49 protein-coding genes, 2 tRNA genes and 1 pseudogene (2 of these 52 cut by a window edge) are annotated in these 57671 nt (G+C 60.1%); 17 read left to right on the plus strand and 35 right to left on the minus strand.

The window, feature by feature from the left end; all coding sequences use genetic code 11:
• Both D8M21_RS08235 and D8M21_RS08240 read left to right on the plus strand, forming a co-directional pair.
• On the plus strand, window positions 1-15 hold the 3' portion of the coding sequence (locus D8M21_RS08235) for a CPBP family intramembrane glutamic endopeptidase (RefSeq protein WP_161970378.1). It extends 1002 nt beyond the left edge of the window; the window shows 15 of its 1017 coding nt (coding positions 1003-1017); its start codon lies off the left edge, out of view; the stop codon is at window positions 13-15.
• Window positions 8-505: a YqeB family protein gene (locus tag D8M21_RS08240; RefSeq protein ID WP_048680995.1), complete on the plus strand. Its 498-nt coding sequence runs from the start codon at window positions 8-10 to the stop codon at window positions 503-505. Before D8M21_RS08235 ends, D8M21_RS08240 begins: the two co-directional genes overlap by 8 nt.
• 446 nt (window positions 506-951) lie before the next feature.
• On the opposite strand, the gene D8M21_RS11275 is transcribed toward D8M21_RS08240, so the two are convergent.
• The 3 genes from D8M21_RS11275 to D8M21_RS08255 form a co-directional block, all read right to left on the minus strand.
• On the minus strand, window positions 952-1434 hold the full coding sequence (locus D8M21_RS11275) for a hypothetical protein (RefSeq protein WP_048680997.1): 483 nt from the start codon (window positions 1432-1434) through the stop codon (window positions 952-954).
• Window positions 1435-2001: 567 nt separating this feature from the next.
• On the minus strand, window positions 2002-3204 hold the full coding sequence (locus D8M21_RS08250) for a low temperature requirement protein A (protein WP_238651216.1): 1203 nt from the start codon (window positions 3202-3204) through the stop codon (window positions 2002-2004).
• A 111-nt stretch (window positions 3205-3315) separates the two neighbouring features.
• On the minus strand, window positions 3316-4071 hold the full coding sequence (locus D8M21_RS08255) for an SDR family oxidoreductase (RefSeq protein WP_048681003.1): 756 nt from the start codon (window positions 4069-4071) through the stop codon (window positions 3316-3318).
• Between the two features lie 64 nt (window positions 4072-4135).
• On the opposite strand from D8M21_RS08255, the gene D8M21_RS08260 reads away from it, so the two are divergent.
• A complete protein-coding gene (locus D8M21_RS08260; RefSeq protein ID WP_048681005.1) occupies window positions 4136-4822 on the plus strand; it encodes a TetR/AcrR family transcriptional regulator in 687 nt (228 codons plus the stop codon).
• Window positions 4823-4909: 87 nt separating this feature from the next.
• Here the strand turns inward: D8M21_RS08260 and D8M21_RS08265 are convergent, their stop codons facing one another.
• A complete protein-coding gene (locus tag D8M21_RS08265) occupies window positions 4910-5260 on the minus strand; it encodes a DUF488 domain-containing protein (protein WP_126855795.1) in 351 nt (116 codons plus the stop codon).
• 147 nt (window positions 5261-5407) lie between these two features.
• The gene (locus D8M21_RS08270; RefSeq protein WP_048681011.1) at window positions 5408-5977 is read right to left on the minus strand and encodes a hypothetical protein; all 570 of its coding nucleotides are present in this window, start codon (window positions 5975-5977) and stop codon (window positions 5408-5410) included.
• Between the two features lie 208 nt (window positions 5978-6185).
• Between D8M21_RS08270 and D8M21_RS08275 the strand changes: the two genes are divergently transcribed.
• From D8M21_RS08275 to D8M21_RS08285, 3 genes are all read left to right on the plus strand, one after another.
• Window positions 6186-6992, plus strand: a complete 807-nt coding sequence (locus tag D8M21_RS08275; RefSeq protein ID WP_126855796.1) for a hypothetical protein — start codon at window positions 6186-6188, stop codon at window positions 6990-6992.
• Window positions 6934-7773, plus strand: a complete 840-nt coding sequence (locus D8M21_RS08280) for an RHS repeat-associated core domain-containing protein (RefSeq protein WP_161800271.1) — start codon at window positions 6934-6936, stop codon at window positions 7771-7773. The genes D8M21_RS08275 and D8M21_RS08280 overlap by 59 nt, the downstream gene beginning before the upstream one ends.
• Before the next feature lie 877 nt (window positions 7774-8650).
• Complete coding sequence (locus tag D8M21_RS08285; protein ID WP_446720499.1) at window positions 8651-9151, plus strand: recombinase family protein; 501 nt, start codon at window positions 8651-8653, stop codon at window positions 9149-9151.
• A gap of 146 nt (window positions 9152-9297) precedes the next feature.
• On the opposite strand, the gene D8M21_RS08290 is transcribed toward D8M21_RS08285, so the two are convergent.
• Window positions 9298-9837 carry a hypothetical protein gene (locus tag D8M21_RS08290; protein WP_048681022.1) on the minus strand — a complete coding sequence of 180 codons (540 nt, stop codon included), beginning with the start codon at window positions 9835-9837 and terminating at the stop codon, window positions 9298-9300.
• 55 nt (window positions 9838-9892) lie between these two features.
• On the minus strand, window positions 9893-10909 hold the full coding sequence (locus tag D8M21_RS08295) for a DUF6414 family protein (RefSeq protein WP_126855797.1): 1017 nt from the start codon (window positions 10907-10909) through the stop codon (window positions 9893-9895).
• Window positions 10910-11140: 231 nt separating this feature from the next.
• Here D8M21_RS08295 and D8M21_RS08300 point away from each other — a divergent pair, with 231 nt between their 5' ends.
• Window positions 11141-11707 carry a recombinase family protein gene (locus D8M21_RS08300; protein ID WP_048681026.1) on the plus strand — a complete coding sequence of 189 codons (567 nt, stop codon included), beginning with the start codon at window positions 11141-11143 and terminating at the stop codon, window positions 11705-11707.
• 105 nt (window positions 11708-11812) lie between these two features.
• Here D8M21_RS08300 and D8M21_RS08305 read toward each other — a convergent pair whose 3' ends face one another.
• From D8M21_RS08305 to D8M21_RS08315, 3 genes are read right to left on the minus strand one after another with little or no spacing between them, the layout of a single operon-like run.
• Window positions 11813-12235: an arsenate-mycothiol transferase ArsC gene (locus tag D8M21_RS08305; protein ID WP_048681028.1), complete on the minus strand. Its 423-nt coding sequence runs from the start codon at window positions 12233-12235 to the stop codon at window positions 11813-11815.
• Complete coding sequence (gene arsB, locus D8M21_RS08310) at window positions 12232-13296, minus strand: ACR3 family arsenite efflux transporter (protein WP_048681029.1); 1065 nt, start codon at window positions 13294-13296, stop codon at window positions 12232-12234. The genes D8M21_RS08305 and arsB overlap by 4 nt, the downstream gene beginning before the upstream one ends.
• A complete protein-coding gene (locus D8M21_RS08315; protein WP_126855798.1) occupies window positions 13293-14588 on the minus strand; it encodes an NAD(P)-binding domain-containing protein in 1296 nt (431 codons plus the stop codon). Before D8M21_RS08315 ends, arsB begins: the two co-directional genes overlap by 4 nt.
• A gap of 74 nt (window positions 14589-14662) precedes the next feature.
• Here D8M21_RS08315 and D8M21_RS08320 point away from each other — a divergent pair, with 74 nt between their 5' ends.
• Window positions 14663-14995 carry an ArsR/SmtB family transcription factor gene (locus tag D8M21_RS08320; RefSeq protein ID WP_202975613.1) on the plus strand — a complete coding sequence of 111 codons (333 nt, stop codon included), beginning with the start codon at window positions 14663-14665 and terminating at the stop codon, window positions 14993-14995.
• A gap of 1104 nt (window positions 14996-16099) precedes the next feature.
• Here D8M21_RS08320 and D8M21_RS08325 read toward each other — a convergent pair.
• The 9 genes from D8M21_RS08325 to D8M21_RS08365 form a co-directional block, all read right to left on the minus strand.
• Window positions 16100-16777 carry a hypothetical protein gene (locus D8M21_RS08325; protein ID WP_126855799.1) on the minus strand — a complete coding sequence of 226 codons (678 nt, stop codon included), beginning with the start codon at window positions 16775-16777 and terminating at the stop codon, window positions 16100-16102.
• 36 nt (window positions 16778-16813) lie between these two features.
• On the minus strand, window positions 16814-17455 hold the full coding sequence (locus D8M21_RS08330) for a hypothetical protein (RefSeq protein WP_126855800.1): 642 nt from the start codon (window positions 17453-17455) through the stop codon (window positions 16814-16816).
• A gap of 40 nt (window positions 17456-17495) precedes the next feature.
• Window positions 17496-18626 carry a transglycosylase SLT domain-containing protein gene (locus tag D8M21_RS08335; protein WP_126855801.1) on the minus strand — a complete coding sequence of 377 codons (1131 nt, stop codon included), beginning with the start codon at window positions 18624-18626 and terminating at the stop codon, window positions 17496-17498.
• A gap of 59 nt (window positions 18627-18685) precedes the next feature.
• Window positions 18686-19003, minus strand: coding sequence for a hypothetical protein (locus tag D8M21_RS08340; protein WP_048681171.1), 318 nt, complete (start codon window positions 19001-19003; stop codon window positions 18686-18688).
• 49 nt (window positions 19004-19052) lie between these two features.
• Complete coding sequence (locus D8M21_RS08345) at window positions 19053-19886, minus strand: RNA polymerase sigma factor (RefSeq protein WP_048681174.1); 834 nt, start codon at window positions 19884-19886, stop codon at window positions 19053-19055.
• On the minus strand, window positions 19886-21010 hold the full coding sequence (locus tag D8M21_RS08350) for a helix-turn-helix domain-containing protein (RefSeq protein WP_048681176.1): 1125 nt from the start codon (window positions 21008-21010) through the stop codon (window positions 19886-19888). Before D8M21_RS08350 ends, D8M21_RS08345 begins: the two co-directional genes overlap by 1 nt.
• Before the next feature lie 2 nt (window positions 21011-21012).
• Window positions 21013-22092, minus strand: a complete 1080-nt coding sequence (locus tag D8M21_RS08355) for a DUF2637 domain-containing protein (protein WP_161970379.1) — start codon at window positions 22090-22092, stop codon at window positions 21013-21015.
• A 115-nt stretch (window positions 22093-22207) separates the two neighbouring features.
• Window positions 22208-23038, minus strand: coding sequence for a helix-turn-helix domain-containing protein (locus D8M21_RS08360; protein WP_126855803.1), 831 nt, complete (start codon window positions 23036-23038; stop codon window positions 22208-22210).
• On the minus strand, window positions 23038-23256 hold the full coding sequence (locus D8M21_RS08365) for a helix-turn-helix domain-containing protein (protein WP_126855804.1): 219 nt from the start codon (window positions 23254-23256) through the stop codon (window positions 23038-23040). The genes D8M21_RS08360 and D8M21_RS08365 overlap by 1 nt, the downstream gene beginning before the upstream one ends.
• 179 nt (window positions 23257-23435) lie before the next feature.
• Here D8M21_RS08365 and D8M21_RS11635 point away from each other — a divergent pair.
• Window positions 23436-23588, plus strand: a pseudogene (locus tag D8M21_RS11635) (helix-turn-helix domain-containing protein); the annotation flags it as partial.
• A 94-nt stretch (window positions 23589-23682) separates the two neighbouring features.
• Here D8M21_RS11635 and D8M21_RS08375 read toward each other — a convergent pair.
• Window positions 23683-23755, minus strand: a tRNA-Lys gene (locus D8M21_RS08375).
• Between the two features lie 207 nt (window positions 23756-23962).
• On the opposite strand from D8M21_RS08375, the gene D8M21_RS08380 reads away from it, so the two are divergent.
• Window positions 23963-24664 carry a hypothetical protein gene (locus D8M21_RS08380; protein ID WP_048681186.1) on the plus strand — a complete coding sequence of 234 codons (702 nt, stop codon included), beginning with the start codon at window positions 23963-23965 and terminating at the stop codon, window positions 24662-24664.
• Window positions 24665-24702: 38 nt separating this feature from the next.
• On the opposite strand, the gene cls is transcribed toward D8M21_RS08380, so the two are convergent.
• The 3 genes from cls to D8M21_RS08395 form a co-directional block, all read right to left on the minus strand.
• On the minus strand, window positions 24703-26109 hold the full coding sequence (cls, locus tag D8M21_RS08385; protein ID WP_082156777.1) for a cardiolipin synthase: 1407 nt from the start codon (window positions 26107-26109) through the stop codon (window positions 24703-24705).
• A 65-nt stretch (window positions 26110-26174) separates the two neighbouring features.
• Window positions 26175-27149 carry a hypothetical protein gene (locus D8M21_RS08390; RefSeq protein ID WP_048681191.1) on the minus strand — a complete coding sequence of 325 codons (975 nt, stop codon included), beginning with the start codon at window positions 27147-27149 and terminating at the stop codon, window positions 26175-26177.
• Between the two features lie 79 nt (window positions 27150-27228).
• Window positions 27229-29760: a hypothetical protein gene (locus D8M21_RS08395; protein ID WP_048681195.1), complete on the minus strand. Its 2532-nt coding sequence runs from the start codon at window positions 29758-29760 to the stop codon at window positions 27229-27231.
• Window positions 29761-30013: 253 nt separating this feature from the next.
• Between D8M21_RS08395 and D8M21_RS08400 the strand changes: the two genes are divergently transcribed.
• Window positions 30014-31084 (plus strand): FUSC family protein, encoded by a 1071-nt coding sequence (locus D8M21_RS08400; RefSeq protein WP_048681200.1) that lies wholly within the window; start codon window positions 30014-30016, stop codon window positions 31082-31084.
• Window positions 31084-33375 (plus strand): ABC transporter permease, encoded by a 2292-nt coding sequence (locus tag D8M21_RS08405; RefSeq protein WP_048681202.1) that lies wholly within the window; start codon window positions 31084-31086, stop codon window positions 33373-33375. Before D8M21_RS08400 ends, D8M21_RS08405 begins: the two co-directional genes overlap by 1 nt.
• Here D8M21_RS08405 and D8M21_RS08410 read toward each other — a convergent pair.
• The 7 genes from D8M21_RS08410 to D8M21_RS08440 all read right to left on the minus strand — a co-directional run bounded on the left by D8M21_RS08410 (window position 33372) and on the right by D8M21_RS08440 (window position 45057).
• The gene (locus tag D8M21_RS08410) at window positions 33372-33878 is read right to left on the minus strand and encodes an SRPBCC family protein (protein WP_048681205.1); all 507 of its coding nucleotides are present in this window, start codon (window positions 33876-33878) and stop codon (window positions 33372-33374) included. The genes D8M21_RS08405 and D8M21_RS08410 overlap by 4 nt on opposite strands.
• Entirely contained in the window at window positions 33875-35200 is a 1326-nt protein-coding gene (gene tgt / locus D8M21_RS08415) for a tRNA guanosine(34) transglycosylase Tgt (protein ID WP_048681208.1), read from the minus strand. Before tgt ends, D8M21_RS08410 begins: the two co-directional genes overlap by 4 nt.
• 36 nt (window positions 35201-35236) lie before the next feature.
• Window positions 35237-35782, minus strand: a complete 546-nt coding sequence (locus D8M21_RS08420; protein ID WP_048681211.1) for an NUDIX hydrolase family protein — start codon at window positions 35780-35782, stop codon at window positions 35237-35239.
• Between the two features lie 144 nt (window positions 35783-35926).
• Window positions 35927-37192, minus strand: coding sequence for a glycoside hydrolase family 76 protein (locus D8M21_RS08425; RefSeq protein WP_082156770.1), 1266 nt, complete (start codon window positions 37190-37192; stop codon window positions 35927-35929).
• A 31-nt stretch (window positions 37193-37223) separates the two neighbouring features.
• Window positions 37224-38168: a pseudouridine synthase gene (locus tag D8M21_RS08430; RefSeq protein WP_048681213.1), complete on the minus strand. Its 945-nt coding sequence runs from the start codon at window positions 38166-38168 to the stop codon at window positions 37224-37226.
• A 159-nt stretch (window positions 38169-38327) separates the two neighbouring features.
• Window positions 38328-39845, minus strand: a complete 1518-nt coding sequence (locus D8M21_RS08435; RefSeq protein WP_048681216.1) for an amino acid permease — start codon at window positions 39843-39845, stop codon at window positions 38328-38330.
• Between the two features lie 103 nt (window positions 39846-39948).
• Window positions 39949-45057 (minus strand): Lhr family ATP-dependent helicase, encoded by a 5109-nt coding sequence (locus D8M21_RS08440; RefSeq protein WP_126855805.1) that lies wholly within the window; start codon window positions 45055-45057, stop codon window positions 39949-39951.
• Window positions 45058-45256: 199 nt separating this feature from the next.
• Between D8M21_RS08440 and D8M21_RS08445 the strand changes: the two genes are divergently transcribed.
• Complete coding sequence (locus D8M21_RS08445; protein ID WP_048681221.1) at window positions 45257-45859, plus strand: malonic semialdehyde reductase; 603 nt, start codon at window positions 45257-45259, stop codon at window positions 45857-45859.
• Window positions 45860-45873: 14 nt separating this feature from the next.
• On the opposite strand, the gene D8M21_RS08450 is transcribed toward D8M21_RS08445, so the two are convergent.
• Complete coding sequence (locus D8M21_RS08450) at window positions 45874-46662, minus strand: DUF4232 domain-containing protein (RefSeq protein ID WP_082156771.1); 789 nt, start codon at window positions 46660-46662, stop codon at window positions 45874-45876.
• Window positions 46663-46741: 79 nt separating this feature from the next.
• Entirely contained in the window at window positions 46742-47065 is a 324-nt protein-coding gene (locus D8M21_RS08455; protein ID WP_048681230.1) for a 2Fe-2S iron-sulfur cluster-binding protein, read from the minus strand.
• Between the two features lie 161 nt (window positions 47066-47226).
• On the opposite strand from D8M21_RS08455, the gene D8M21_RS08460 reads away from it, so the two are divergent.
• Entirely contained in the window at window positions 47227-48363 is a 1137-nt protein-coding gene (locus D8M21_RS08460; RefSeq protein WP_048681232.1) for an NgoMIV family type II restriction endonuclease, read from the plus strand.
• 35 nt (window positions 48364-48398) lie between these two features.
• On the opposite strand, the gene D8M21_RS08465 is transcribed toward D8M21_RS08460, so the two are convergent.
• Window positions 48399-51371: an ExeM/NucH family extracellular endonuclease gene (locus D8M21_RS08465; protein ID WP_048681236.1), complete on the minus strand. Its 2973-nt coding sequence runs from the start codon at window positions 51369-51371 to the stop codon at window positions 48399-48401.
• 179 nt (window positions 51372-51550) lie between these two features.
• Window positions 51551-51626: transfer RNA gene (locus D8M21_RS08470), tRNA-Arg, on the minus strand.
• A gap of 288 nt (window positions 51627-51914) precedes the next feature.
• Here D8M21_RS08470 and D8M21_RS08475 point away from each other — a divergent pair.
• Window positions 51915-53774 carry a phosphoenolpyruvate carboxykinase (GTP) gene (locus D8M21_RS08475; RefSeq protein WP_048681257.1) on the plus strand — a complete coding sequence of 620 codons (1860 nt, stop codon included), beginning with the start codon at window positions 51915-51917 and terminating at the stop codon, window positions 53772-53774.
• 156 nt (window positions 53775-53930) lie between these two features.
• On the opposite strand, the gene D8M21_RS08480 is transcribed toward D8M21_RS08475, so the two are convergent.
• On the minus strand, window positions 53931-55334 hold the full coding sequence (locus tag D8M21_RS08480) for a phosphomannomutase/phosphoglucomutase (protein ID WP_048681260.1): 1404 nt from the start codon (window positions 55332-55334) through the stop codon (window positions 53931-53933).
• A 102-nt stretch (window positions 55335-55436) separates the two neighbouring features.
• Here D8M21_RS08480 and manA point away from each other — a divergent pair, with 102 nt between their 5' ends.
• Entirely contained in the window at window positions 55437-56666 is a 1230-nt protein-coding gene (gene manA / locus D8M21_RS08485; RefSeq protein ID WP_048681266.1) for a mannose-6-phosphate isomerase, class I, read from the plus strand.
• A 51-nt stretch (window positions 56667-56717) separates the two neighbouring features.
• Window positions 56718-57671, plus strand: partial view of an AI-2E family transporter gene (locus tag D8M21_RS08490; protein WP_048681268.1) — the 5' portion only. Its footprint extends 282 nt past the window's final position; only the first 954 of its 1236 coding nucleotides appear in the window; its start codon is at window positions 56718-56720; its stop codon lies off the right edge, out of view.

Genomic DNA, 57671 nt, shown 5'->3' on the forward strand with positions numbered 1-57671 from the left:
GAGATTTATGGGTGAGTCATCAACACTTGCGCCGTCGGCGCGGGAAAGGGCACTCGTCGTCGCCGTGGGCGGGGTGTTGGGCGCCATCGCCGGCTGGTGCGCACCGTTGCTGCTCGGCACGTTTGTGGGCGAGCTGCATCTCGTCCGGGTGGTTCTGACCGTCATTGATCGAATGAGTTCCATAGGCGGCGGATCGGGGCGCTACGTCGTGGCCCTCATTGGCGGTGCACTGGGAGGAATTCTCACCAATTCATTGGTTGCTTCCCTCAACACGCTGACCGTGGATCGTCATAGCCTCTACGTCCTCCACGCTCGGAAAACGAAGCGTTGGGCGAGGAGCCAAGTTCACAACATCGTGGTAGAGAAGGATTCCTTTAAATCCTGCGTCATTTCCATCAGGGACGCTCACGACGTCGACCTTCAACGCACCGACATCGATTTCACCCCAGAGGAAGTCCTGGCCGTGCTGCGGAAGCATGGATGGCCGGCCCGAATGCGGGACTAAGATCCCTGGATTGGGTTCCTCAACGCAGTCGGGATCTTGTGTGGCTGAGACCGCGCGGTGCGGTGGGTGGAATCCGGCTATCACGTGATAGGAGACCCGGTTGGGTGGCGATTTCCGTCAATTTCCGGGTGTCGGGCAGCCGCCCTTTGGTGGAGTTTGCCCGAGTTCTGAGGTGTTTAACGCCGATTGGTGGTGGCTATACCGCCTCCTAATGGCTGCAGGCGCCGCTGAATCGGGCTATCGCCACCGAATCGGGGCAGCTCCCACGAAATTCGCCCCCCCAAAGTGGCTCTTCCCCTGATGTTCCGGCGTCGGTTCTGCGCTCCGTCCGCAGGCACCTCTCGACGCAGCCCTCACTGAAACCCACGCTAGTTCGAAATGATCTACCCCGAACTGCCCCTCCGGGATAAATTCAAATCAGAACAGGTAAACATATTGCAATATGACTATGTGTTGGCTATCTTGAGGGTCATAGGGCGTGGAAGGAGCGGACTGACGCGGCGGAGCTTTTCACGACGTCCGGAAAGCGCCGCACGGATAGCCTGTCCGACGGTTACGTCGGTCGACTCTTTGCCCATGCCCGTGCCCATTCCCTTGAGAACGATGAACTGAAGGAGTCCACCATGAGCACCCATCATTCCGTAGCCGAACACACCGTTGCCGATCATCAGCATGGCCCCGATTGCGGGCATGAAAGCATCCAGCATGGCGATCACACCGATTACGTCCATGATGGGCACCTCCACGCTCTCGACGGCGATCACTACGACGAGCATGGTTCGTCCCCGGAGCGTCACGCTGAACACACCGTCGCCGATCATGAGCACGGTGCAAACTGTGGACACGAGAGCGTGCAGCACGGGGATCACACGGATTATCTCCACGACGGACACCTGCATGCCCAGCACGGCGAGCACTACGACGAGCACTAATTCGGCACTGATGGGTTAAAGATTTCTATGTGGAGGGGCTGGTCAGGGTCGAGCGGATCCGGTCCGGCCCCTTTGCTGTGCGTGTGGCACGAGGTTGACCAAACTGGTGTGTAATTATTGATCGGTAAAATAAATACCTGATGAATTATTGACGTCAGTACCTCAGATTATAAATATCAAATCCCGGAAAAATAAACTATTGATTTAAAACAAGATGTTTCGGTAATCTATGCTCGCGAGCGAACAGTCGACTCGACACAACCACTAATACTCTTGAAGGGATAGATGATGGACATCCAAGGTCTCATTGATGCCGGACTGAAGATCGTTGAAGGAGTGCTCGGCGTCCTGCGCTGGTTTGGCATTCTCTAAGCGCTTATCCATCGCTTGATAGCGTCAGCTCGGCGTGCACCCCTTTGGGGGTGCACGCCGTTGCAATTTTCGGGGGAGCAACGCGGCTTCCCGGTGCTTGCGACCAACGACGAATCCCAGAGGATTAGCGCTCGAGCCGCAATGCGATACGCGGAATGGAACGGCTACCTGAGCCGAATACCGTCCGCGTGTTTACCGTGCCGAATCACTGCTTTTCTCTATCTTTGCGGAATCTCGTCCGCCTTCCGGAGAAGGCATCTCCGTGGCAATGACCGCTACCGCGACTCCCAGGGCCCCAATGAATACAGGGAAGATCCCCGGCAATAGTGAACCGGCGAGAATTAGTGCCACACCAGTGAGCACAAGGCTAGAGGCCTTCGACGTGAGTGTGTGGCGAAGAGTGAGCCACCAGATCCCGATGATGAAAACCGCAACGGGCCCCGTAAGAGTGAGTGCACTGACGATGTGCTGAAGGTGCGCCTCCCCGGTAATGGAATCCACGGTGACTTCGATTCCTGCTGAGAATGCGCCTGCTGCGGCGAAGATGAGGTAGTGGAAGTAGCCAAATACCAGGGAAGACTTCAAGGTTTTGATGTGGTGGTGTTGCTCGCGCGAAAAATAGATCCACCACATTCCGGCCGCGATGATGAGGCCAGCTGCCGAAATTGCCAGCATTTCAACGAGGTGGTGACCTGAACCGAGGGTGTCAACAATGGCGGTGGCTGATGCCAGAATCGACTCGCCCAGCAAAATGAGTGTGAACGAGCCGTAGCGTTCGGTGAGGTGATGGGCGTGCCATGGTGTGGTGCCATGGCGTTCGGCCCACATCGGGACGGCGACTTCTGCCACAACGAGGACGAAAAAGCAGACGAAGCCCACTCCCTCGGGGAGGAATAAACGCACAACCCATGCAATTTGCACCGCACTGATTGCAGCGGCATATCGAAAAGTCGTACGTCGGAGGTCGCGGTTGTGAAGTCCGGCGCGTATCCACTGAGCCACGAGGGATAACCGCATGATCACATAGCCAATGGTCACGAGTGCGAAATCGTGTTCCTCCAAGGCCTTCGTGCTTCCGGCGGCCACGATGAGGGCGCCAGCCATTTGGAGCACCGTCATGGCGCGGTAAAGCCAGTCGTCGTTGTCGAACGAGGTGGCAAACCAGGTGAAGTTCATCCAGGCCCACCAAATGGCGAAAAAGACCATGAAGTAGCCAAGTAATCCTGCGGCTACCTGACCGTCAGCTTCCATGTGGTGTAGCCCCTGAGAGGAGAAAGAGACTGCGACGACGAAGACCAGGTCAAAGAACAGTTCTAGGGGGCTGGCAACACGATGAGGTTGATGCGGGTCTCGAGGGCGCATCGTGTTCAGGCTGCTGAGGCGGTTTGTGATCAAGGGAATGCTCTTCGGCAGGGGGATGTGGGTATGAGAAAAGGTGCTCTAACCCTAGTGTGCATGGCCCTGCCGAGTGGCAGGGCCATGCATGGGGTTGTATGGCGATGAGTTTTATCGGGTGGTATATCCACCGTTGGCGAAGATCGTTTGTCCGGTAATCCACCAGCCATCAGTTGCCAAGAAGTTCACGATGGGGGCGATGTCTTCGATTTGGGTGAGCTGATTGCCCATGGCCTGAGACTTGTGGAATTCGACGCGTTCTGGAGTTTCTTGGCCATAGAAGAACGGCGTGTCCATGGGGCCGGGAGCAATGGCGGTCACGGAGATTCCGCGGTCCACGTATTCCTTGGCCGCGGCTCGAGTGAAGTGCTCGACCGGACTCTTGCCGCCGGCGTACGTTGAATAGCCGTCTGTAAATGCCCCGAGTAGAGCGGTGACGATCGTGATGATCTTGCCGTCGTCGGCCAGATGTTTGCCTGCTTCTTTAATGAAGAAGTAGGCGGCCTTCGCGTTGATGTCGAACATCGAGTCGTATTCGGCTTCGGTGGTTTCAACGATGGGTTTACGAAGAACCTTGCCCGTCGTATTCACGGCGACATCAATCTGGCCCAGTGCCTGCTCTGCGTCGGTGAATAGACGAGCGATGTTTCCGGGATCCGTGAGATCTCCTTGGAAAATGGCACCGTTGACTCCCTCTGCTTCAACAGCCCTGAGGGTGGCTTGTGCGTCGTCTTTGCTGGAATCCGAGTTGAAGTGGATTGCGACGTTGGCTCCGGCTTGCGCCGATTGGCGGGCGATGAGACCGCCAAGGTTCTTGCCGCCACCGGCAATCAGGACGTTTTTGCCTTTGAGAGTGCGTGTGTTCATGTCACTGCCTCCATAACGACGATATATATACCCATATCAGTGGTATATGAGCTAATCTAACAGTATGGCACAGCAGGCGGCAAGAGATACCCGAGATCGGCTCATTGAAGCCGCAGCGGAGCTCGTGGCTACCACCCCAGGAGAAGACATCTCCCTGCGCGAAGTGTGTTCGATGGTTGGGGTGAAGATGCCGACGCTCTATCACTTCTTCGGTTCCAAGCAAGGCCTGATCGAAGCAGTCACTGAGCGTGGCTTCGACATGTACCTAGGCCAAAAGTCGGCCATGGAGTCATCTGGCGACCCAATTCAGGACCTGCGGCATGGTTGGGACGTCCATGTGGATTTTGGTTTGGCGAATCCCGGCTTCTACACCTTGATGTATGGAACCGTACGTCCTGGATTTATACCTGCAGCACAAAATAAAGCTAGTGCGATTCTTCGCGATCTGACAGCACAAGCGGCTGCCCAGCACCGTCTTGTGGTTTCTTCGGAGCAGGCCGCCGCGCATATTCTCGCTACCAATGTTGGCGTGACATTGCGCCAGATTGTATGCGCCAAACCCGATCCTGAACTGTCCCGTGCCGTTCGTGACGGCGTCCTCGCGACAATCACCGGAACCCATCGCCATGATGATGGGGGAGACCCGATTGCCTCAGTGCTGGAGTTCGCTGGGGCCCACCCGGAGGTTCTGGGAGAGGAAGAGACTCGTCTTCTATCCGTCTGGTTAAGGCGGCTCAAAGCTAAGAGCTGAGCAGGTGTATTGAGGGTGACGTAGCTGGATTTGCCGTGTCGGTAGAAAAGGTGGGCGTGTCGTGGCGTCTAGCCCTTAGCTCGTTACTTACTCGGAGAGAATCTGCGCGAGAACCGTGGGATGGCTGTGTTCGACGTCTTTGGCAGCAGTCAGTAGCGTCAGGCGTTTTCCTTTGACGCACTGACGCAGTTCTTGCAAGGCCTGTCGACCGGCTTCGGTGGCTAACTCATCGTGGTATCGGCGGGAGAATTCATCGAACTTGTCCGGATCATGCCCGTACCATTTGCGCAGTTCGGTGGAGGGGGCGACGTCTTTGTTCCAGTCATCGAGCTCGGCGTCTTCTTTGCGAATGCCGCGGGGCCAAATCCTGTCGACCAGAACGCGTGTTCCATCATTGTGGCTGGATTGGTTATAGATGCGTTTGACGACAATGTTCATGCTTCACCTATACACCGGACAGGCTGGACCGGTCGAGGGTTCGAAAGCGGAGCCTCACGTGACTGGCGAACATTTGACTGTCACGGCCGCATCTCCGGGCTCATGCAACTCGACATGCTGACTGAAATGATGTGTACTCTCCGCAGACTATTTCCACCAGCCCTGGTTTCGATCCTGGTTCCAGGGGTCACCATGCTTCTTCTCTAATTTGTCTTGTTGTTTCTGTCGGAGTTCTTCTTTGTACTCCTGAGCCGTTTCGTGAGTCATATTTCCGAAAGCCTTGTTGCGTCGCTGAAAGTCTTCCTCGGACTCGCTCGCTTTCCATGGAGATAAAACAAAAAAGCTCGGTAGCGACCCAAGCAACCCTGCTGCGGCACCAACCCAAATGAACTGGGGATCCATCCCGAATAATGGTGTAACAACGGCACCTGCAATCGTCATGCCGGCCAACTCAGTCACCGCAACAACCGGCCCATGCGGCATCGTTTTTTGCTGTTTCACCTGTTCGTGACGGTTCATCAACGTTGTCAAGCAGGTGCCTAAAACTCCGATAAAAATCGCGGTCACGATAAGGGAGCCAATGGTCAACCGTTCTGAATCTCGTACGAGAGCAAGATTGAGGAGAAGAATAGCGACGAATACGGGAACAGCGTTGAGTGCACCGATGAAGATTGATCCTGACATTGCGTACTTAAGCGAAACGGGTTCGAAAGCCATGAAACCTCCCAAATGAAAGTGCGCCCCGAGGCTGACCGAGTTTGTTCCTCGGGGCGCACAGTGGTGAAAACTATATTAGCTGCAGGCTGAGACGACCCTGTCGACTCCGAGGACTCCCTCGAGGACCTTAACCGCGTCTTCACCGATCTCGGACTACAGTTATGACCTGCAAGGCAATGTCACCCAACGGGATTCTTCACAGGCTGCCGTGGGTAGCGAGCAGGCGCAGAACACTGCGTTGAGCTATAAATACGACGATCAGGGTCAAATGACCTCGAAGAGTCTCGACGCTCTGGAAAGCACATTTTCCTACACACCTGGGGGTGTATTGCAGAGGTTGGGATACACCGAAGGTGAAACGCAGAAGTCGGTCAGTTTCGGCACCGATGATCATGGTCGACGCACTGACATCTGGTACGGGGCGAACACTGTTCCCAACAACAAGGATTGGGCTGTGTGGAAGCACTCCGATTATGACAAATCCGGTAATATCGTGCGCCAAACCGTCAAACAAGCCGGGGCTGTGGCTGCGACTCCGGGCAACCTCGGTGGGATCCAGACGATCAGTCAGGCACAGTACTGTTATATCCCCAAGATCAAGCCTCGTGACTGTGGCACAGCTACTGGAAATGCAGTGGATAAGGTCCAGTCCGTGTACACCTTGACCGCAGGGACAAACACCGGCTTCGCTACCTACTATTCCTACGATGCTCGAGGCAACCGCATCAAGACCGAGCATACGATTGGATCAAACCCGGCCACTGTCGATACGGACACGTTCAACGCTCAGAACCAGACCACCAGCGATGGATGGACTTATGATGCCGACGGCAACCTGACGTCTTCAGAAAAGGCTGATAGTACGTATAACTCGGTCGGTCAAAACACGAAAACTACGTTGAAGGACGGGTCGAACACCACCCAGAACGTCTATGCCGGGGGTTACGCAGAAGCAGATGTTGGGACAAACCTCGTCGAAGAAAGGCTCCTATGCTTATTCATACGGTTTGGATGATCGCTACGGTAACCCGCAGGTGGAGAAAGTATCCCATGGCGGCAAGGACGCCTATGTGAAGCATGACCCGGTGACTGGAGACCCGTTGTTCTTGCGGGACACGGATAAGACCAGTGTGCACATGTATATTGCGGATCCTATCAACGCACAGATTCGTATTGTGAAGGACAATGGGTCTTCCTCGGATGTGAAGTCCTTTGATCCATTTGGGGCGCGTGATGAAAAGGTGACGACCAACGACCGAGACGCCTTCGACCCTTACCGATACCGATTTGGGCTTGTTGATCACGGAGGGACAGGGCGATACCTGTTCGGTGTGCGGCATTACGATCCGGGACACGGTGTGTGGGTGGAACAGGACTCCTTGGATTCTCCGGTTGATCCGGTGAACGCAAACCGATATGCCTACGTAGGAGCGGATCCGATCAATAACATCGATCCGGCCGGAAGAAATGCTCATAAAGTCAACCTGCAAGCGTGTTTTGGCCTGTGCGGCGACCTGGGAGTTACCTTCAGTAACGAAGGAAAAGCAAACCTAGAACTTGGCGCGGAGGTTGGCCCTAAGGCTTCTGCTGGGTTGACTCTCGGGGAAACAACTAACAGTACCGGAAGCGGTGATTTCAGTGTTGGTGGCGGGTGCTCAGGTGGAATTGGGGTCGGAGGAGGATTTAATACCGGATATAATATCCTGTCCAACACCGGTTACGCCGACGCGGGATTTGGTGGTGTCGAAGGCTTGGGGTGCTCGGGTGGAATATTTGGAAGCATACCACTTAACTAAGGAGAGGAGTGAAATGGGCTTAGCATTTACGATCGCTGGAATCGTGGCATTTTTCGCCGGCCTGTCATTGATGATTAGGAATAGATGGCAAAAGAAACACGATCGAATACCTGATTATAATACCTCATTTGAAGAAACAACTGGCATTAGTAAGTATGCGCGGCATAGCTTGCAATTTATCAACTCGATATTTGTTATGCTAGTATCGCTTGCATTTATCGGAGCTGGCATCATGGCGTTTCAAGGATTCTTCAGGTAGGTTTGCGATCAGTCCGCCCTGGATATGATTGATGGGGGCGGGTTGGGGCGCAGATATTCACAATTGATTACAAATGTTAAATATATGGATGCCAGGTAAGGTACGTTGCATGGATGTGATAGTCGGATTCGTATACCTCGGAATCGCGTTTATAGCACTAATTGTAGGAATTTACTGGCTATTAAATATAAAAAATATAATCAACGGGAGCTCAAAAAGAAATAAAAGTGTTGTAAACTCATCTCCAGCTCGACGGGTAGGATTCAGGCTGGGCACGGCTTTCGGATGCATGGCTATCGCCACAGCGTTCGCGATTGTGAATATACTCTAATTATTTTTTTCAGACCCCTCTAATTTCCTATTGCGTCGTGCGGTCGATAAAAATAGATCTGGCTAATACGAGCGGCGCTGTGGTTTTTGGCGTCATATATCCCCCGCGATTGCGGGACACACATAAGACCCGTATGTGCGTGTACATCGCTGACTTAATCAACGCACAGACTCGAATCATGAAAGACAGCGGGTTTTCCCGGATTGGTTGCCGAACTGCGACGGATCTATCCGAGCAGCTGAGAGTGACATGTCATCTCTTCTGAATGGTTCCGCAAACTCACGCGAATAGCTGGGGCTGCGCCGGCCCGTGGCGCATACGTCGATCATGGCCTCACGGGTACTAATAGGTCACGGCCGGGGCTCCGGGAGGCAATGGCTGCCGTCTGTGCTGGTGACACCTTGGTGGTGACCAAGCTCGACCGACTAGCTCGTTCTTTGCCGGATGCTCGAGATCTTGCCGCCGAACTTACCGCCAAGGGTGTGACTTTGAATATCGGCGGCAGTGTCTACGATCCCGACGACCCAATCGGCAGGCTGCTATTCAACGTGCTCGGCATGGTTGCCGAGTTCGAGGCTGACCTGAGCCGGATGCGCACCCGCGAGAGTATGGCCGTTGCTAAGGCCAAGGGTCGACTGCGAGGTAAGAAGCCGAAGCTGCCCGCCTCGCGGGAGAAGCAACTGGTCTCGCTGTACAGGGGCGGGGAGCATGCGACGGCGGAGATTGCGGAACTGTTCGGTGTGGCTCGATCAACGGTCTACCGCGCCATTCAACGCGCTGGAGCATGATCGACCGAATCGCCCTTCAGGGCCAGTGGCGTCAGCGTCACCCAACAGGTATCATTGGAGATGTGAAGGGCAGTAGCCCTGAGAAGGAAGCCAGGCAGTCATCCGGACGGTTCGACGAGCCTGGCTCGCGTATTTAACGGACAGGGTCAGGTAATTTTTCTGACCCTGCTATCTACAAGGGGTGCTACTCGTTGGATCCATGGGCCGCGCCTTTGGTGGCACCAAGCCACAGCATCTGCGATCCACAATAGTGGTTCCTCTGAGGCCGAGGGAAAAATGTAGCTAGGACTGTGAGGGTATTCAGCGAAGGCATTTCTTAGGACCTTCTTGTCGATGACAAGGGTGGAAGCATCCTGTTCCAGGTAAAGCCGATCAACTTCGCATCGCGGGAGATCCTTAGCCAATGCAGACAGGCAGAGTGGCCTGGCTTCCTTGTCTTTCAGCCCGCTCGCTACGTATATCGAAACCTCCACGCCAAGGTCAGAGAAGCTCTTGAGTACCTGTTTACGTCGTGAGTCCTTCTCGTCCTTGAAGTGGAGACGTTTTTGTCTCGGTAGCATGAGCCCTCTCACGGACTTACGCGTCTCGTTGACGTCGTTGGGGGCTACTGCACTGGCAGCGATGTAGTAATCGTTGCTCTTGGATTCGTCAACGAATACGTGAGAACGGGGAGCGTAGTTAGGCACCTGAGGATTCTATCGGTCTCGTGTTGCCCGTGTTGGGGGGGGGCTTCCGAGTCCCTTAGGAATAGATCGCGAGGGGCATGACACGCATAGAAGAACCGCGCACTCTAGAATCAAGCTTAAAGTCCACGTATTCCGAAGGAGGCGCCTGGCCAAGGCTAGGTGCCTGATCGATCAGATCCCGTAGTTTTTCTAGGCCATGATCGAGCGCTGTCGGGGTGAGGTTGCGGAGGAGCTTGTTGTGAGAAAACGTCGGCATGTCCTGTTCGACGGGTGAGATGACTTTGCCGAGTACTGTAAAAGTGCCATCAAGAAGGCGGTCTGGGTCGTCTACGATAAAGTGCACCAGATCGCAGATAGTGATCAGTGTGAGTTCGGGGCGGGTATCGACGCGACCGTAGTACTCGCGCGTGGTCTCCTGCCGCGTGTCGGCCTTGACGGCGTTTGTAATCGCTCTGGCGAGTTCTCCCTTAGCTTGGGCGTTGAGGTCCATTTTTTCGGCGTGCTGCACTCGAGCCTCATGACCTCCTTCTTCAGGGAAGCGGAGGAGGTAGTCACGCTTCACGTTAAAACGCGTGATGGCCTCGACGAGTTCTGGAGATATAACGTCCAAGGCGAGAGTGAGCTCGACCGGGTCGAATGTGGTTGTGTACTCGACAAATTCGCCTGGTTGTAGCTTTTCCGCCTGTTCGGTGGAGGTCAGGCGTGTCAGCTGTTCCTTGTCTTTAAGAGACTGCCTGACGAGGTGCAGGTTGTACGCCTGGGAGTATACGAACTGTTGACGCGATGCCGTTCCGGTGGTCTGAGTCCAGCTTGATGATAGGCCCGCTTCCACTTCCGCGCTGGCCTTGGCACCGCCGAAGAACGGTATTCTGCCTGATCCTTCGCCCTTACCTGACGTTGATCCATCTGCTGTTGTGTCGTTGCCATCCTTAGAGGCAAACTCGCGCGATTCCTCCGTCAGTAGTGGATTTTGCATGATCTGCTGGAGTATCCCGGCAACCTGGTCAGAGTTTTGGTAGATCGTTGCGATAGGGATGCTGGGAACCCCAGCTGATGATGCACTATTAGCCATGATCAGATCATCCAGCATTGGTCTGGTTGGCGGCAAGAAACATGCGTTCTGGTGAAGCGCCCAACAGGATTACAGACGGAATATACGCCCGTTTGACGGTTCCTCACCGGGGCACTCGACGAAGTTTCCGCCCAGGCCGGGGTGCCGCTAGTTTCCGCGGTCGTTCAATTCCCATAAGCCCCGCCCGAATAAATGCCCGGTGAAGGTGTGTCAACCGGTACAGTTGTTGACATGCTGATCGGTTACGCACGAGTCTCGACGACTGAGCAAGACCTCACCTCCCAGAAGGACGGTTTGAGTCGACTTGGCGTAGCCGAGTCGGACATCTACGTCGACCACGGTCTCACCGGCACCAATAGGTCGCGTCCGGGCCTGCGGGAGGCTATGGCAGCTGTCCGTGCCGGAGACACCCTGGTGGTGACCAAACTCGACCGGCTGGCCCGGTCGCTGCCGGATGCCCGCGATCTCGCAGCTGAGTTGACGGGTAAGGGCGTGACGCTGAATATCGGTGGCAGCATCTATGACCCCGAAGACCCCATCGGCAGGCTGTTGTTCAACGTGTTGGGCATGGTCGCCGAGTTCGAAGCTGATCTAATCCGTATGCGCACTCGGGAGGGCATGGCAGTAGCCAAAGCTAAGGGGAGGTTGCGGGGTAAGAAGCCGAAGCTCTCCGTCTCGCAGGAGAGACACTTGGTCTCGCTGTCTCGGGGTGGGGAGTATACGACGGCGGAGATTGCGGAGCTGTTCGGGGTGGCCCGTTCCACGGTCTATCGAGCCATCCAGCGTGCCAGAACATAATTGGCCCGTTTGCGAATGGTAGGCGTCTTAAGAGAGGTGTGGCCTTAACCGATGCGCTTCGTCGACAGGGCCCACCGATAGATAAGTGAGCCCTGTCCGTAGGACTTAGTCCATCGCAAGCTCTGCCAGGAGTGCTTGAACTCGCTGGGCGATATCGTCACGAATCAATCGCATGCGCTCCTGGCCTTCAATACCCTGGCGAGAAGGCTCAACAGTCTCCCATCTCTGTATTGAACCTGTCATACCTTCAACAGGTTCAATATGAGCTTCGGTGCCGATAATGATGATCCGATTAGCCTCCCGGAGCAGCTTCGCGTCTATAGCTTTGGGATATTCGCCGTCGAACGAGGCTCCCACCTCGGCCACAGATGCTTCCGAGGCCCGGTTAAGTCCCTGGCCAGGTTGTGTTCCGGCTGACTGGACGATCACTCGTCCGTTGGAATACAGGCGAGCCAAAGCAGCAGCCATCTGAGATTTGCCAGCGTTTTTCACGCAAATAAATACCACACAGGGGCGAGGGTCGGTCATGAAGACACCTTCTGATGGGGGTACCGGCGGCGCAAAGCCAGGGATACATAAACGAGGCCGATGAGGGCTGGTACTTCGATCAACGGCCCAATGACTCCTGCCAGGGCCTGTCCGCTGGAGGCGCCGAAAGTCGCGATCGATACGGCGATCGCCAGTTCGAAATTGTTGCCCGCGGCGGTGAAAGCTAGCGTCGTGGTGCGCTGATAGGAAAAGTGCAAGGCCCTTCCCAGGAGATATCCTGCACCCCACATGATCGCAAAATATGCGAGCAGGGGTATGGCAATACGTGCGACATCCACTGGTCTGTGAGTGATCTGATCACCTTGTAGAGCGAAAAGAACCACGATGGTGAACAGTAACCCGTAGAGAGCCAGAGGTCCGATCTTCGGTAGGAACGAGGTTTCGTAGGCTTTTCGGCCCCAGCGGCGTTCACCGATGCCACGCGAGAGGAACCCGGCCACTAGAGGTATCCCGAGAAAGACCAGCACGGATCCGGCGATGCTGACAGTCGAAACATCTAGATGAGCTTGCGGTAATCCAAGCCAGCCAGGCAGAACGTTGAGATAGAACCAACCTAGCCCGGCGAAGGCAATGACCTGGAAGATGGAATTGGTCGCCACCAGTACGGCCGCTGCCTCTCGGTCTCCGCAGGCCAGGTCATTCCAGATGATGACCATAGCAATACAGCGGGCCAGTCCGACGATGATCAGGCCGGTTCGATATGCCGGTAGGTCCGGGAGAAAAATCCACGCCAGAGCGAACATCACGGCCGGTCCCACGACCCAATTCAGAATTAAGGATGAGACCAGCATGGGTTTATCTGAGGTGACGTGACCGAGCCGGTCGTACCGGACCTTGGCCAGCACCGGGTACATCATCACCAATAGCCCCAGGGCAATCGGCAAGGACACGCCTTGGACCTCCATTGCAGACAGGCCTACACCCAAACCTGGAACCAACCGGCCTAACCCCAGACCAGCGATCATGGCTAGAATGATCCACACCGGCAGGAACCTGTCCAGGGCCGACAGCCGCCCGTCTGTCGCTGAATCAACGCTCACCGTGAGATCCTCCCCTCAGAGCCGTTGCAGCAAACTTCAGGTTCGGCGTCGAAATCACCGGTACCACCGCATACTCCGGTCTCCGGGAGGTCTAGCTGCACACTTTGAGCGGCTTGAATATCCCCTGCCAAGTAGGCGGCAATGGAACGAACCTGTTCAAAACCAGTCATCGCCAAAGATGACGGAGCTCGACCATACGATTTGATCCCGGCGATGAAAAGACCTGCATCCGGTTGCTCCAAGGAGCGGTATCCATGCGCCGGTACCGATCCACAAGAATGCCAATTCGGGTCAATATCTGCAGCGATACCAGCAGGAGCTTCTAGTTGCCGGTCTAAATCCAGGCGGACCTCGGAGAGAAAAGAATGATCTGGGCGGAACCCGGTGGCACATACGATCCGGTTCAACCCCTCTATCGTGTCTCCGTCTGAGGAGACCAGAGCTACCGTATCCTCAGCCTCAGGGTGAACTGCAGCTGCCCTGAACCGGGTGATGACGGTAATCCTTCCGTCGGAAATTGCTCGACGAACCTTATCTCCCAGTGCTGCACGGGCAGGAAGCTCGTCATTTTCTCCGCCGCCGAGAGCTTGATCGATGGAGCCTCGCCGCACTGCCCACACCACCGAAGATGCAGCATTTTCACCCTGGCGGGTCAACGCCACCAACGATGTCAGTGCTGAGGCACCTGAACCGAGAACAGCCACCTTCTGTCCAGCCCAGCACGGGTCAGCAGGATCAGGCATCGAGTGAACGATTCGGTCCGCATGGTCGATTTCCCCAGCCACCGGATATCCTTCAGAACCGAGCGGGCTAGGTCGTTGCCACGTCCCGGTCGTATCAACCACCGCACGAGCTAAGGCCCGCTCGATGACCCCATCAGGCCGGAGGGCATGTATGACAAAGGGTTGTTCGGCTCGACCTGACTCAACTAGCAAATCCCGGTCTAGGCGGGATACCCCAACAACGCGACGGTCAAATCTAATCCAGTCGGCCAATGCCTGCCCCAGTGGATCTAGGTACTGGCTGACCCACTGCTGACCCGTGGGGTAGATAGAGGCCTTGGGCGGCTTCCACTGCGCCCTTAGTTGTTTGACCCCAGCAGCAGAGACCAGCTCCTCCCAGGGGGAAAACATGCGCACATGTGCCCATTGATGCACATTCTCGGCAACACGATCTGACTGTTCGAGTACCAGGACGGACTGATCGCGGCCACGTAGTTCAGCCGCGCAGGCTAGGCCTATGGGTCCAGCGCCTAGAACGATGACCGGAAGATCCTCCGTGGACGAGTCCATGCAACGCCTCCTATTTAGGTGTTTGTCTAAATAGATTGTTGCGTCCTGATTCGATGCTTGTCAAAATAAGAGACATGTCCATTCCAGCAGCTCCTTCGGTCCCCGTCAGGTCCTCTAGCCTCATTGCGTCGGAGGATCGTGTTCGAGAGGCTGCGGAGATTTTCAAGGCGCTGTCGGATCCGTTGCGGTTGCGCTTGTATCTGGCGATTCGACGAGCGGAACCCGATGAGGTCTGTGTCTGTGACTTGCCGGATCTGGCGGTTTCCCAAGCTACGGTCTCTCACCATCTGCGCAAGCTCAGGGAAGCAGGTCTAGTCACGGCTACACGTAAAGGAACCTGGGTTCATTACAGAGCAGTCGAGGGCGCGGCATCTGAGGCAATCAGTATCATCGGGCGCTCGGAGTGAGTGTGACGGCTGGCTGGCCTGACGGGCCGCCAGGGTCACAGTGACTTGACGCCGATGAGGTGCTCATGCGCTGCGACCCGAGACTTAGACCGTGAATCGTGCATATTCGCCCGAGTTCGCACCGCCAGTCCCGGTCCTCCGTGGAGGGTGGGTCGCAATGATCTACACCCTGGCCCTCATGTTCTTCTCATGGTCAGTGCCTATTGATAACAGTTGGTTTGGTCAACACTATTCATTCCTCCGAGGCTCCGGCGACTCGTTGGCCACCGTCATCGATGCCATAACTCACTCGGTCCTGGCAGGAGTGAGCGAAGAACTGATCAACACTGTTATCCCTATTCTTCTTCGAGCGGTGAACATCTCTCGGAAGAGCCTTGTCCCTCTTCTGTTAATAGAACGAGTTCTCTTCCACGTTTACTTCGGTCCCGGCTCCGTGACCGTCCTTATCTGGGCTGGCCTGTCAATCCTGCTGTACCGGTACACCCAGTCTGCACTGGGCCTGGTTCTGCCACGTCCAATCCACCGTGTAGGCCCGGACTATCTTCCTCCGGCTGGGGCAACCCAGCCACGGTGACCGCCTTCACACCGAATAGGAAGGATCTGTGATGAGGTGCAGCCTGGATGGGATATCGAAGTTTGAGCTTGCCGTTCGTGATGAGGTGAAAGCTTGGATGGCTCGGCGGGGCGTTCGTCAGTCGAACGTCTCCTACCGGTTGCGTGGCAAGGCAGCGCTTGTCATCCATGACTCGGCCGTCATCGTCGGGTATCTCGGAATAACAATGGCCGATCTACTCGGAACGGTTGGCACGGGCCCAATCGTGTTTCCGCAACACGCGAAAAACCCCGCCCCAGCCGAAACTGGAACGGGGTCCCGTCACACGGTGCGCCCTGTGGGGCTCGAACCCACGACCCACGGATCCTCGGCTTCACCTTGAGCATCCTGGGCAAACTTCTCAGCACCCGCATCGGCCTACTGTTCTTGGCCGTACTGGCTGGCGGCATCTGGGTTTCCAGCCAATTCGGATAATCACCCACAAAGACAAACGGCCCGGTGTCTCAGGCAGCTGTCGCCACCACAGACACCGGGCCACTTTCAATCCTCGGTCAGACTCCATCTTTTTTTGCCGGTCGGTACGACCACTGCGCCACCGACCACCGATCCCCAACGTTGACGACCGTGACGGTATAAATCCGCCGCTGCTCTGATTTGGTCTGGGAACCATCAGCACCGACCCACCACCAGTCCACGCTGTAATCCTTCGTTTCCGAACCCGGACCAGTTGGACGACGTTGACCATCCGCGTAGTTGGTGCTGATCGGATAATCCGAAATCTCCGGAGACGACACCGCAGACTTCTGCTCCGCATCCGCAGGCCAGCGGAAACGATCGTCCATCCCCGATTCGGGGAGCTTCTCAGCAGCTTCACCATTCATCAGCTCACGAGCACGCTGCAACGCCGCAGCCTCATCACTATCGATACTGGTATCCCACGTACTCATAATCTGTACCGCACCCCGCGCCACAGCCTCCGCTGAGCCACGATCCACCTGTGCGGCGTCCAACTTTTTCACTGTGTTCGCTGCCCCCGATGACCCCGAGGACACGACAGCACTCGTCGACGGCGCAGCAGACGTTGCCGGGGCCGCATCATGGTCTCTAGTGTTCAACCGGCCCGCGATGAACCCACCCACCCCAAACAGGACGATCAGCACCAGCACAACACCGATCCGTCCGGCCTTTCTAGCCTCCCCAGCCATCACTGCCTCATCTCTACTGCTCATTCGACTGTCCCAAATGGGACAGTCGAATCCGTTGTTTTAGTACGACGTCGTGGATGACTGTTCACCCACGACCTGCCACTGCCCACCGTGCTGCTCCAGGTACACGACCACTCGTTCGGAACCGCCCTCAATTTTCTTGCCGTCCTGGTTCTGCCACGTCCACTCCACCGTGTAGGCCCGGGCTTTCTTATCAGCGGCCACATCCTGATTCGCATCCCCACCAACAGGGGAGACCTCCGGCACCGAATATCCGCTGAACTCGGCTGCCTGACTGAACTGGCCTTGCAACGAATTGCGCTCCGGCTCCACCTGCTTCGCTGCCCAGTCTTGACTCATCAACGGTTTCGCTCGAATCGCTCCGGCGGTGCGGGTCTTATCCTTCGTCGCATCCCAACAGTGCTCAATCGACACCGTTGCATAAGCCACCGAGTCCACCTCGCTCCGGTCAACATCACTGGGTTTCATACATGTGCCCGCAGCGATCTCATCAGCCCCCGATGATCTCCCCGAAGAACCACTGGAGCTATGCTGCGTTGAGGCTGCTGCCGACTCCGGTTGAGTATTCCCGGCCCCGGTAAAGGCCTTCACGCCCAAGATCACCAGGGGGATAGCAACAATCACCACCAGCAACATCACGGATCCAAGAATCACGTTGTTCCGAGAAAGCCTGTACATCATGAACCCACCGTTCTCTTCGTCGCGGTTTCCATCATCGGACTCAACCTCCCTTGGGTGCCCAGGCACCCTTTTCTTTCAGAATCGGTTCCGGATCAATGGCTGACCCGTCATACGGGTTGAAACTGCTATCGGTGTAATCCGCACCCGGCTTGTGAATCTCGAAATGCAAGTGGTTAATCACTCCACCCCCCACCGATTCGGCGTGATTACCCTCCTGGCCTAAGACATCACCGCGTTTGACCGTGGCCCCCGGCTGAACGTCGAAGCTGTCCATGTGGCAGAAAGCCATCCGGAATTTCGGCCCACCGGTCATCGTTCCCAGCAGGCACCCGTCTTTTGTATAGATGCCGGTGATTTTCAGATCGGATGGGGCAATGATCTTGCCGTGACCGTCATCATCGACAAAGTCCACACCCACATGTTGCTGAGCCCATGCCGGCAGATTGGGAACATTTCGAGGCCCGAAACCGGAGGTGACCTCCGAAGCCGGCAATGGAACAGTCCACTCGCCTTTACCTAGGTCACCGTTCCAGGCCTTTCCACCTTCGGGTGCTTTGCAGTCCTGGCTGAACTTGACCTGCCCGCCACCGGTGATTTTTTCGACGTAGTCTTTCGTCTCCGGATACGGCGGCACCCCGTGCGCGGACTGAACCGCACCCGGACCGGCGTTATATGCAGCCAAGGTCAACTGGACCTTCTTATTCGCATCCCCACCGGCGACATCGCTGACCTCATCTCCCAGCGCTTTCATGTACTTGCCGTACCCTTCGAACGCCGCGTGAGGATCATGAACGTCTTTCCCGCCGCCGTATTTGCTCCAGGTATCGGGCATGAACTGCGCAATTCCTTGCGCTCCCACTGGTGAACCCGCGTTCGGGTTCCACTGAGATTCTTGCTGAATCTGAGCGGCAACAATCTGCTCCGGCAACCCGGATACCTCCGCAGCCTTTTTCACATCCTCTTTGTACTCAGCAGGCACATTGATCGTCCCGCCTTTCTCGTCCCCACCATCAGCTTTCACCTGGCACTGCTGAGAAACGTTTTGGACCTGAGCGTCTTGTTCCTCCTGGGCCTTACCTCCCGCACCGATCGCCCCGCCGGTCACCGCCAGAAACAGCCCGAAAAACAAGACCACACCCAGCGGCACCAACAACGCCAAAGCCGGAGCCACAACTTTGAATGTGATAGCTCGAAGCCCCCACTTGGCCCCCGATTTGATGGCACCCACTTTTAGAAGCTCCCGGCAGGTATCTGGATAACCACCATTGAACTCACCGGGTCGTACTGGCCTCGATGGGAATCACCATCCTGGTGCAGTGCACCGGCAATCGCGATCGTCACGAACACCCAGAAAATGCTCACCACAATGGCAACCACTCCTACCAGCAGCCGACGCCAGGCTGCTCCAGCCATCCAGCCCGAGAAGTCCTCCCACATGGCCGAGTTATTCCGGAAGTAGTCGCGGACCCGGCTACCGGTCCCACCCATTTCTAACTGCGAGTTTGACTCGAAGTCTTCCTCAACGTGCTTGCCCTGTTTCTTGCTCATACCCTGTCTTTCCCTTCCAGAAGACCGGTGTAAGTCACACCTGGTTTATTTACTCCAAATCGCCGTTTTCCAGCACGGTGCGGGCAATCATCAGCAGCCACGAAGTCCGCGCCAAACAGTGCCGTGCGGTGACCTCAGCCATGCCGGTCATCTGCGCCACATCGGCTGCACTGACGTTGCCGAATCCACCCCGTGAAGCCACAGCCCGTGCGATCGTTCCAATCCAGGCCCGTGACTCTTCGGACTCAGCCGGCAAACAATTCAGCAAGTCCCGGAATGAAACTGCTCGATCAACGCGTTCTTCTCGACGTCGCCAATAACTGCTCAACGCCCGTTGAATCACCCGCGCTAAATCCAACACGTTGCGGTGCGAATCTCGTAACGCCGGAGCGGCAATGCCGAATCGCCGGGCCGCTTCACCGACATCGCCGTCGCATTCCAAAATCAGCCGCATCGATCGGTCGAATAGGCGCCGCTGAGATACCGCCGCTCGGACCATCCGCAGCACCTCCGAGACATGAGCCCAATCGGAGACCTCACCGGCTACCGCGTCCCCGAAATCTTCAGCCACCACGTCATAGACCGTGGACACTCCTGAGGAAGCTGCCTGCGCAATGGCCTCAGTGGTGTTACCTCGTCGCGCTTCCGAACGGACCATCCGCAAGGACTGGCGCACGGCGATGCCGTTGATCCACCCCTGGAAGCTTCCGCGTTGCTCATCGAAGCTGTCCAGACCTTCGGCTGCTGCGATCCAAACCTCATTCATCACATCCTCGACCTCGCGGGTCCGTTGCGCTCTGGACAGCCGGTTCAGCACAATCGGGCGCGTATTTTCCCAAGCCCGAATCATCTCCGGACTCCAGGTCTTCACGGTCTGACCCATCACCGCTCACCCCCGCGAGAAGCCCGGGCTGAGCGCAACTGGGCCCGGAACTGTTTCCCCTCGGCCTCCGAACAGGCTCTCGGGGCATCACCGGCCAACTCATCGGAACGGCAACCAGGGCAGACGGTGACGTACTCGACCTGATGTTTCGGACAAGTCCGTCGAGTGGGACCTGCCTTGGGAGCATCCACAGCGAATTCCGCTGTGGCTTCCGCGACCAGCTCATGCCAGGCCTCGACGTCGTAGCTGGGAGTTTCCAATCGAAATTCAGCTTGAGAAATCAACTCTTGCGGCTCTAGCCGGATCGAGGTCATCACGAACGACAACGGCGATTTCACCGGACCAGAAGCTCGTTCCATCACGATTTCCACCATCGCGCTGAGCACCTGATCGCTGATCTCACCGATCAGCCTTGCTCCCAAGCCTCGTCGTAGCCGTGTCAGGTGAACACCATGAACGACTGGACCCGAAGATGCTTCCTGGTCCGTCGGTCCGTCCGTCTGTCTCACTTCCGATTTATCCACAGAACGCTCGTTCGGGTTCTCGACAGACTGACGGGACAGACGGGTTAATCCGCGCGCGTTCCTCTTTAAGGCACCCGGGTCGTTTTTGCACGGATTGTCGCCTTGGTCGTCACGAATTGTCGCCTTGGTCGACCAAGGCGACAAATTGTCGCTTTGGTCGTGATCGTTGCTATTGCAATAAAGCGACAAATTGTCGCTTTGGTCCTCACCCGAGTTATCCACAGGCTGATCGGGCTCAGATTCTTCGATCTCCACCTCGAAACTCTTCCGGTAATCGACCTTTCGAGCATTCAAATTCTTCTGACCTGGATACTCACCCTTGGACCCGTGAACCTCCAGGTGCAGCACGATCGTGTCCACCGACCGTCCCCGGCCAAACTCCGGAGTGCGACGCTCGGTGTGCAACAACCCCTCCTCCTTGAGGGACTTCATATGCCGCTGGACCGTTCTTTTCTCCATGCCGGCTTTCCACGCCAATTTGTCCTGGCCCATGAAGCACGCCCCGTCGGAGTCGGCCTCATCCGCGATCGTCAACAACACCACGAAAGCATTCGGAGCCAACCGGTGAGTGAAAGCCCACGACATCGCTGCTACTGACATATTTATTCAGCTCCTTCGAAGAGCTCGGGACGCTGCTGTTGCAACGTCTTCAATCGATTCCGGCCCGTCCGATCGGACAAACCTAAATACTCACCAATGGCTGCCCCGGTCACCGGTTTGCCCTCGGCCAACCGATCAGCAACCCACCCTGCCAACTCGTCCTCCTCCGAAGACGACTCATCGACTGAGTCCGCAGCCTTCTTTGGTGCGGCCTTACCGCCGGTCGTCGTGACAGGTGATGACTCTGATGTGACCGTCTCGGACTTACGCTGCGTTGGAGCCGAGTCGGTTTCACCGCTTGTGTCCTCGGTGCTTTCCATCGACGATTCCGAATCCGGACGATGCGGTGAAGCCTCATCGGAGTTCTGAGAGTCCAGCCCTTCCTCGCGCGGCATTTGCAGCGGTTCTGGCGTGACCGGCTCGACATGCATCGGCCATGCTGGCCTTTCGGCTGCCGGTTCCTCGGCGGAACGAACCGTTGATGTGGGAACGTCGTCAATGACACGCGATTCTTCTGCTACGACACCTTCTGTCGGCTGCGGTTTACCCAGCTCCCTTCGAGACGCAGTCGGCTCGACCGCTTCCTCTGGGACCTCGAAGACCTCATCGAGATCATCGGATGCGGCCTCGTCCTGCGGCCTCGGTTCCTCGCGCACGGCAAACGCGAGTCGGGACAGCTGCTCTGTAGCCGCGAACACCGCAACCGGAGCCATCGCCGCGATCCCAGCGCCGATCCACGATTGGGCAACCGTTGTACCTTCCCCCCGAGTCAAGGCGTGAGCGCCATTAGCAACTACCGACAGCGCCGTGAAGACTCCCAAAGTCACCCACGTTGGCCACACGGTCTCTCCACGAGCCCGGTGGATCACCGCCGCCATGCTGTAAGCCAAAATCGCGATATCAATGAAGATCGGCACGGCCCACCGCAGCCACACAGGCAAACCGACCCATCCTGCGACGTCGTGCAGCCCATTGAAACTGACCATGAACGACGTCAACCCCAAGGTGCAGATCAGAATCACCGTGAACCACAACGTGTACAACGAGTCCGGGTTGATACGACGACCAGCTCTACTACTCACCCTGGCTCCTGGTTGATACGATGACCCATATCGAATTTGTTCTTTGAAGCTGTTCGATGTGGGGGCCGTCTTCCCTTCCAGTTGGGCGGCCTCCTTTTTCATGCCCACAGAGTTGCTACTGCTCATCGTCATCACCGAGCCTCTCGGTCACTCGATCCAGCACTGCCACAGCCACTTCCAGATGCTTCGCCCGAACGGAATGCTCCGGAACGGTCGCCGCACACACGCCCAGTTCTTCCAACAGCCCCGCCTGAGCCAACAACGACGAGACCACACGCGCGACCAGCTCAGAATCGGTATCTTCACTCGCGTTGAACTGCGATGCTCGCAACGATTCAATGGCCGCTTTGACTGAACCTTCAGCCCGCTCGACATCCTGTTTCGCCCAGCTCAATCGGTCACGTAGATCCGTCGCAGTCTGATTCGAGATCGGCATACCCGGTAACGCATCATCAGCGGTAGCCGCCTTAGGCTTCATTTCAGGCTTGGTCTTCGGGGCATCAAATAATCCAACGCCGAAATCTGAGGCCGGCGCATCCAGAGCCGATTCATCGACCTCGACCTTGGACCGACGCCGTCCATCAAGACCCAACGACGGCTCCCGATCCTCAGAAACCAAACCTTCATCTTCGGCTTGCTTCAAAGTCCTGGCCACCGAAGACTTCCCCATACCAGTGGCCGTACCGATCGCCCGAACGCTCATCCCGGCTTCAGCCATCGAAGCCACTTCAGCGGTTCGACGCTCCAACGGGGGAGTCAGAGACATGTCCGAGAATTCCTCGCGCACGTACTCATCCCATGAGCCGTAACCCATACCAACCCAGGCGCGCTGCTCCCAAGCCTTACGGATCAGCTGATACGTGCTGGTCAGATTCGAACGAATCTCATCGGTAATGACCTGAGCATCCTGCGGACTTAGTTGCCCTTGAACCAAAGTGCTACCCATTACTGATCCTCCTGAATCTCCACCAGCGAGCTGTAGGAAACCTCAAGGAACCTCGAGAGTGCTTCTAGCTCAGCCACATCGAAGGGGACCTTCCCCGTAATTCGGCGACTGAACGCGTCTCGGCTCATCTGTAGATGTTCCGCTGCTCTGGCTTGAGTGACTGACCGCCGCCCGAGAGCGGCTCGTACATTTCCGGCGACTGCCAAGGATGTTTTCATGCGTTCTACTGTAGTCGAAATACTACTTCATGCAAGACGAAAAAGTCAGAAATGCTAGAAATCCAGGCGTTATTCCCCTACGATGGTCATAAATCAACTGAGGAGGACTCATGCATAAGCGGGCGGATGCTCCAGTCTCGGAGTTCGAGTTAGCCCTGAGGGACGAAGTTCGCGCCTGGATGGCTAGGCGAGCGGTGAACCAGACGGAGCTTGCTGAAGCGCTTGGCATTACCCAGTCGAACATGTCGAAGCGATTACGAGGTGTCTCAGCGTTTCCGGTTCACGACTTAGCAGTGATTGCCGGATACTTCGGTATTACGTTGGCGGAGCTGATGGGAACCGTTGCCACCACGCAGATTGAACTTCCGTCCACGGGTGCGAAAAACCCCGCCCCAGCCGAAACTGGAACGGGGTCCCGTCACACGGTGCGCCCTGTGGGGCTCGAACCCACGACCCACGGATTAAAAGTCCGATGCTCTACCAACTGAGCTAAAGGCGCCCGCCTGGTCCATGCGCTGTCAACTCGCGCGAGGCTCAAGCTCGTCTAGCTTACAACATGACTGGGGGTCGGCAGAAACCTGATGGCCTGCTCGTGACTGGACTCATGTTCGAAGGCAATCGGACGCTGCGCGGTGGGGGTTTCCGTGTGGCGAACTCCGGGGCTCGGGGGCGGTGTACGCCGTCCTTGGAGACCTAGACTGGGCGCATGTCCGGATCGAATCAGTCAGCACGCCACCATAGTCCCGTGAAGTTTTCCCCGGCCATGTTCGAACAGCTCGACGGCGGTGTGGACCCCGAAGTCATATCGCAAGCGGCTCACACCTCGGCTTGGGCTCTGCTTTCTCAAGGGCGCGCCAACAACGATCCTGGAGTCACCGAGCGCCTGGTCGACTTCACCGATCACTACGGCCTCGACGCCATCGCCGAGATGTGGGCGGAGGCCCCGGGCGTCTCGTTGCCAGGAGTCTTGTGGCGAATCTACGCACTTCGAGACACCGTGCGTCGGAACCCCGACCTTATGAGTAGGTATTACCACCTGGGTCAGGATAACGCGCAGGTTTCCCGGGTTGTTGCCGGCGTCGCGGAGCCTCCCGAGGCCGACGAGTTGTGCCGAACCATCGACCAGATCTTGACTGGCGCTTACACCGGCGAATTCGACGTCGCGTTGGAGCGTTTCGCGGCGTTCTGCCGAGTGGTTGCGCTCGGCCAAGCCGTGGCCGCGGATCGAGCCGACGACGACGCCCAATCCGAGGGGGACGAGGGGCGACGTCGCGCTGGCGAATTCACCACGACCCCCGGGTCCACTTGGGCAGGAATGAAACTCACGCGGGCCGCTCGGAAACTCATCACCACGGCTGAGGAGTTGGAGTCGGCGGCCTCCGCCTGGCGGCACCACCAACTGGACTAGCGCCGGCTGAGGGCGAGAAGCCCACGTCGACGTGAGTGCTAGAGCAATCCCGAGGTCAGCCGACACACGTTTTCCAAGGCTTTGGTGTGCAACGGACGTTCGCGCCAGCTGTCGTAGTCGACCTCAAAGCATGTGTCGAGGTACTCCTTGGCCACCTCCTCAAGTTCAGAGGCGACCCCCTTGTCCAAGAACAACATGGAGACTTCTAGGTTCAAGGCAAAGGACCGCTGATCCATATTGGACGAGCCGATGAAGGCGACGTCGTCGTCAATCAGCATGAACTTGGAATGCAATACCGTGGGCGCGGGATACAAATGGATCGAAATGCCGTTGGTGAGTAGGCCTTCGTAGTAGGAACGTTGGCCGTAGTGCGGAAAGAACTGATCGCCCTTTTCGCACACAATCAGGTGAATCTCGATCCCGGACTGTGCGGCGGTGGTCAGGGCCATTTTGAGCGAGTCGTCCGGAATGAAATACGGGCTACAAATCACGATGCGCCGTTCGGCGTTATAAATCAGGTGATTAATAAGGCGAAGGTTATTTTCTGTCTCGAAACCGGGCCCGGAGGGGACCACCTGGCCCATGATGCCGGAGTCGACCGCAGGAAGGTCTTGGTCGACCTCGTCCAGCAGGAGGTCTCCGGTTTCCGAATACCAATCCGAAATAAAGAGCGCGTTGAGCTCATCCACCAGAGGACCTTCGACGCGCATCATCAGGTCTTTCCACGCGAGCTTTTTCTTGAGGTTCGCGCGCTTATTGTACGAACGGTCGATGATGTTTTGGGATCCGGAGAATCCAAGGTCGCCGTCGATCACCAGGATTTTGCGGTGGTTGCGCAGATCGGGGCGCTGATACTCACCGCGCCACGGACGAATGGGCAACGAACGACGCCACGAGACACCAGAGGCGTCCAGCAATTTCACCAGATTGCTGTACCCCGGATAACCAGCTGAACCAAGCTGATCGACCAGAATATGCACCTTCACTCCGCGTCGATGAGCACGGAAAAGCGCATCGAGCAGGGGAGCGCTGGATTCGTCGTAGGCCACGATATAGAACTCGAAATGCACATATTCTTTGGCCTGGTCCACGGCCTCGGCCATCACGCGCATAGCCTCGTGATTATCCCGGAGAAAACGCAGCTGGTTTCCGCCCGTCATGGGGAGAGAGCCAAGCTTGTAATTGAGCTTGGCGGCGGCAATATCCATCTCCCGGAGATGTTCGCAATTGCCGAGGACGGGCTGGTCGCCGAGCTGTTCCCGAATGAGCTCATTCATATGAGTCTGCCGTTCGCGTCGGCCGCGAGGAAGATACGTGGAACCGATCACGAGAAAAGCAATGATCCCGACGTACGGAATCAAGAAAATCGCCATAAGCCATCCCAGGGCCACGGAAGGTTTCCGGTTATACGGAATCCAGCACAGGGCAACCACGCGGATCAACATGTCGATGACCACGAGCGTGGTATCTACCCATGCAGGGACTCCGGGAATTGGCAGAAGCGAATAATTCACGGCCCAAGTCTACGGGAGTTGCGCGGTTCGTCGACCCGGTCCCAGGGGATCAGCGGCTCCTCGAAATCCTCACCTGACGTGCCCGTATATGTATGGCTCCGAGGCTGAGGGACTTCCCCGTTACGACGACGTCGTTCGCGGGACCGCGCGGCAGATACGGCAACGGCGGTGATCAGCATGAGGCTGCACAGCGCGGTAATCCACAAATTGATCCAGATATTGCTGAGTTCAATGTTTGCAAATGGCGGCGCCCCATCACTGACACCGCTTCCGGATGGGGAAACATTTCCTGGGAACGCATTGATGTACACGTTGCCAACCGAGGCGTGACCGAAATCCAATCCGGAATGAAATTCCGCGGCGTCCGACCACGGAAACGGCACGAAGCTGGCATACCGCTGGATGCGATCGACGACCGCGAAGGCGATCCATACGAATAGGCTGTAGCGCCACCAGCTACGAACCCTCCGGAAAGCGACCGCGAGGAACGCGAACACTGTGCAGAAGGTCGCCACACCCACGGCCGATTCCAAGGCATAGAACAGTGTGGTCTTCCACAAGGGCTCCATGCCGGTGCTCGGGCCGCGGTGGACGGCAGCGATCAGGACGAGGCCCGCTTGAATCAGCGCCAGAAAAAAGACGGCAATCGACGATGGCGCGATCGCGCGGAGCACGCGCCGGGTCAACCCGGGCCGTGGAGGCTCAGCGAGGCTCGGACGGATCGCGGTCAGGATGAGGAACCCGGTGTAGACCAGCAAGATTAACCACGTGATGAACGTGATGGTCGGGGCGACGGCGTGGAGGCCAGCCGCCGAGACCGACTGCGCGCCAGAAAAGCGGCCGAGAATGCCGACGGTCCAAATCACGAGGAGACCGGCCCAGTACAAAGGGGTTTGGCCGAGCGCCGAGCGCCACGGACCCGGTTCTCCTTCGGTGAGTGCACGGAGGTACGGCTGACCGGTACTGTCCATGTGGCTCCTTCGCGAGTGGCTCGGCGGGCGAGGCGCGGCGGGCTCCGCGTCAGACCGATTTTACCGACGTCTTCGCTGGTCAGGGCGACAAAGGTGGCAATGGGTCGAGGGTGTCGCGGTCGGACTCTTCGGGAAGCTTCGGAGGCGGAGTGTATTTCGAGGCCGCCAAGGCCAGCCCGTAGGCCGTCGTACGATCCGGGGTCCACCGCAACGAACACGACGTCGCCGCCGCCAAGGCTTCCTGAACCGGGGTGGGCGGCAAAAGATAGGGGGCATCGAAACGCTGGACGGGGTCGTCCTCCGGCCGCACGACGTCGTCGTCCCCTCGGACGGCCAACGCAGAAGTCTCAGGGCCATCCGAGCGGGGGTAGAGGACCCCGCGAGTCGAATGCAGCAGGCCCGCGTACGCCACCCCGCCGCGTATGCGTTCTGCGTCGGAATACACGATCCAGCCCACACGAGTCTCGCCCAGGCTTCGGCAAATTCCCGGGAGCAACTCCGCGTGGATCATCACCTGGGGGAAAACCATACCCAGGATTTCCCAAGCGGCTCGCACGGCGTCAGGATTGCGGCTCGGGTGGCCACACAAGAGGTCTCGAGCCGCGAGGAGGCCTTCCCGAAATTCCGCAGGCAACCCGTGGATGGCCATCGAGTGCATTCGAAGAGCCGCCTGGTACGCGGTGTGCCGCGCGGCCTGAAGTTCGTCGTCGAGCCACGGGGCGAAGGCTTGGTCATTCCAATCGCCCGCCAACCAATCGCCATCCATGGCGTCTTGCGCATGAGGATAAGCAGCCAGCTCTTCGCGCAAAGAGGCAACCGTCTTTTGGTTTTCTTCAAGATCGTCCCGCAACCCTTCGTGGGCCTCTCGGAGCTGCCGCAGGTCGCGGTGTACACGGTCGACGGCGGACTGAGAGCCCTGCTCTTCGGCTTGCGCTTCGCTCTGCTCCCGGCGGAGCTGGGTGAGGCGCAGATGCCACGGCGTGCGCGCCCGCCCGAAGGTCGCGAGTCGCCACAGCATGGGCGGTTCGTCCCGCAGGTGAGCGGCAATACGGTCGCTCCATTCCTTGGAGCACTTTCGCGCGCGATCGTTCGCTTGGGAGAGCTCCTTCAGTTCACGTTCTTTGTCGGAAATGCCAGCCGCCGACTCGGCCAATGCCTCCGCCAGATCAGAAATCACGCCTTCGGTGCGCAACAACATGGGTACGGCTTCGTGATATCTCTGGCGTTCGGCCACGAGTCGACGGACGGCCGCGAGGCTCTCGTGGACCGATTCGGCGGTTTCGTCCCACCGGTCATAATCTTCGGCCGTCATCGAGACTCGTGCGTGGCCCAACCGATTCAGCACGCCGTCGATAGCATCGACGGCATCGATGGGCTGAGCCGCAGGGAGCCCACGATACGGTTCAAGCTCTTCCATCCCGGGGAGCAAACGCACGACGGCGGCTCGCCATTGCGGAACGGCCGCTCCGGAACGCAGGGGAGCGGAGCGGATGACCTCGAAATTTTCCAGGTCGGGGTGCGGAAGATGAATCTCTCGGGCCGCCGACCACTCCATGGGCTCGGGGTCGAAAATCTCGGCAGGATCCGGAATCGAGGCCAACGCCTCGGCACGGCGCGTGACGAGGCCCGACACCATGTCGTCGACCCACCGTGGGTCGGGCATCCCCGCCGCCGTCTGGGCCGGACAACACCACAGGCCTTCCTGGCGAGAAAGATCATTGAGCGCGGCATTGACGGCAAATTGAGTCGCCACCGAGGAGCGTTCGGGTCGGGAGACCCCCTCCGGAAGCATCTGCGGGGCCAACGCGTAGTACAGAGCTTCCCGCGACTCCACGACATCCTCGAAGGTTTCTGCGGCGTCGATACCCAGCAGGCCCGCGGCGGACTGGCGATATCGCGTGGTTTCGGTGGCCAGATCGAGGTCCTCGGCCGCTGGGTGATTCAACAGCGAGCTGTCGCCTACATGAAGGGTGCGAGTAGCGAGCGTGCTCACGATTCTCGTCGGCATGGGGCGAGAAAACGTCATCGTCAACTCGGTGAGTCCAAAGAGCTCGTTGGTGACCTTCACGGCCGCGGCTACATCGTCGTGATTGAGCTGATGATCCTGTTCCACGTCCCCCGGAAGGCGCGGGTACCGCACACCCTTCATGACGACGCGGCGGTCCCGAAACAAATCCAGGATGCGTTGGCGCCACAGGGCCGCTGACTCGCGGTATGTCGCGGATATCGACGATGACAAATGCGCCACGGCCCACGCCGCCCGGGACACCTCGAGGCTCTCGGGGAGGAGCCTGCCGCTTTCCTCGAGGCGCACGGCGAAGAGCGCGGTCAGCAAGCCCGGCGCGGTTTCGGGCGGGGCCAAATTCGCGTGGGCGACGAGGGAGCCATAAGGTACGAGACCGGCGTAGACCACATGTTGCCAGGAGCGAGTGCGGTCGTAACTCACGTGCCCCGATGAGGGCTCCCACGGGAGGGCGTGCCCAGGCAGATAATCCTTGATGGTGAGGGAGCGTTCCGCCGGCCGCGGGTGCGGCAAGACCCGGGGGCTCAGCTGCGCGAGAGATCGCCACAGCTCGAGCGGGTCATCGTGAAGGCGGGTGTGCTCGGTCATATGTTCCAAAATACAAGGGTCTGCCGCTCCCTGACGGGGAGTAGGCTTACTATTAAGCAAGGCGTGGTTTTTTCGCCACCTGCCGGGAACCCAATAGTTGTGACGGCCCATCGAGGCTTGAGACCTGAATGGTCAGAACCTCGTCCATCCCAGTGTATTTCTCTGGCCGTAGGGCAATCCCGGTGATCAGATTCCGGCGACCACTCCTTCTATCCGATCCCCGAGCCGCAAGTTCAAGGAGCCACTCGTCACAGTGACAGACGGTCATTTCCGCAACATCGTGTCCTTCGCCCCGTCGAAAGCCGACCACATTCCGGCGACACGAATTGCGGTCAGCGTTGCCGTCCCTTTGACAACCGTCGTGCTCCTCGGCCGAGTCGACCTGGCTATCTTTGCCTCATTCGGGGCCTTTACCTCGCTGTATGCACGCCAGGAGACCTTCATCGATAGGTTCCGGCATCAGTGCATGGCGGGGGCAATCCTTTTGGGCTGTCTCTTGGTGGGCCTCGGGCTCTCGCACGCTCACGCAAATCCGTGGGTGGTGATTGCGGCGGTCGCGCTCGTCGGTGGCGTCGGTGCGTCGCTGGCCCTGGTGCTCACTCTTCGCCCGCCCGGCGGCCTGTTTTTCATCTTCGCCTCCGGAGCCGTGGGCGCGATGCACGCACCGCCGCCGTTACTTGAAGGCATGGCGACCGGTCTGGGCGCCGTGGTGTGGTCGGTCCTCGCGGGAATGCTCGGCTATTTCCTCGGTGAGGGGCGTCGTGGACATGTGGTGCCCGCCCCGCAGCATCACGGACAACCGTGGAACAAAATCATTCAACAAGGACTGCTGTTCTTTGCGGCTGCGGGGATTGCCGGTGTGCTGGGGGAGCTCTCGGGGATAAGCCATTCCTACTGGGCTATGGTCGCGGCGGTGGCGCCCATTGCGCAGCCGAGTGTCACGGCGCGCCTCTACAAATGCATTCAGCGCATTGTCGGTACCTTTGGTGGAGTCATGGTCACGGCATTTCTGTTGTCTTCTGGCCTCCAGCAATGGCACATGGTGGTGTGGATTGTGATCCTTCAATTCCTGGCGGAGGCCTTTGTGATGCGAAATTACGGTTTCGCGATGCTTTTCGTGACGCCACTGGCGCTCATGATGGTGCAACTCGCGCAACCAGCACCCCCAGAAGACATACTCACCGCCCGAATGGCCGAAACCGCCATCGGTGCCGCCGTGAGTTTTGTGCTGGTCTTGATATTCCGAAACCAGGCCGAGCGCGACGCCGACACTCAGGCCATCCCGATCCTCCGTCGTAATCATCAGAGAAAGCAGGCTTCGTGATGTCTCGATCTCCTCGTATCAGTGCGTCGGGCATCAAATCCGGGGCCAGCAAGGTTCTGAAATTCTCGATCGTCTTGCCCATGTTCCTGACGATCATGTTCCCGCTGATCTATGGCTTCAGCATGCACTCCCCGCAACCCCACGGCATGAAAATTGGGATTGTCGGTTCGGACGCTCAGACGCAGCACCTTGCGACCAAGCTCGATGCCCAAGCCGGGGACGCCTACGACGTCACCGCCGTCGGGTCGGTGGATGATGCCAAGCACGCGATCAAGTCCTTGGACATTCGGGCGGCCTGGGATCCCAAAACCAATACCGAATACGTCGCGACCATGGGCTCGACGAGCGCCGCACAGTTCGCTGAAGGGTATTTAGACAAGGTCGCACCCCAGGTCCTCACCCAGACCGGCCAATATCAGGATCCGAGCCAGGTCCCGAAACCCACGGTGGACGACCTTGTACCTCCTCCGCCCAACGACGGCATGGGCACGTCGCTCATGTTCATGGGTTTGCCGGTGCTGTTGGCCGGTTTCATGACGGCCGTGGGATTGAGGAGCAACCTGGCCAAACTCAGCGGCAAGGTCGCGATTTCCATCATGGGTGTGATGGCTCTGTTCTACGCAACCATCCCCGTGTTCATTGCCTACGCGGTGCACGGCGCATTCACCGAACACGCCCTTCCGGTGTATCTCCTCTTGGCGGGGATGTGTTTCACGGTGATGTTGTTCCACACGGGCGGCATGAGACTCATCGGTTTGTATATGGCCTTGCCCACCATGTTTCTCCTGGTCTTGTTGGGTATTCCATCGTCAGGGGCGGGCATGGCCATTGAGCTGGTGCCCCCGATTTTCCAGGGGCTGCACCGGGTCCTGCCGACTCCCGCTCTCATGGAGGCCTTGCGCCGGATTCTGTACTTCCCGGATGCGCCACTCAGCGCTTCCCTCAGCACACTCTTGCTGTGGTTTTTCCTGGCCGTGATCCTTCTTGCCGCGTCATTCTTGCGGCGTCCCACATCCAAGGATGAGGACGCATTGAGTTCGGAGAGCGCAGACGACCAACAGTCAGACGGCGTGCGGAGCGGGCGACACGTTCGCGCCGGGTATTCGTCGCTCAGGTTCCGCGACTTTTTCGGTAGCCGCCGCACCGTCACCGAAGAGCAGATGCAAAACCGCAGAGGCCTGGTCCACGCGTTCAAGTTGCCGATCATCGTCGCCATCGCCCTACCCCTGATGTACATCGGGGTCGTCCACTCGCCGTCGCCGAATCACATGAAGATCGACGTCGTCGCTTCGGATGCCTCCTCCCACAAGCTGGTTCAGGCTCTCGACGACCTCCCGAAGGACGACTACGAGGTTCGTTCCGTGAAGTCCGCCGACGACGCGCGCCAAGACGTCCTGGAGAATAAGGCTCGGGCCGCGTACGTCCCGGCGTCTTCGGCGGCCGGGATTTCCGAACGCACATCGGACTCCTCGGCTGTGCTCTTCGTCGCGACCGGAAACGGCATGCAATCAGAATCTGCGGCGGAGAAGCTCGTTGGAACCCTGACCCAGGGGGCACCCCTGCAGAAAGTGGATCTCGCGCCTACTCCGCAAAACGACAAATTCGGCATGTCGTTGATGTATCTCGGGATGGGCGGCGTCGTCGGCTCCAACCTCGCGGGCATGATGATCGGGTTGGTCGGACGAGCCTGGCACTGGGGACGACGCATCGTGTGGGTCCTCGGCGTCGCCGCCGCCAACACGTTGCTGCAATACCTGATCTCGGTGCACGTGGTGCACTTCCTGGAGCCGGGGGCCCCGTGGACCGTTTGGGGGATTCTCTTCCTGACGTCGTTGACGATCCAGTTCTTCACCCTCGGTGGGGCGCTCTTCCTCAGGGGGTCGGTCATGACGATTTCCCTGCCGTTATTCGTGATGTGCGGTGTGCCCAGCTCTGGGCTGTTACTGCCCCTGGACATGGCTCCGCAGCTGTATACGGTGCTGAATCACCTGGTCCCGAGCTCGGCTGCCATCGGCGCGATGAGGCTCCAGGTCTATTTGCCGGAAGCCTCCATCCGGGGCGACCTCATCCTGGAATTCGTGTGGCTCGCCATCGGCATCTTGCTTTACACCGCCGGGCACCTCTGGGTGCAACATCTCAAGAAGAAGAATGCTGCGCAGGAACAGGCCGAGGCCGAGCAATACGAGGGGCAGGACGCCGGCGAGTTTGAAGGCAACGCGCTGACCGGTAGCGACAGCCCCGAAACGCGGCAGTTGCGCGTGATCAATGCGAAGCGGAAGCAACGCACCTAGCGAGAGGCGCGGACCCGCCCTTCCGAGTGGATCGCGCGGGCCAGCTCCGCCAGGGCGGAACGCCAACCGGCGACGACGGTCGAGTGGATCTCTCGAGGGAGCGGCCCCTGGCTCACCACGACGCGCGTTCCCTCGACGCCGTCTACTTCGCGGGGAAGGAACTCGATGCGGTGAAGCACCGTCGCGTCGCTGGCCTCGCCGTTTGGGCCTGGGAGGGACTCGCGATGTTCGATCAGTTCTCCCTCGACGACGCTCACGAACGTCGAATACAGCGGCACGGCTTCATTCGGCTGGGCATGGTTGACCATCGCGAGGCGGAAGGTCCCGCCGGGCCTGGGGTCGATCGACACCGTGTGCACGGGAACGATCCAACCCTCCGGTCCGTACCATCCGGCGAGCCGTAAGGGATCGGTGAATGCGCCGAACACCACGTTCGGTGACGCGGGAACGTCACCGGAAATGGAGACGACATGATCCGCGGGGACCGTGGTCAAAATGCTCACTTCTTGGCCTTTCCGGCGTAGTAGCGGCCCAGAAATTCATCGCGATATTGGAAGTATTCGCCGCTCGCAATGGTGTCACGAGCGGTATCGACCATGCGGACGATGAACCTCTCGTTGTGAATTGAGGCGAGGGTCGCCGCGAGCCTCTCCTTGGCTTTGAAGAGGTGATGTAGATACGCCTTGGTGTAATGCGTGCACGTGTAACAGTCGCACCCCTCATAAATGGGGGTGAAATCGGTTTTGAAACGGGCGTTGGACACATTAAAGCGTCCGTCCGGTGAATACACCGCCGCCGTGCGAGCCACTCGGGTCGGGGAGACGCAATCAAAAGTGTCCGCGCCATTCTCCAGCGCGACGAAAATGTCGTCCGGCTCGGAAATGCCCAGGAGGTGCCGCGGTTTATTGTCTGGCAACTCCTCGTTGCACCACCGCACAATGGTCCCGAGGTTCTCCTTCTCTAAGGCGCCGCCGAGTCCAAATCCGTCGAACTCCATGTCACCGAGATCCCGGCATGCCTTGCGGCGCAGGTCCTCGTATTGGGCTCCCTGGATGACGCCGAAGAGGGCCTGATACGGCTTGTCCGAGCGTTCCTGGGTGAGGCGTTGGTGCTCATCGATACACCGTAGGGCCCACAGCCGCGTGCGTTCCAAGGCTTGTTCTTGGTAACCACGGGAGTTATAGAGGGTGGTCAGCTCGTCAAAGGCAAACATCACGTCCGCACCGATGCGATGCTGCACGCTCATCGACACCTCCGGGGAGAACCTATGGAGGTCCCCGTTGAGGTGGGATTTGAAGGTCACGCCGTCGTCGTCGATGTGGGCCATGCGTTCTTTGCCCGCGGCGACGTCGTCGTCCCCGACGGGGCGACCGTCCGCGCCCGTCGCGCCGGAGACCGTGCCCATGTCGATGACCTTCTTGAAGCCAGAGCCCAGGGACATCACCTGGAATCCGCCCGAATCCGTGAAGGTCGGGCCGTTCCAGTTCATGAAACGGCCGAGGCCACCCGCGGCGTCGAGGACATCCGGCCCAGGCTGCAAATAGAGGTGGTACGCGTTGGCGAGCAACGCCTGGCTACCGAGCTGACTCATCGCTTCGGGAAGCACGGCCTTGACGGTCGCCTTGGTTCCGACCGGAATGAACGCGGGGGTTTGGATCTCGCCGTGGGGCGTGGTCATGACGCCGGTCCGACCCAAGAACTCGCCGCCATCGTTGCGAGAGCGTGCGGCCCTGGAGGAGTCGTTACCGGCGGTCTCGCTCAGGCGTGAACCGACCGTGAAACCGAATTGTGGGTTGGGAAAAGTAGTGTTGGGCACTCTGCCCATACTAGTTGCTCCCAGCGACGGGGTGTTCGGAGGCCTTCAGCAGCGGCCCCACCCGGCGAAGGCCAGCGCTCGCCGCACCAGATCGCCGCTACCGCCCTCAAATTCTTCCTGGACCTCGTCCCGGAGCACTTCTTCCGGCGTGAGCCAGGAGAGCTGGAGGGCGTCCTCGCGGGGCTCACAATCTCCATTGACGGGGATCACATAGCAGAGGGCGACGGCGTGTTGTCGGTCGTCGGTGAGGCCCGATTGGGACGGATGCGGGAAATACTCGGCGACGGTAAACGGGGTCAGGGAGGCGGGCATCTGCGGCATCGCGAGGTGGCCGAGGTCTTTCTCGAGGTGACGCAGGAGGGCCCCGCGAACCGTCTCCCGGTAGTGCACCCTTCCCGACACGAACGAGCGAACCATGCTCCCCTCGTCATTGGGGCGAAGGAGCAAGCCAACCTCGCTGACGCATCCCAGGGGGTCGAGCGTCACGGGAATGGCTTGGACGTAGACCATCGGCAACTGTTGGCGGGCCTGGGCGAGCTCTTCCTCGGAGAGCCACCCGGGCGTGGGGTCCGGTGTGCGTACTCTGCTCATACCTCGGTTGTATCGCACCCGGAACAAAAAATCCCAGTATTTTGCGTGGTCGGAGCGGTGTTTGGCTACCCGCTGAACCGGCGGCGGACTCGGCCCCGGGAAGCGCACGACGACGTCGCCCGCCGTCTTCTCGGGGCCGCGCCGTCACGCGAGGCGGTAGGCAGCCTCCAGGATGGTCCAGGCCTGAACCTGCGTGCTGAGTTCCACGCGGGCCCCCGAACCGAGAGTCTCCGAGCTGTGGCGCGTCGCGTCCGGGGAGAACAACGCCACCGAATCGCCGCGAATTTCGGTCACGTCGATTCCGGGTTCGTTCAGCGGAAGGTCTGGATCGAACTCTCGGCGACCGGCCCACAACAGCTCAGCAGTGGCGACGACGAGATCGCGCGCGAGGTGACGGGTCTTCGGCTCGATCCGATGATCCATGGCAGCCCGGGTGAGGTATCGCGCGAGGATTCCGGCGAATAATCCGCCGTCGCCGGAACCTCGGGTGTCGAGGACACGGAATTCGGTGCCCTCTTCAGCATGCGTCACGGTGAACTTTTCGTGGACCAACCGGACGATCTCCTCGACGTGGCGGAGGTCCCCACCCTGGATTTCTAGGTGCGCGCCGATCGCCACGCCCTGGTTGTAAGAGAAGGCTCGCTCTTCGGGAACTTCCTTGCGGGATCCGTTGCGTTGCAGTTCCAGTTTGATGCCGTCGAGGTACCCCTCGCGGGGGTCCCACAAGCGATCCCGGAACCACTGAGTGAGTGCGAAGGCGCTGTCGTGCTCGCCTGCCCGTGATAGAGCCATCGAGATTGGCCCGGAAGCGGGCAGATTCTTGAAGTTCTCGGCCTTGGACCAGTAGGCACCGCCTCCGGTCTCGTCAGAGATGGCGGCCTTGAGCTGTGGGTAGAGGGCCCGTCCGGCTTCTTGCGCGGGTTCGGACCCACGGCCCAGCACCGCTTGTGAGAGAGAGTTGAGGCGTTGGGCCGCCAGGACGAGCCACGCCATGTCGTCATAGAACGAATTGACGAAGGTGCCAAAGTTATGGATCCGGATGCCCCGCAGCAAACGATGGCACTGGTCGATCTGGCGCTCGGCCTCTGAGGTGCGTCCGTCGGCAAGATAGCGTTGGCCGGCGTCGACTAGGGCGTCCAGCAATTGCGCCTGCCACCAGTAGTTCCAGTTGGTCACGCGCTTCTTCAGACCCTTCTGCGGCGGCAACGTCGTCTCACCAATGAGTGTCCCGGGAATTCCGCTCACGCGGCGCAGGAAGAGCCGGTGAACCGAGTACGTGGCACGTTCGGCACGGAGGGCCTTCTCGGCCCGATGCCGTTGGGCCGGAGAAGCCGGGGCCTGCCCTCCTTCTGGGGTGGAACGACGCCGTTGGCTACGCGTGGTCGGCGGGGTGCGGGGGTCTGTGGTCATGGTCTCTCCCGGTCAATGATGCTGCGAACGTTCAAGCGTCCTCAGGTCTGGTTCTTATCTCCAGGGTACGGTCTGAGCGCACGCTCAGGTGATCTCCGGTGAAGGGGTGGCGTAGGGAAATTTCGCGGGCGAGGAGCTGGAGCCGGGTCTCGGGGTGACGCAATGCCTCGTCGTCGATCGTCGGGTACAAGGGGTCGCCGAGAAGGGGACGGCCCAGGTGATTCATGTGGACCCGAATCTGATGGGTCTTTCCCGAGAGCGGATATGCGGCGTAGAGCCCCCACGGAGTTCCGGAGAACTCTCGGATCAGCCGGATCCCGGTGACCGCATTGGCGGGACCGTCGACTTCTCTGGCTTGGAGCGATGATGAGTCCTTGACGATGCGGGACCGGACGCGGATCGGTTCCTCGGGATGCTGGGGGAGTCGTTCCGGAGCGTCGGATTCGGGGTGGGGATTCAGCGGGGCGATCAGCTCATAGGTCTTGCGTACCTGCTGGAGCTCAAAGAGGCTTTGCAGCGGTCCTCGGGCTCGCGGGGTTTTGGCGAAGATCAGGACTCCCGCAGTCAGGCGGTCGAGTCGGTGCACGGGGGAGAGATCCTGGTTTCCGGTGCGTACCCGGAGCTTGGTCACGGCCGTCTGCTTCACGAATCCGCCGCGCGGGGTGACCGGTAAGCCGTGAGGCTTGTCGACGACGAGGAGATCGTCGTCCTCATAGAGAACGGGGATCTCGTCCGAGAGGGAAGGCTCCTCGGGGAGTGGGCGGAAAACCCAGACGTGGCCACCGGGGCGGTACTCAGCGTCGGGAGCCAGCGGGAGACCGTCCGGGGAAAAGACGTCGCCGCGCGCCATCAGCTGGGCGACCTGCTCTGGATCATGCGGCGGGAATCGTTCAGCTAGAAATCCCGCGAGCGACGCGTAATTTTCGTCCCGGGGCAACCGAATGCGTGTGGGAGAAACTCCCTCCCGTGCGGGCACCGGACAACCTGGCCGGGGACGTCGAGTCATGCGTCGTCGCCGAACGTGTGCGAGCTTTTAGCGGTCATGTCTCCACGGTATCTTTCGCGGGATTGAACGACGATGGCGTGCACCGCAATCTGTCGATGCGATGCACGCCATGCATGGGGTCGGGGCCGACTACGCCGTGGGCGTCACATGTTCGGCCGAAGTGGGTTCATCCGTGGAGTTCCGCAGGCGGCTGTGGCGCCGTGAGTACGCGAAGTACACCACGATGCCGATGAGCAGCCAGATCACGAAACGGATCCAGGTCTCCAAGGAGAGGTTCATCATCAGGTACAGGCACATCAGCGCGGAGACGATGGGCAGGACCGGCACGAACGGGGCCTTGAATGAGCGCTTCAGATCCGGACGGCTCTTGCGCAGGATGATCACGCCGACGGAGACCAGGATGAAGGCGGACAAGGTGCCGATGTTGACCAAGTCGGCGAGCTTGGCCAGCGGGACGAAGGCTGCAAGGAGGGCGATCGCCAGGCCAGCGAGCATCGTGAAACGGTACGGCGTCTTGAACTTGGGGTGGGTCTTGCCGAGCGACGGCGGGAGCAACCGATCTCGCGCCATCGAGAAACCGACGCGCGTTTGGCCGAGGAACAGAATCATGGTGACCACGATCAAGCCGATGCACGCACCGATGGCGATGAGGTGTCCCATGAACGGCAGCCCGTTATTCGAGAACGCGGTGGCCAGCGGGGCGCCGTCGTTCGGATCGATGTCCTTGTAGCTCTGCATGCCGGTAATGACCAGCGAAACGCCCGCGTAGAGCACCGTCACGATGGCGAGCGAGCCGAAGATACCGATGGGAAGGTTCCGCTGGGGATTCTTGGTCTCCTCCGCGGTGGTGGCCACGATGTCGAATCCGATGAAGGCAAAGAACACCATGGCCGCGGCGGCCAGCACGCCACCCACGCCAAAGACGCTCGGTGCAATGCCGAAGAGGGTTTGCACGAGGGGCAGATGCAGGGCGCCGCCGGTCTGAGCGCTCGCGCCCTGCGTCGGAGGAATGAACGGAACCCAGTTGGACGCCTTGACGAAGAACATTCCGACGACGATCACGGCCAGGACGACCAACAGCTTGATGCCCGTGACGACTTGATTGAGGCGGCTGGAGAGCTTGACTCCGGTGATCAAGACGACGGTCAGGCCGACGACCAGCAAGAAGGCCGGCAAATTGACCCATCCGGTTTCCGCAGACGCGAGGGCGGGCGGAATTGCGAAGGGGGTGTCTTGCAAGATGACCCCGAGGTATTGGCTAAATGACGTCGCCAGAGCCGCTGCGCCGACGGTGAATTCGAGGATGAGGTCCCAGCCGATGATCCACGCGGCCAATTCACCTAGAGTCGCGTAGGTAAAGGTGTACGCCGAACCCGCGACGGGCACGGTCGAGGCAAGCTCCGCGTAGCAAACGGCGGCGAGACCGCAGGCAAGCCCCGCGATGAGGAAGGAGAGCACGATGGCGGGCCCAGCGTTCGTGGCAGCGGCGTGGCCGGTCAGCACAAAGATGCCCGCTCCCACGCTCACTCCGACACCGAAAACAATCAGGTCGAGCGCGCCAAGATTCTTCTTGAGCTGATGCTCCGGTTCCTCGGTGTCCCGGATGCTCTGCTCTACGGACTTGGTGCGGAAAAGTCCAGAGGACATGGTGGATCCTTTAGATCAGGTAATTCCAATAAAGATGATGATTGAGCGTACTCCGAGGTTTTCAAACAATGGACGGAAATCTCAGTATGTGGACGTGGTGGTTTTAGCGACGTATCCGTATCCCGCGCGGCGTCGAATAGAAGCCCGCGGCGGTGAGGGATTCGCGAAGGGCGGTCACGGGGGCAGGAGCACCACCAGTCTCTTGAGTGCCACGTTCCAGGATGGAGATCCCATTGACCTTTTCGATGACCAGCTTGTCGACGGCGCCCAATCTGACCGCCGAAGTGACGGCCGGCCCCGCAAGGGTCAGGTCTGCGACGTCGGACGTGAAGGTCAGCATCGTCTTGCCGCCTCGTTCGACGTAGAGGACGGGCCTCCCGTCCACCAACACCACCAGCGCACCGGCCTTTCGTCCGGGTCGAGCCAAACGCGGATTCTCCGTCGACGACGCGGCCTGAGGCTCGCCCCCGCTCGCGGTCAGTAGCCGTTCCGGCGCAACGGGATCGGGCCAGCCGAGGGTCGAACCATACGCATTCGCCGGGTCGCTCGCCGCGAGAACCAGAACCTCGGGGGCGCGCGGTTCGGAAGAGGAGCCTTCAAGTTGCTGATCGATGGTGGTGGAACGCAAGAGGTCCACGGTCAAGGGCGCTGCGAATTGTGCGCCGCCCAAACCCTCGACGAAATAACCGCGACGCGCTTCGCCCTGATCCTCTTGGGCCGTGAGGATTTGGTACATCGCCTGGAAGCCGCCGGGGGTTTCCTCGTGGGCTACGGCGCCTCGGGTCAGTACGCCGTAGCGGTCCAGCATCAGCTGGGCCGTCGCCACCGCCCGAACGGTGACGTCCAGAGGCTCCTCATCCAGGAAGGTGCTGACTCTGGACCACCGGCCGCTGAGCTCCCGCTCCCGTTGCGGGGAGAGCCCTGCGGCGACCCCCGTCGCCTCGCCTAATCCGCCGGGGCCCAGCCCGAAACCACCGGCCTGGTGCGCGACGGGATTGCCTGCGCGTCCCAACCGTGCGGAGGTGATGCGTCCCGCTCCGCGCCGTCCTCTCGAGCGTGAACGGCCCGGTGCTTTCGGGCGGGCATGGGCAGAAGAACCGCCATCCAAAAAGGCACGCAACGGTCCGGCCGTGTCGTTGGTGACCAATCCGGCCCACACCAATTCCCAGAGCGCGGTTCCGGCGAGGTCAAGGCTCATCCCAGCGCGCGTCGCGATACGGGGCAAGAAGTCCGCGCCGTCTCCCATGGCATCGAAGACGCGGCGGGCATCCTCGCTCAGGTCGTCGAGTCCCATGGGTGGGTCGGCGGGAATCGTCAGGTCGGCAGATTCGGTCAGGTGCAGGCGCACCCATCCGTCCTGTCCGGGGATCGTGCCGCTGCCGGTCCACACCACTTCTCCGCGAGACATCGCTTCGTCCAGCATGCTCGGACGGTACCCCCGGACGCGCGCGGGCAGCACCAGAGTCTCCACGGCGGAGGCTGGGAGTGGAACGCCCGCGAGCTGGTCGATGACGGTCAACAGGCCGTCCGCGTCGTCGACCCGTGGATCTTCCGAGGCGCCTTCCGCGCGAACATGTTGCCACGCCGGCAGGAACCGCGCATACGTGGCCGCGTCTACGGGCTCAATCTGGGCGCGCAGCTTGGCCAATGAACGACGTCGGATCGTTCGGAGAACCCCGACATCGCACCATTCCACGGCCGACTCGGAATCCGCCGCTGCCTCCACCATCTCCGGCGGCAGGAAACGCCCCTGGGCGATGCGACGGTCCGTCACTAGTCGCGTCAGTACCGTCTCGACCACGGCCGATCCCAGTCCCAGGGCGGCTGCCGCTCGGGCAGCGGTGAACGGTCCGTGGGTGCGTGCGAATCGGGAAACGAGATCACCCAAGGGATCCGCCACAGGTTCGATGAAGGCTTGGGGGATGCCCATGGGCAAGGGCATGCCCAACCCGTCACGGAGACGGGCGGCGTCCTCGACGGCGGCGATCTTTTCCTGACCCGCGATGCGGACCGTGAAGGCTCGGGCGGCGCGTGTTAGCTCGGCCATGTGAGAGGCAGCGTCTACGCCGTCTTCAAGGCGTTCGGTGGCTTCGTCGAGGGTGAGGGGGCCCAAGATGCGCAAGAGATCGGCCAGGCCCTCGACGCCGTGGAGTTGACGACCCTCCGTGAGGCGTTGCACCTGCGCTTCGGTCTCGCGAATCGTATCGGGGTCCAGCAGCTCACGCAGTTCGTCCCGCCCTAACAGCTCGGACAGCAGCGTGGGGTCGAGGCTCAGCGCGGCGGCTTTGCGCTCGGCCAGCGGGGCGTCGGTGTTGTAGAGGAATTGCCCCACGTACCCGAAGAGCAGCGTCCTGGCGAAGGGGGAAGGTTCGCTCGTTTCGATCTCGCGCACCGTGATGCGACGGGAGGAGATGTCCTCATGAATCTTTCGCAGTGCGGGCAGGTCGTAAACGTCCTGAAGGCACTCGCGCACCGTTTCGAGGATGATCGGGAAATTTGGGTGGCGGCGGGCGACGTCGAGCAACTGTGCCGAACGTTGGCGCTGCTGCCACAGAGGCGTCCGTTTCCCCGGGTCGCGGCGCGGTAACAACAAAGCCCGGGCCGAGCACTCGCGAAAACGGGCGGCAAAGAGCGCGGAGGAACCAATCTGTTCGGTGACGATCGCTTCGATCTCGTCCGGCTCGAAGAGAAAGAGATCGGCGCCGGGAGGGTTTTCCTCCATGGCAGGGATGCGCAAGACGATCCCGTCGTCGGCGGCCATCGCCGAACCATCCAGCCCGTAGAGTTCGTCGATCCTGGCACCGATCGCCAAGGCCCACGGCGCGTGCACCGGCATCCCGTAGGGAGAATGCAACACCACGCGCCAGTCACCGAGCTCGTCGCGGAATCGTTCGACCACGGCGGTCTTCTCGCTGGGGACCTGACCGGTTGCTTCGCGTTGTTCGTCGATATACGCGCACAGGTTATCCGCGGCCCACTCGTCGAGTCCCGCGGCGAGCAGCCGCTCGCGCGCCGCTCGTCGGCCGTCGGATTCTTCCGCCAACGACGTCGCGAGCTCCCGAGTAAATCGTCCCGTGGCGGCACCCAGTTCGGCCGGCCGGCCGGGCCCGTCCCCGTGCCAGAACGGCAGTTTTCCCACCTGTCCCGGCGCCGGCGTCACGTTGACACGGTCGTGGGTGATCTCCTCGATCCGCCAGCTCGTTGCTCCAAGGGCGATCACGTCGCCATTTCGGGATTCGTAGACCATCTCCTCATCGAGCTCGCCCACTCGCTTGGGGCCGCGAGTCTCTTCGTCCGAGCCCACGATATAGACGGGGTAGAGTCCGCGATCCGGGATGGTCCCGCCGGAGGTCACCGCGACGCGTTGCGCCCCTGGTCTGGGTTCCAAGGTTCCTGCCTCGCGATCCCAAATCACCCGGGGGCGGAGTTCCGCAAATTCGTCGGACGGGTACTTACCTGCCAACAGGTCCAGCACGGCGTCGAATGCGGACCGGGGAAGGGCAGCGAATGGGGCGGTGTGCCGGACGGCGTCGAACCAGGCCTCGACGTCGATGGGCCCGGTCGCACACGCCGCCACGGTCTGTTGCGCCAAAACGTCCAGGGGATTGGCGGGTACGTGCAGGGGCTCGAGGGCGCCGGCACGCATGCGTTCGACCGTCACGGCCGACGAGAGCAGGTCCCCGCGGTGCTTCGGGTACAGGACGGCCCGCGAGGTCTCGCCCACCTGGTGGCCCGCTCGTCCCACGCGTTGCAAACCGCTCGCGACGCTCGGCGGCGACTCCACCTGGATCACCAGGTCCACGGAGCCCATGTCGATCCCCAATTCCAGGGAACTGGTGGCTACCACGCATCGTAAGCTTCCCGACTTCAGGGCATCCTCAATGAGCGCTCGCTGATCTTTGGACACCGAACCGTGATGGGCGCGAGCAAGCTCGGCGGGGGCTGTTCCCGAGGTGAGGTGATTCAGGGCCGGAGGAGAATAGGGCATCTCGCCGCCCTCGGAAGGGGCGGCATCGCTTACAGCATCATGGCGCTGTTCCTCGCGAAATGCGTGCACCTCGTTGAGCCGCGAGGTCAGGCGTTCGGCGAGGCCGCGCGAATTCGCGAAGACAATGGTCGAACGATGGGCTTCCACGAGGTCGACGATCCGCTCCTCGACGTGTGGCCAGATCGAGGCGACGACGGTGTGCGGGGTGGTCGACGTCGACTCCGCGGCGGAACCTCGGCTGACGGCTGCGGTGCCCGCTGAACTGTCGTCCGAATCCGACGGGGCGGCTTCGGCGCTGGCGGCCAGCGGCGACTCGAGATCCAGGCCTAGGGCATCCTCGAGCGTCGGATTCGCTCCGGCGGCCGACCCCGCGGAGACTCCAGTGCGGTGATCCGGAAGGTCGGCGCGTGGTACCGGAACCGTCAGATTCGACATATCTGGAACGGGAACCGAAACGGTCAGGTCCCAGGACTTCTCCAGCGCTGGTTGGACCACGCTCACCGGCGCCGTGCCTCCCAAAAACCGGGCGACGGCGTCCACGGGCTCGACCGTCGCGGACAGCCCGATCCGCTGAGCTGGAGCAGGGAGGATCTGATCGAGGCGTTCGAGAGACACCGCGAGATGAGCTCCGCGTTTGGTCCCGGCGACGGCGTGCACCTCGTCCACGATCACGGTATCCACGGCCGACAAGGTGGAACGCGCCTTCGAGGTCAGCATGAGATACAGGGACTCGGGGGTGGTGATGAGGATGTCCGGAGGGTCGGTGACCAGACGACGTCGTTCCCGGGCTGGTGTGTCGCCCGAACGAATCCCGACAGAAATCTCGCGAGGCTCGCGCCCGTGAAATCGCGCCGTCTGGGAGAGGCCAACCAACGGTGAGCGCAGATTCCGTTCGATATCGACGCCGAGGGCTTTGAGCGGCGAAATATATAGGACTCGGGTGCGCCGTGAGGAACGCTTCCGGCGGGCGGTGGGTCCCGTGTGCTCATCCTCCGAGGCGTCGGCAGCCTCGAGCCCTTCAGCGTCCGGGCGTAATACCAAGCGGTCCAGGGCCCAGAGGAACGCGGCCAAAGTTTTGCCGGAACCCGTGGGCGCCACGACCAAAGCATGTCGACCCTCCGCAATCGCCGACCACGCGCCGTCCTGGGCCGAGGTTGCGCGCGAAAAAGCGCCCGTGAACCATTCACGGGTCGCCGGATCGAATCGCTCTAGGGCCGAAGGCATGTGTCCCATTGTGCCGTTTTCCGTTCCTCGGCGCGTCGACGACGCCGCCCCACGGGTTCGCCGGGAGCGTTGTGTCACATCTACTCATCCACGTCGTGGGCACGGAATATCTCTCGCGACCCGTTAGTTTATGTGTAAAGCAATATATTGTGGGGCGCGCAGGGCCCGCGAGGTCCGGCTCCGGCGGAAAGGACGAACTATGGACGATATCGCAACTCAGGCGAAGATGACCTCGCAGGACATTGACCTGCTCTTCAACGGGCGCACCGCGAGCGCCTTCGAGGATGTTGAGGTAACTGAGGAACAGCGGCGAGCCATTTACGAGCTCACCAAGATGGGCCCCACGGCGTTCAACTCCCAGCCGTTGCGCATTGTGTGGGTGGAAAAGGGAGAGGCTCGGGATCGTCTCGTCAGCCACATGATTGCCGGGAATCAGGCCAAGACGCAGGAGGCCCCGTTGGTCGCCGTCTTGGCGATGGACCAGACATGGCACCACAAATTTGATCGTTTCTTGCCGGCGCGTCCTCAGGTAGGCCAGATGTATATGGATCAGCCGGAGCTTGCGGCGGGAACCGGCCGGGACAATGCCTTTATCCAGGTCGGATACTTCGTCATGGCGGTCCGGGCCATGGGTCTCGCGGCGGGCCCGATGACCGGGTTCAACGCATCCGGCGTCGACGAGGATCTCTTGGCCGGCTACGACCTGAATTCGGTGGTCGTCGTCAACATCGGTAAAGGCGTCGAGCCGAAGTATTCTCGCTCCCCGCGCTTCGCGTACGAGGAATCCACCCTCACGCTCTGAGAGTCAAGGGCGGGTCAGCCCTGGACGCCCACCTTGCTCACGGACAGCTGGGACACCGCAGGATTTCCGCACGCGGAAAAGGTGAAGGGGACGTCCAGGGAGTCCTTGGAGCCCGGGGCGGCGATGCGCAGTCCGCTGGCATTGGTTTTCTCACACGTCGATCCGTAGAGATCCGGTTGGGTGCTCCGCAATATGGCTGATGTGGAATCGCCCGGCTGCAGCGTCGCCCCGGTGCCTCCGAGGTCCGTGGCAGGGGTCGCGGCGGCTCCGATGGTTTGTCCCGAGCCGCCGATGAAGTTGACCGTGGGGTAACCGGAGATCTTGCACGGGTTCGAACCGGAATTCGTGAAAGTCATGGTGTAGTACGTCGAACCGGCGGCACCATTGGACGTGTCGACGGCAACGTGGAGATCGCCCCGGCCACAAGAGCTTTCGCTCGAGGCCGCCTCACTCGACGACGAAGGCTCCTGTCCCGGAGGGTTACTCGGCGTGGGCTGGGTCGGCTGAGCGGATGGGGTCTGTGTGGGCTCGGCCGGTGCCTGGTCCACGGTGCCACTCGGTTGTGGCGTTGGTTCCGCGTCGGTCACGGTGGGTGTCGGAGCGGGCTGCGTCGTCGCCGCGCTCTCGGAGGGGCTCGGTTTCGGAGCGGTCGAAGAAGACGAGGCGCTCGCCGAGCTGCTCGACTCCTGGCCGTCGTGCCCCGAGGTGTTCCCTGAGGAGCACGCACTGGCTCCCAGGGTGAACGCGATGAGCGTTGCCCCGGTGAGTGCCGTACGGATGCGTCGAGTTGTTCGGTCGTACATGTGCCTAGAGTAGGCAGATTTATGACGTGGTGCCAGCGGGGACGGGAGGCCGGCCCCGTCATGCGTGGGGAATCAGCTGCTACATTCCGGGCTTGAGCGTCACCGTGGCGCCGTCCAGTTCGTCGTTGTACTGCGTTTGGCAGGCGAGCCGTGAGTACTCATTGGCGACGTCGTCGATCATGTCCAGCAAGTCCTCTTCTTCTTCGGTGCGGTCATCTCCGCCGGCTTCGAAGTGCTCTGGATCCATGAAGGTGTGGCAGGTGGCGCACGATGCATTGCCGCCGCACGTGGCGAGCACCGGGTACTGATTCTTGTGGAGGCATTCCAGGAGCGTCTGGTTGTCCTTCCACTCGACTTCGTTGGAGTCCCCAGACTCGTCGACCACGGTGATGTTAATGCTCATTGCTCTCCCGTTGTGGGTGAAATTTTCGTGCCTTCACAGTCTAGGCAGGCGGCGCAAGGAGGCCATAACCCCTTTTGCGAGAGGTGACGTGAAACATAGGTCGGCGTGATATTTCTGCACAGTGAGTAATCTGGTCGGAAACTGACGGATCTGGAGGATGCATGAGTCGACGTCGCCCGCAGCATGAACCGGAGGAACAGTTCCTCTTTTCTTTGGACCTCACCGAATTTGCCGGCGAGGGGGCACAACCGGAATCGAAACCTCGTCCAGATGCTTCGGAGAAGCCAGGTGCTCCGGCCGAGATTCATGCCGTCGAGGGTGCCGACCCGAAGGCCCCCGAGCCTCCAAATCTCCGCGAAGCCGAAGCCGAGATGACGCGCGCGGAAATTGCGGCCTCGCGCCGTAACGATCCGGAATACCTCATGGATAAGGCGCGTCGGGTATTTCACCGGGCGTTACTCGACGAGCGAGTACTGGTCGTGGATCCGAATTCGGGAGTCCCTTCGAACGCGGACAAGGATTCCGCGTCCAGCATCCGGTACGCCCAGGCAATGACAGACGGGATCGGTGGTGTTCCGGAGGCGCGGCGCGCACCCGGGCATGGTGTGCGGCGGAATTTTGAGCGAGCGGTCGCTGCGTACCTGAAGTCCGTCATGCGCGCCCTGGATGTTGTGCGGCCGGGGGAGTGGACGGTGCGTCGACTCGGCGACGTCGCGGACGGTCAAGGCGCTCAGGACGCGTCGACCGTTTTCGAACAATATGAACATGTCAGCGGATTGCGGGAGGCCATCGCTGCCCATCGTGACCTTCGTGCATTGATCGGCCACGATTCGTCGATCATTGCACCGGACGTGGTGGTGGCTCGCGCCCCCGTGGCCGACTCCGAACTCAACGCCACGGCTCGCCTCGTGGACCCTCTGGGCCCGCTGGCCTCCGCGAGCCCTCTCCGTTCCGCGGTGCAGGAAAAATCGCTCTTGCACGCCGTCGTCGCGTGCAAATGGACCTTGCGAAGCGATCGCGCCGAGCAGGTGCGTTCCGAAGCGCGTCATTTGATACGCAATCGCAGGGGGCGCGTCCCTCACCTCGTTTTGGTGACCGGTGAGCCGATGCCGTCCAGGCTCGCGGCCGTGGCGTTGGGGACTGGGGATATCGATTGCGTGTATCACGTGGGTCTTCACGAACTCCTGGACGCGATCGACCCCGCGACGGATCCGGCGGGGGCGGACCTCCTACACACCATGGTTCAAGGCAGGCGGCTCAAGGATATTTCGGACCTTCCGTTGGACTTGGCCCTGTAACCTCGGCCGCCCACCCTGGAAACCTACGGTGCGACTTACGACTGTTCGGTGCGCCGGCGGCGTCCGATAACGACGGCGATGGCACCTCCCAGAAGCAGCAAGAGGCCGATGATGACGTAAGGCAGGACCGTCGCGCCTGTGGAAGCCAAGTCACCCGTAGGCTGCGACCCCGAGGCCATGGTTCCGTCATAGAAACCGTCGTTGGTCCCCGTGGAGGTCCACGGCGTGGTTGAGGAGATACCGTCGTCAGCTGGTCCGTTCGAGGCCTCGGGCGCCGTCACCCCCGGGTTTTGCCCGGCGTCATTCTGGGCTGGAGAGTGGCCTGTGCCGGTCGATGGGGCGGTTCCGGCGGAATGATGGGTTCCAACCGATGATCCATTGTCGCCCTGAGGCTGATCCGGCTGAGTCGAGGCTCCATCCCCCGGCTGATCGTTTCCCGTGCCGGGCTGGACGTTCCCGGGTTGAGCATTGCCGGAACCCGGTTGTCCCTGACCTGATGTCGGATTCGAGGAATCGGAATGACCGCTCCCGGTTGCGGCCCTCGTATCGAAGCCCACCAACAGCGGGTCGTGGTCCGAGGAACGATACGGATTGTCCGAATACAGGTTCGTCACGTTGTTGTTATACCGGCTATATTCCAACCCCACGGATTCCACGGAATTGATATTCCAGACGTCGGCTCCGGAGAGCTTGCTGAACATGGGACCTGAGGCCAGCACGTGGTCGATGCTCCCGACGCGCCCACCAAAGAGGTAGGTGTGCTTATTCGTCTTGGCGGAACCGATGTCTTGGTAGCCGGCCTTGTAGAGGATCTGCATGGGATCTTCTTGGGTGTAGGAATTGAAATCACCGAGGAGTACCACGTTCTGTGTTCCGGCCTTTTCTTCCTGCGCGGCGGCAAAAGTGCTCAGCGACTGAGCCTGTTCCTTACGGGATCCGTTGGAAGCGCCCTGGCCGTCACCGGTGTCGGCGTTCCCCGCACCTGCGCCCGAGCCCTTGGACTTGAAGTGATTGACGATGGCAAGGAATTTCTGGCTGCCCTCCGAGGTGGGCTGGAAGGCCTGCGCCAGCGGACGCCGGGCGTTATCGAATGCGGGGTCGTCGAGCAGGATGGTTGACTCGCCCACAGGCTTGACCTTGGCCGGCTGGTAGATGAAGGCTGTGCGGATCACATCCTCCGAGCCGGGCAGCTGGGCCGGTGAATCCACGGCTTTCCACTTATTCGTGCCGGCAGCTTTGTTGAGCTCATCGACCAGATGGTGGAGCGCTTCGTCGCGGTTCTTGCCGAATCGAGCCGAGTTTTCGATCTCCTCCAGGGAAAGTACCGAAGTATCCAGCGAATTGATCGCACCGACGATCTTTTGTTGCTGCCGTTGGAAATTTTCCGCGTTGGCCGCACCGCGGGCATCGCAACCGCCACTCACGGTCACCGGATTTCCGTCGCGATCCTTGTAGTAGGTGCAACCCGTCAATTGGTCGCCGGTCGTCGGAAAGTAGTTGAGCACGTTGAAGCTCGCGATACTCACGTCTCCGTCAACCTGCTGAGGAGCCGGAGTGCGATTGTTGGCGAAGGACACCGGGGAGTCGGATGCCTTGTTGCCGGTCAGCCACGTCGTGGGCTGGAGCCTCCAAGCATCGAATCCATAGCCGAGGACCACCGGTTTATTGAAGGTCGCGCTTCCACCGACCCGCAACGGGTCGGTGGTGGAGAGGTACGGGACGGGGGTTCCGTTGGCGCCCCTGGTGTAGTCCACGGTTCCGCCGTCGTCGAGAAGGTATTCCTTGCTCGCGTTCTGGGCTTCGATGGCATTGGCATCCTCGCCAGGGGCGGCGACGTCGGTCGATTGCGGAAGTGCGGTTTCGCCATTCGTCAGTCCGACTTCACCGTAGCGGTTGGTGTTGTAATTGTCGGTCACCGTGATGGGACCGCTCGGTTGCAGAAGCATGCCCTCGAGCGCCTCGCGCGCGGCCGGATCTTCCGGGAAGGCACCGGTGACGGGTTGGACCGGCTCAACCTGGTCGGGGAGCTTGTGCTCATTTCCGCTATCCACCGTCATCTGTGTTTGCCCGTGGTATTCACTCACGGTGCCGGTGACCTCAATGTAGTCACCGACAGCCACTTGCCCCACGGTCGCGGGGGAGTAGACGAAGAGACCGTCAGAACGGCCTGGAGTCGGATCCTGATCCCCTCCGGTTCCGGGAGTCTGAATGAAGTATCCCTTCAAGCCGCCATCCGGATATGCAGCGGTCACGACGCCGCTCGTCGTTTTGGTCTGGCCTGCTGCCGGGGATAGATCGGTGGTTCCCTGGATGTCAGCAATGGAGGTTCCATGGGAGGTCGACGGCGGGGCAGCGGTCGTTGAGGACGACGAGCTGGACGGCTCTGGCGTAGCCGGAGCGGATGTGGAGTTGGCAACGCCGGGAGTGGGGGCCGCGGCCTTCCACGTGCCATCGATGCGTTGGATCGATTGGCCGGTGGGTGACGTGGCGCCAGTCGGATCCGCCGGTACTCCGCGAATTCCAGCCGGTAGGGATGGGGAGGTACCGGCCGTGATTCCACGACCGCCGGCTGTTCCACCGATCTGCTCGAAGTCTGTGCGTTGTCCCGAGGGATCAGCCACGAAGACGGCGGCCTCATACTTGCCGTCCGCACCGGATCCGGCATCGACGCTATTGGTGATGGGCACCTTGACCTCGTAGTAACCCGAGGAAGGGATGGTGGTGCCTTCCGAAAGAGTCTGGAGGTGCTTGCCATCCTGAAGGTTGCCGCCCCGAGCCACCGAACCGACAACATATCCGCTCAAGTCCGCTCCAGGTTCACCGGAGATTTCCACGAAATCGGAGGCGTCGTCTCCCGCGTAGGAGATTTCGGATATTTGGATGGGAGTTAGCGCTTGGGACGGTGCGGCGGCGACGGGCGTGAGAGCCACGGCAAGGAGGGCTGCCGTGGCCAGGGACGTAACGCCGCGAAGACGGCGAGAACAACGCAATGTGGATGCGGAAAACATGAAAACCTCTGATGCATGGAGTGATGAGCACCTTGAGGTTATGAGGTCCAACGGTCACCCAGGCGAGGGGTGCGGAATATGCGTGTGAACAGCTGGGAAATACATTGCGCCACTGCACGGTGAATCGTTACGACCGTTAACCAGTGAAGCCCCGTCACCGGGTGGTGACGGGGCTTCCGTGGTGCGCCCGAAGGGATTCGAACCCCCAACCTTCTGATCCGTAGTCAGATGCTCTATCCGTTGAGCTACAGGCGCATGGTCTCTCGCAGGTGAACTGCCTCAAGACCAGGTACTACCTTACATGCGGGTTGACGGATCACCAACTCCAGGTGCTGTGATCTCCGCCGCAGGTCGAGAGGAAGCCTCTCCGAGGGCCTGTAAGCTACTCTGGTTCATGTCACAAGGGGTGATAGGTCTGGCCTCGTGAAGATCGGTTCGAAATTCGGAGCTGATGGGATCGAGGCTGTTGTGCCGAACCGCCCCACACAACGTCGTGAGTGATGGCTCGATCCTGGGCCGGAACCTCCTTAAGGGGAACAAATAATGACTGACACCGCCGTCGGAAACAACGACAAGCTCAAGCCAGCCGTTGCTGAAGCCTTGGACAAGGCTCCCACCACCCATCAAAAACTGTTGACCTGGGTGCGCGAGGTCGCGGAGCTGACCCAGCCCGATGCCATCCACTGGGTGGATGGTTCTCAGGAAGAATGGGATCAGCTGACCACGGAACTCGTGGATGCAGGAACCTTCGTGCGGCTCAACGAAGAAAAATTCCCGAACTCCTTCGCCGCATTCTCCGATCCTGACGACGTGGCACGCGTCGAAGAGCGAACCTTCATCTGCAGCGAGACCCGTGAAGGGGCGGGACCCACCAATAACTGGATGGATCCCGAAGAGATGAAGGAAACCCTGACGGAGAAGTACCGCGGATGCATGCGCGGCCGCACGCTGTACGTCATTCCCTTCGTGATGGGCCATTTGGATGCCAAAGATCCCAAGTTTGGCGTCGAGTTGAGCGACTCGCCTTACGTCGTGTGCTCGATGCGCATCATGGCGACCATCGGTAGCGAGGTGCTGCGCAAGATGGAGAGCCAGAATGCTTTCTTCGTGGAGGCGCTCCATTCCGTGGGAGCTCCGCTCGCCGACGGCGAGGCCGATGTTCCGTGGCCGTGCAATCCGGATAAGTACATCGTTCAATTCCCCGAAGAGCGAGCGATTTGGTCCTTCGGATCCGGATACGGCGGTAACGCCTTGCTGGGAAAGAAGTGTTACGCCCTGCGCATCGCCTCGGCTATCGCGCACGACGAGGCCTGGCTCGCCGAGCACATGCTGATTCTCAAGGTCACCGACCCCAAGGGCCAGACCCACTACGTCAGCGGCGCTTTCCCGTCGGCGTGCGGTAAGACGAACTTCGCCATGATCGAGCCCACCATCGACGGTTGGAAGGCCGAGATGGTCGGAGACGACATTTCGTGGATCACCTTCGATGAAGCCGGCAAGCCCCGCGTCATCAACCCGGAGGCAGGCCTCTTCGGCGTCGCGCCGGGCACCGGCTGGAGCACTAACCCCAACGCGATGCGCGGCGTCGCACAGGGCAACACCATCTTCACCAACGTCGCTCTGACCGACGACGGAGGCGTCTGGTGGGAAGGCATGACGGACGAAAAGCCCGACCACCTGATCGACTGGAAGGGGCAAGACTGGACCCCGGATTCGGGCCGCCCCGCCGCGCATCCGAACTCGCGTTTCTGCACCCCGATCAAGCAGGTCGATATCCTCGCTCCCGAATACGACGACCCCGAGGGCGTGCCCCTATCCGCCATCATCTTTGGTGGACGTCGTAAGACCACGGTTCCGTTGGTTTCGGAATCCTTCGATTGGGAACACGGCGTTTTCCAGGGGGCCACGCTATCCTCTGAGACCACCGCGGCCGCTAAGGGCCAGGTCGGCGTCGTGCGTCGCGATCCGATGGCCATGTTGCCGTTTATTGGCTACAACGCTGGGGATTACCTCAAGCACTGGATCAACGTCGCGGAGAAGTACGGCGAAGAGAATATGCCGAAGGTCTTCTACGTGAACTGGTTCCGTCGCACGGCCGACGGCGGTTTTGCGTGGCCTGGATTCGGCGAGAACTCGCGCGTCGTCAAGTGGATCGTCGAGCGCCTTCAGGGAGAGGGCGGTGGCCGGAACACCGCGGTCGGCATTGTCCCGAACCTCGAGGACCTCGACCTCACCGGCCTGGATGGCCAGGAGGACGAGATTCGACAGGCCCTTGCCGTTGACCACGAGGAGTGGAAGGCCGAGTTGCCGGGTATCGACGAGTGGCTAGAAAAGCTCGGCGATCACGTGCCGGAGGAACTTCGTCGCCAGCGCGATGCGTTGGAGCAGCGCCTGAATTCTTAACGGTAGGGCGTTCCCCGAGCCTGCGCGCGGTCCGAAACCTGAAGCGTTTCGGGCCGCGCGTCGTCATGGGAACGCTACGCTCGTCAAAAGGCGGCCCGGCAAATATTTGCCGGGCCGCCTTTTTCGAGGATCATCGCCTCACGATCTGAGTGGAGTTCAGCCTTCCTGGCGGACCAGGCTCAGCGCCAGGTCGCGTACGCGCTCCATGGTCGAAACATCTGGTGCTTCAACGTTCAGGCGCAAGAAAGGCTCCGTGTTGGAGGGGCGCAGGTTGAACCACCAGCCCTCGTCCCGATGCGTGAAGGTCGTGCCGTCGGATTCTTCGATCTCGACGTTTTGCTCGGCCAGCCCCTCCCGAACGCGCTGTACCGCCGCGACCTTGTCGTCGATCTTGGAGTTGATCTCACCCGAGGCGACGTAAGGGGAGTACTTTTCGGCCAATTCCGAAAGCGGCTTCTGTTGAGCGCCCAACGCGGCCAGAACGTGCATCGCCGCGAGCATACCGGTGTCGGCATTGAAGAAATCACGGAAGTAGTAGTGAGCGGAGTGTTCGCCGCCGAATACTCCCCGTTCCTTGGCCATCACGGCCTTGATGAAGGAATGCCCCACACGGGTCTTGATGGGTCGACCGCCCTTGGCCTCGACCAGCTGGGGAACGGCCTTCGACGTGATGAGGTTGTAGATGATCGCCGGTTCGGCCTCGCCAGCAGCCTGGGCACGTTCGATCTCCCGTTCCGCAACGAGTGCCGCAATGGCCGAGGGAGTGACGGGCTCGCCACGTTCGTCGATCACAAAGCAGCGGTCGGCGTCGCCGTCAAAAGCGAGGCCGATGTCGGCTCCTTCACGGACGACGGCGGCCTGCAAGTCCCGGAGATTTTCCGGCTCCAGAGGATTCGCAGGATGGTTCGGGAAGGTGCCGTCGAGTTCGAAGTACATCGGCACGATCTCCAGCGGCAGCCCGGGCAGAACGGCGTCGCCCAAGACGGCCGGGGTGGTCTTGCCACCCATGCCGTTGCCGGCATCGACGACGACCTTCAACGGACGAATGTCAGAAAGGTCCACGAGCTCACGGAGGTACTTCGCGTAATCGCTCAGGATGTCGCGTTCCTCGACGACGCCGGTTTCTTCGGCGGTCGGGATGCCTTCGGCGAGGTAGGTCTGCGCCCGGTCGCGGATCTCGTAGAGGCCGGTCTCGGAAGAGACGGGAACGGCGCCGGCCTTGGACATTTTCATGCCGTTGTACTCGGCCGGATTATGAGAGGCCGTGAAGGTGACGCCTGGCGCGTCGAACACTCCGCAGGCAAAATACAGCTCGTCCGTGGAGATCAAGCCGATCTTGACGACGTCGGCTCCCCGAGCGGTGGCCCCAGCCGCGAATTCGTCGATGAATTCGGGGGACGAGGGGCGCATGTCTCCCCCGACCAAAACCGTGGATCCGGCCAAACCGAGGACGTCGATGAAAGCTGCACCGGTAGCGCGCACGGATTCGTGGGTGATGGTCTCGCCCACGATGCCTCGAACGTCGTAGGCCTTGAATGACTCGTTTAGGTTAATGCTCACCCTCGAATTCTACGTTCTGCTCCGGGAATTCCTCGGGATCGCGAGCGTGACGGGCCTCATGTCCCTGCGCTTGTGCCGTCGGTTGTGGTTGGATTGTGCGTTATGGGCCAGCTGTTGAACATGGACAATCCGATTCAGAATTACGCCTGGGGCACACGCGATACGCTCGCTCGGTTACGCGGTGAACAGGCGCCCTCGGAGCAACCGGAAGCGGAGCTTTGGGTTGGAGCGCACCCAAAATCCTCCTCACGAGTGACGACGGATCTTGGTGAGCGCCGGCTGGCCGACCTCATCGAGGAGGACCCAGCGACCGTTCTGCCGGAAGGCCTCACAGAATTTCCCTATCTCCTCAAAATCCTCGCGATCGATTCCCCTCTGTCTCTCCAGGTTCATCCTTCCGAGGAGCAGGCTGCGGCAGGCTTCGAGCGGGAAGAAGCGGAGGGCATCTCGCGAGACGCGGCAGAGCGTAATTACAAAGATCGTCGCTCCAAGCCCGAAACCGTGGTCGCGTATTCCCCGCTTCGCATCCTGACCGGCATCCGCCCGGCGAACGAACTCAAAGAGATCGCCCGGTGCCTCAACCTCACGTGGTTGGCAGAATTGGCGGACTATAACGCCGCGGACATCGTCACAGGGCTCTTCGCCAAGGACGAGACGAGCGCTTCGGTGGCAGTTGAAGCCACGGTCAACGCAGCCATGGACTGGAGCCTGCGCCATCCGTTTGACGAAGAAGGCGCGGCGGAGCGTCGCGATCGGCCGGGATTTGCCGTCGACGCCGTCGCCGACCTGATCTTGTTACTTCACGACGCGTATCCCGGGGACCGTGGGATTCTGGTGGCTGTGGCCATGAATCAGCTCTTTCTCAAACCGGGGGAGTCGGCGCATACGCCGCACGGGTATATTCACGCCTACATTCAAGGCACCGCCGTGGAAATCATGAATCCCTCCGACAACGTGATGCGCGCGGGGCTCACACCCAAGCACGTGGACGTCAAAGAGATGCTGGCCACCGTCGTGCAGGAGCAGCCGGCACCGGAGCTGGGAGCGGGACGGGAGGTTCAGCCGGGAGTCTCCACCTACGATCTGTGGGATCCTCGGCTCCGCCTGGATCGCGTGGAGGTGACCGCGGGCGAAGAGCGTTCGTACGAGTGCAATGGGCTGGCCGCGATCCTGTGCGTTGCTGGCGACGTCGAAATTGCTTCTCCCCAAGAGCAGGTTTCGTTGTCTGGGGCGCGGTCGGTGCTACACATCGGCACGGCGGACCGGCTCACGTTCACCGGCCAAGGAAGCGTGTTCATTGCCGGCTACGATCCTGCGGCCCCGGCCTCCTGATCTCGAATTACCCGCGGATTCCGTATGACTGAAAGGGAAACTCAGAGAGCTATGACCCAAGCCGACGAGAAAAGCCACCGGGGGTACGGCTTGCCCATGGGCGTCGTCTCCCTGGTTGCCCTTGCCGCCCTCGTCGTCCTCATGGGTGGCCTCAAGTCCATTTCCGAGATTTTCGGTCCCATGTTCTTAGCCTTTTCGCTCGTCGTGGCTGTTCGCCCGATGCGACTGTGGCTCCAAGATCGCAAGCTACCGCGGTGGCTGGCCACGGTGACCGTGGCGCTATTCCTGTATGCGATCCTGTTGGCAATCATCGCTTCCATGGTGGTGGCGGTCGTGCAACTGGTCGACACCTTGCCCGGATATAGCGGAAAGTTTGGGGTCCTGTACCAGCAGGCTCAACAGTGGATGTCTGATCTGGGGCTTAACGAAACCGACATCGGTCAGTCGATCCTGAACTTCATGCAACCGGCGCGAGTCCTGAGCGCGGTGACCACGATACTCAGCGGACTCTCCTCGGCCAGCTCCCAGATGTTCGTGCTCGTCATGGTCATGGCTTTCCTCTTTATCGACTCCACGGTCGTTACGGGACGCCGCGAACGCCTGACCACCTCCCAACCCGGTCTCGGCGCGGCATTCGCGGACTTCACCCACCGCACGTCCAAATATTGGGTGGTCAATACTATTTTCGGCGCCATCGTCGCCGTCTTGGACACGATCGCCCTCATGATCCTCGGCGTGCCCCTGGCGTTTACCTGGGGCGTCTTTTCCTTCGTCACGAACTACATTCCGAACGTTGGATTCATCATTGGTCTGATCCCGCCCGCGTTGCTTGGCTTGCTCGCCGGTGGGCCCGCCACCGCCATTTGGGTCGTGGTGTTGTACTCGGTCATAAACTTTGTGGCTCAGGCTGTGATTCAACCGAAGATCACCGGCGACGCGGTGGGCCTGAACACCACGGTCACCTTCGTATCTCTGATCTTTTGGTCCGCCATCGTCGGCCCCTTG

The organism is Kocuria sp. HSID16901 (assembly GCF_003989425.1).
Taxonomy (GTDB): Bacteria; Actinomycetota; Actinomycetes; order Actinomycetales; family Micrococcaceae; genus Rothia; species Rothia massiliensis.

Coding starts and splice junctions, on each gene's coding strand:
- D8M21_RS08240 (WP_048680995.1), top strand. CDS start 8: ATGGGTGAGTCATCAACACTTGCGCCGTCGGCGCGGGAAAGGGCACTC.
- D8M21_RS08255 (WP_048681003.1), bottom strand. CDS start 4,071: ATGAACACACGCACTCTCAAAGGCAAAAACGTCCTGATTGCCGGTGGC.
- D8M21_RS08260 (WP_048681005.1), top strand. CDS start 4,136: ATGGCACAGCAGGCGGCAAGAGATACCCGAGATCGGCTCATTGAAGCC.
- D8M21_RS08265 (WP_126855795.1), bottom strand. CDS start 5,260: ATGAACATTGTCGTCAAACGCATCTATAACCAATCCAGCCACAATGAT.
- D8M21_RS08270 (WP_048681011.1), bottom strand. CDS start 5,977: ATGGCTTTCGAACCCGTTTCGCTTAAGTACGCAATGTCAGGATCAATC.
- D8M21_RS08280 (WP_161800271.1), top strand. CDS start 6,934: ATGTTGGGACAAACCTCGTCGAAGAAAGGCTCCTATGCTTATTCATAC.
- D8M21_RS08295 (WP_126855797.1), bottom strand. CDS start 10,909: ATGGCTAATAGTGCATCATCAGCTGGGGTTCCCAGCATCCCTATCGCA.
- D8M21_RS08300 (WP_048681026.1), top strand. CDS start 11,141: ATGCTGATCGGTTACGCACGAGTCTCGACGACTGAGCAAGACCTCACC.
- D8M21_RS08305 (WP_048681028.1), bottom strand. CDS start 12,235: ATGACCGACCCTCGCCCCTGTGTGGTATTTATTTGCGTGAAAAACGCT.
- D8M21_RS08315 (WP_126855798.1), bottom strand. CDS start 14,588: ATGGACTCGTCCACGGAGGATCTTCCGGTCATCGTTCTAGGCGCTGGA.
- D8M21_RS08320 (WP_202975613.1), top strand. CDS start 14,663: ATGTCCATTCCAGCAGCTCCTTCGGTCCCCGTCAGGTCCTCTAGCCTC.
- D8M21_RS08325 (WP_126855799.1), bottom strand. CDS start 16,777: ATGAGCAGTAGAGATGAGGCAGTGATGGCTGGGGAGGCTAGAAAGGCC.
- D8M21_RS08330 (WP_126855800.1), bottom strand. CDS start 17,455: ATGATGTACAGGCTTTCTCGGAACAACGTGATTCTTGGATCCGTGATG.
- D8M21_RS08340 (WP_048681171.1), bottom strand. CDS start 19,003: ATGAGCAAGAAACAGGGCAAGCACGTTGAGGAAGACTTCGAGTCAAAC.
- D8M21_RS08345 (WP_048681174.1), bottom strand. CDS start 19,886: ATGGGTCAGACCGTGAAGACCTGGAGTCCGGAGATGATTCGGGCTTGG.
- D8M21_RS08350 (WP_048681176.1), bottom strand. CDS start 21,010: ATGTCAGTAGCAGCGATGTCGTGGGCTTTCACTCACCGGTTGGCTCCG.
- D8M21_RS08360 (WP_126855803.1), bottom strand. CDS start 23,038: ATGGGTAGCACTTTGGTTCAAGGGCAACTAAGTCCGCAGGATGCTCAG.
- D8M21_RS08365 (WP_126855804.1), bottom strand. CDS start 23,256: ATGAAAACATCCTTGGCAGTCGCCGGAAATGTACGAGCCGCTCTCGGG.
- D8M21_RS08380 (WP_048681186.1), top strand. CDS start 23,963: ATGTCCGGATCGAATCAGTCAGCACGCCACCATAGTCCCGTGAAGTTT.
- cls (WP_082156777.1), bottom strand. CDS start 26,109: ATGTTGATCCGCGTGGTTGCCCTGTGCTGGATTCCGTATAACCGGAAA.
- D8M21_RS08390 (WP_048681191.1), bottom strand. CDS start 27,149: ATGGACAGTACCGGTCAGCCGTACCTCCGTGCACTCACCGAAGGAGAA.
- D8M21_RS08395 (WP_048681195.1), bottom strand. CDS start 29,760: ATGACCGAGCACACCCGCCTTCACGATGACCCGCTCGAGCTGTGGCGA.
- D8M21_RS08405 (WP_048681202.1), top strand. CDS start 31,084: ATGTCTCGATCTCCTCGTATCAGTGCGTCGGGCATCAAATCCGGGGCC.
- tgt (WP_048681208.1), bottom strand. CDS start 35,200: ATGGGCAGAGTGCCCAACACTACTTTTCCCAACCCACAATTCGGTTTC.
- D8M21_RS08420 (WP_048681211.1), bottom strand. CDS start 35,782: ATGAGCAGAGTACGCACACCGGACCCCACGCCCGGGTGGCTCTCCGAG.
- D8M21_RS08425 (WP_082156770.1), bottom strand. CDS start 37,192: ATGACCACAGACCCCCGCACCCCGCCGACCACGCGTAGCCAACGGCGT.
- D8M21_RS08435 (WP_048681216.1), bottom strand. CDS start 39,845: ATGTCCTCTGGACTTTTCCGCACCAAGTCCGTAGAGCAGAGCATCCGG.
- D8M21_RS08440 (WP_126855805.1), bottom strand. CDS start 45,057: ATGCCTTCGGCCCTAGAGCGATTCGATCCGGCGACCCGTGAATGGTTC.
- D8M21_RS08445 (WP_048681221.1), top strand. CDS start 45,257: ATGGACGATATCGCAACTCAGGCGAAGATGACCTCGCAGGACATTGAC.
- D8M21_RS08450 (WP_082156771.1), bottom strand. CDS start 46,662: ATGTACGACCGAACAACTCGACGCATCCGTACGGCACTCACCGGGGCA.
- D8M21_RS08455 (WP_048681230.1), bottom strand. CDS start 47,065: ATGAGCATTAACATCACCGTGGTCGACGAGTCTGGGGACTCCAACGAA.
- D8M21_RS08460 (WP_048681232.1), top strand. CDS start 47,227: ATGAGTCGACGTCGCCCGCAGCATGAACCGGAGGAACAGTTCCTCTTT.
- D8M21_RS08465 (WP_048681236.1), bottom strand. CDS start 51,371: ATGTTTTCCGCATCCACATTGCGTTGTTCTCGCCGTCTTCGCGGCGTT.
- D8M21_RS08475 (WP_048681257.1), top strand. CDS start 51,915: ATGACTGACACCGCCGTCGGAAACAACGACAAGCTCAAGCCAGCCGTT.
- manA (WP_048681266.1), top strand. CDS start 55,437: ATGGGCCAGCTGTTGAACATGGACAATCCGATTCAGAATTACGCCTGG.